This window comes from Enterococcus sp. (genome assembly GCF_032555305.1).
Classification (GTDB): Bacteria; Bacillota; Bacilli; order Lactobacillales; family Enterococcaceae; genus Enterococcus_A.
This window is the reverse complement of record NZ_JAWGOQ010000029.1, coordinates 1-57,671: the sequence shown is the minus strand read 5'-3', so window position 1 is coordinate 57,671 and position 57,671 is coordinate 1. Positions and strand designations below refer to the sequence as shown.

Here is a 57,671-nt window from a genome sequence, read left to right as displayed (position 1 = left end):
TTAATGTATTGCCTTCTTCGATCTGCATCAAGTAGCTGATCTTGTTATTGGATAAATGAAAAATGCCGTTTACTTGATCAAATGAAATCATGTTCATTCCTCACATTCTAACGAAAAAGCGACTAATCGAAATCAGCCGCTTATAATTTAATTAGGTTTCGTTTATTAAGGTTTCTTTGGTTTTGCCATGGCTTGTTCTTCGGTCATGTTGTCGTTGTAGCCCCAGAAATAGGCAGCTAAAAATCCGACAACTGTCGTTACCACGCTTGCGGCTAAGAAGATCCAAAAGTTTTGATCGATCCCTTTTTCTGGGTTAATGAAGGAAGCGAAGCCGATCCAAGAACCAGCCCAGCCCCACATTTTTCCATGGAAGAGCCCAGTGATCAAACCACCAAAAGCAGAGCCGATCAAACCAGAAATGAACACGCGGCGATATTTTAAGTTGATCCCATAAATCGCTGGTTCTGTTACACCGGCGAAAGCAGAGATCGTTGCACCAATCCCTAATTCACGCAAAGATGTTTTCTTTGTTTTCAAAGCTACAGCTAAAACAGCGGCACCTTGACCGATCATTGTGGTAGAGATGATGGCGTTCCAAAGAGAATAATGCAAGGTCGCAAAGTCGTTCAATGCGATAGGCGCTAGACCCCAGTGTAATCCGAAAATAACCAGTAGCTGATAGATACCGCCGATCACAAAGCCGGAAACAGGACCAGAGACTTGAAGTAGCCATTGAATACCGTGAGCGAGAACATTTGAAACACCTAAAATGATTGGACCAGTGATATATAAAGTAATTCCACTAATTACAAAAATGGTAATTAAAGGAACGAAGATCAAACGTAAATAGTTTGGTAAAACACGTTTTAAGAATTTTTCCATTTTAGCAGCTAAAAAGACTGCTAGGATCATAGGGAAGATCGAGTACGTATAGCTTAATAATGGAACATCGAAGCCACCTAGTGACAATAGAGCAGGGGTCTCACCCACGGCTTTTCCCGCGACCATATTTAATAGGCTTGGATGAACTAGTACACCGCCGATTGTGGCACCAATTATAATGTCTGATCCTAATTTACGGGCAGCGGTCACACCGACCATGATTGGCAGAAAGACAAAAATAGAATCACCCATGGCATTGATTACAGTGAAAGTAATTGAATCTGATGAAATTAATGGTAAAATATTAACACCTGGTACTTGCATGGTTAGTAGTGCAAGTAAGCCCTTTGTAATACCGGCAGCTGCTAAGGCGCCGACAATTGGGCTCATTGAACCGGTAATAAAGCCGATTAAATCATTGAAGCTATTTTTGAGAGTAGTGAAGATTGATTGGTGACCCTGTTGATCTTCTGCGGTTGTTGCTGCAACAACGGCCGCAGTTGCCTCAGGATCAGCTTTATCTGTTCCTAGTTGTTTAATCGCTTCATCGTAAACATCTTCAACAGCGGAACCGATAACTACTTGGTATTGACCTTGAGCCTTGCGAACGTCTATGACGCCGTCTAGGTTTTTTATTTTGTCTGTTTGTGCCACATCTTCATCCTTTAAGTAAAAACGAAGGCGGGTAATACAATGGATCAGGCTATTGACGTTTTCTTCGCCTCCAACACCATCAATGATTTCCTTTGCCAATGCGGAATAATCTACTTTTTGTGCCATGTTAATCTTGCTCCTTTTTCATTATTAATGTGGTAACAATCTCGCCAGCTTTTTTCACTCCAGGTTCGATTTCAAAATTTGCTTGGGCTGCTTCGTTGTTTGTAAAGACCACCATTACATCTGTTGCTAAATCGTGACGTTTAATCAAGTCTAAATCCATCGTAGCCAATTGCTGACCACCTTCAACAATATCTCCAACTTCTACGTCTATTTGGAAGGGCTCACCATTTAGCTCGACCGTGTCGACTCCCATGTGAATCAGAACTTCATCGCCGTTTTTCATTCGTAAGCCAATCGCATGCTTCGTAGCGGCGACAAGGATAACTTCAGCGGCAACAGGGCTTCTGACAATCTCCTGCCAAGGGATGACGGCAAAGCCATCGCCCATCGCTTTACTCGCGAAAACGCTATCAGATGATTGTTCAATTGGGATGACTTTCCCATCAACCGGCACATAGACATTTAAATCATTGATCAGCACCGGCTTCTTCTTTCCAAAAATATGGAACATGATGACTCCTTCTTTCTATTTGTTGATAAATTCGCTGTAGCGAAAATTCTGAGCAGAGTATTTAGTTGATGAGACCATCAGCAGATCAGAATTGTTCAAATAGGTCTTTTCATTGATTACCCCTAATGGATCTCCTGCCTGAATTTCTAAATACTGCGCATCTAGAAAATCAGCAGATTCGATGATAATCTCCCGCTTAATAAATCCCAGCGGCTGCTCATTTCTTGCTTGTAAAAACTCATCCAAATTTCCTATGATATCTTCTTCTGCTAAATTAGGGAACAATTCAGAGACAAGATAAGTGTATTTCAGAAAACTCGGTGTCTTGTTCACCAAGCAAACTTGTCCGATTTTATAAAAAGATAATGAATCCAGGACTTCATTCGGATCGTGAATGAATTGTTTGACGGACAGGATTACTGGTGAAAACTCGATTACTTTATACTTGCTTTGCGGGAGCTGTCTGGTCTTTTTCGGAGTCGTTGGAAGAACCAGCGAGTCTGTATCCGTTGAGATCGGTTGACCAAGAACTAGTGAACCTTTTCCACGGATTTTTTGAATCATGCCTTCTTGGGTTAATAGATTTAAGGCTTTTCGAATCGTTTCGCGGGATACTTTGTAGTAATCGCTGAGCTGAGGCTCACTAGGCAGGTAACTGCCAACTTCAAAATTTCCTGATATGATCTCTCCCGCAAGGTCATCGTAGATTACGCGAAATTTTCGAGAAATCACGAACGGCACCTCCTTTCAATGGAAAACGTTTTCTGTTTATGTAGAAAATTTAGCACATGTCTATACAAGTGTCAATTATTAAATATAATATTCTTTTGTTAATAACTCAGGAAAGCGAAAATAATAAAAATCTATTTTAGAAAAAATAACGAAATAAATAAAATTTTTAATATAAAAAATAGTCGATTTGTAATACCTGAATGACGTGCTGCTACTATTCAAAGATTCCTTGAATGGATGATTCGTTTTTAATAAGTAACAAAGCAAATCAATAAATTGCGATTTCGAAAAGGGGACTTTTTTATTGTTACAAAAATGTTCGTTGAAAATGTCGGCGGAAAGAGTCGTCGTATGCTATTTTATTTCTGAAATTAAGAGGGGGAATACACTGTGAAAAAAGTATTATTAGATTTAGCAGCTGTGATTATCATTGTATTGGCTGGCGGAAGCTATTTATTGAATAGTTCTTATGAGAGAATCATGGGCGGAGACAACTATTATGTAAAAATAACGACGGATGGTCAGCGTATCGATGGAAAAGATGATGCCGGCAGAGATTACACTGACTATGCTTATGATCTAAAGGGGTATGACAAAAACGGTACCGAAAAAGAACTTAAATTCAACGGAAATAAGACTTGTCCGCTTCGTAAAAACGCCTATTTGAAAGTAACCTGGAATAAAGAAAAAGGTGTCACCATGTATGAGGAAGTAAAAAAAACGAGCTTCCTGACAAGGCAGAAGCAAAGTTGGGATAATCAGCGACAGTAAGTTCAGAAGCATGAAAGAAGAATGTTTAAACTTCTTTCATGCTTCAAAAAACGCTAACAAGTAGCTTGATACCAAATAAATATTTTTTGATTAGTTAGAATATCTACATAGAAATCAATGATCTAGCTATGATAGGAAATGCCTTGAGAAAAATAATCAAGATTTCTCTGTGGATTACGATGGAAATTCTATCATTGTGTAGCAATTGAAATAGAAACGGTCAGATAACTTAGGTGAAAAGCAGATAAGTAGCGATAGTCAGCGCCAGTATCATATACTTAAGAAAATTGCTGAAAGGTGGAGCTGCAAGATGGCAGAACCTGTTTTTCGACCGTTAGAGGAACCTGTAGCAACCTTTATCGAAGAAATTTCCCATTCTCGTAAACAAGGGGAGGCGCGTCAACTAACGGCTTTATTTCGGGAAACGACGGGCTTTGAGCCTGTTGTCTGGGGCGGCGGTATCATCGGCTTTGGACACTATCGCTATCGATACGACTCCGGTCGGGAAGGCGAGGCTCCATTGGCGGCATTCGCTACCCGAAAAACGCGTCACACGATCTATTTAGAAGCAAAATTTCCCGAAAGAGAGGACTTGCTGGCTCGTTTAGGAAAATACAAAAGTTCGTTAGTATGTGTGTACGTCAATAAGCTGGCAGACATTAATCTAGTTGTTTTACGTGAGTTGATCGCAGCGTCCACAAAAGAAACGATACGAAAAAACGGAATATCTGAAACGGAAATATGATCTACAATTGAAGCAAGAAAAGTTTGAAGAACTGTGTACGTGATTCCTGCGTAGACGGTTCTTCTTTTGTTGTAAAAAAAAGAGTCGCTGCTTTCGCAACGACCAGAAAAGGTAAAGAGTTTTTTTATAGTCTAAGGAGATCTTTTCCAAAAGACTATTTAAAAAGGGCTGCCAGTCACCAAAGTAACTGACAAAATGAAAAAAGTTTTTTTGGGTTGAGTACAATATAATCGATGAAACTTAATTGGAGCTTAAACAGGCATGAACTGATTCGAATATCAAAAAGAATTCAAAAGTTTTGCCTTGGAATCATGTTTTTGGGGATGCTGTGTCTATTGTTCGGTCGATATTCTATAATTGAGGGAGGATCAATTGAAAGCATTTACTAAAAGAGAATGGAGGCAGTCATGGAAAGAAGTCCAAAGATACTAATTGTGGAAGATGATGAAATCATCGAAAGAGAATTATCCACTATTTTAAAAAGCAATCATTATGAGGTCTATCTGACGGAGGAGTACACAGACATTCCTCAATTCATTCTTGAATCAGAAATTGATTTAGTTTTGTTAGACATTAATTTGAAAGGAACTGAGACCAATGGCTTTTTGATTTGCAGCGAGATTCGACTGCAATCTGAGGTTCCGATTATTTTCATCACTAGCCGGGAAGCAATCGACGATGAAATTCAAGGAATGATGTTAGGCGGAGATGATTATATAAAGAAACCCTATCATATTTCCCTGTTATTATTGAAAATCAAAGCCTTGCTGAAACGAAGTAGTCCGAATGAGCATCAAAGTGAACTTCGCTATAAAGGAATCGGCTTATCTTTGGCGAAATCTGCGATCACTTATCAAGACAATACGATTGAACTAACCAAAAATGAGCTGCAGGTTTTACATTATTTATTTCTCCACAAAGAAACAATCGTCAGCCGTAGTGAACTGATCGATTATTTATGGACCAATCAATTGTATATCGATGATAATTCCTTGAGCCTAACGGTTACTCGACTGAGAAAAAAACTTCAGGAAGCTGGCGTCGACGGGCTGATTCAAACGAAATATCGTCAGGGGTATATGATATGAAATTAAGAGAATTTTTGAGAGATCACAGCCTATCTTTAGTATTAAATATTTTTGGCTGCTTGATTCTGGGCTCTTTTTTACGTTTTATTGAGGTCTCCTTTGACCATCTTTTCTTGATCTTTAGTGTTTGGGGACTGCTTCTCTTGTATTTTTATGGGAATGGATACCTAAAGCAGCGTCGGAGAATTAAGAATTTATCCACTATCCTGTCTGCTCTAGATCAAAAAAATTTATTTGCGGAAATTGCGCCAAAACCTAAGTTCGCCATCGAATCCTATTATTTTGATTTTATGAAGGAAGCCAATCGTTCTATGACGAAACAGATCTCGGATTATCGCAGAGATTTCGAGGAGTATCAAGAATATATTGAGCAGTGGGTGCATGATGTAAAGACGCCGATCGTTGCTAGTCAGTTGATCATTGAAAATTCTTCGCTTCCACCTGAAAGGAACCACGAGCTGTTAAACGAATTGAATCAAATTGATTATTATGTAGAACAGGCTCTCTTCTATGCTCGGAGTGAACAGACGAATAAGGATTATCTTATCCAGGAAGTCGCATTAACGGAGGTAATCCATGAAGTGATTCAAAAAAATCAAAGAGCCTTGATCAGTAGTGGTTTTCAGGTAGATGTAAATGTAGAAGAACAACGAATCGGTTTAGACAAAAAATGGGTGATATTCATAATAACTCAAATTATCAAGAATAGTATCCAGTATAAACAGACAGCACCTAAGCTGAGTATCTATGCTGAGAAGGCGGAGAACACTATTGATTTAACGGTTCGTGATAATGGGATTGGTATTCCTAAAGAGGAGTTAAGCAGAGTTTTTGATAAGGGCTTTACTGGAAAAAAGGGGCGTGACTATGACAAGTCCTCGGGAATTGGTCTTTATTTGTGTAAACGCTTATGCGATAAGCTGGGAATAGGGATCGAAGTTCAGTCAGTTTTGGGAGAATATACCGCGGTCACTCTTCATTTACCTCAACAAAAGCAATTTTGAAATCTGTCAGAAATGAAAGAATTTTGACAGAAGAAGCGCTACAACTCTTTTTGTTTCTATTTGATAATGAGAGCATATCAAAGTATTAGATTTTAAGGGAGTGAGGAAATGAATGAACTAGTAAAAGTAAGACATGTAGAAAAATATTATGGCACCAGTCAAGAAAACATGACGAAAGCGTTGGATGATGTCAGCTTTGATATCTATTCAGGCGATTTCATTGGTATCATGGGCAGTTCGGGTTCTGGCAAAAGTACATTAATCAACTGCATTGCGACGATTGATGATATCACAGCTGGACAGATCATTATTGATCAAACAGATATTCAAACGCTTGATAAGAAAAAGCTAACGATGTTTCGGCAGAAAAACCTGGGATTCATCTTCCAGGATTACAATCTACTGGACACCTTGACCTTGGAGGAAAACATTTCTTTGCCATTGATTATTCAAAAGCTGCCATTGAAGCAGATCGAAAAGAGAGTGGAGCAGGTTGCACGTCAGCTAGGAATTTCCGCTGTGCTGAAGAAATACCCGTCCGCTGTTTCTGGCGGGCAAAAGCAGCGCTGTGCTTGTGCTCGGGCGCTTATCTCGCAGCCAAAATTGATCGTTGCGGATGAACCGACTGGCGCTTTGGATAGCCGAGCCTCGCAAATTTTAATGAAGACGTTGCAGGAGATGAACCAGACGCTTGCTTCAACGATCCTCGTGGTGACTCATGATCCGTTTGTAGCTAGCTACTGTAATAAAATTTTCTTCTTAGAGGACGGGAAACTCTTCAATGAGCTGCACGCTGGAAATAAACCACAAACCGCTTTCTATCATGACATCTTAAATGTTTTAGCCGTGATAGGAGGGATTTGAATGCTGCGACATCTTTCTTTTTTAAATGTGAAAAAACAAATTGCCGATTATCTGATTTACTTTATTACCTTATTATTGGCAGTGATTTTACTTTATGGATTTAATAGTTTGATCTTTTCACCAGAAATGGCGCCAATCATGGAGGTTGAAATGTCAGGTGTTAAGCCGCTGATCTACTTCGTCTCCTTTTTGATTGTTTGTATCATCGGGTGGCTGGTCAATTATATGGTAAAGTTCATGCTGAAAAAACGGGGTCGTGAGTTAGGCACTTATATGCTGTTAGGAATCAGTAATGGACAAATTTCTCGAATGCTTATTTTAGAAAATAGCTTTTTTGGCTTTTTTGCCTTAATCATTGGAACGCCCTGTGGCGTGCTGTTCTCGGAGATCATCCGTGCGATTACAATGAAGATTTTTGGTCAAGACTATTCGATCGCGCTAAGATTTTCAGTTCCAGGATTCGTTTTAACGATCCTTTATGTCAGCTTGATTTTTTTCATAGCCCTGTTGTTGAACCAGCGCCAATTAAAGCGGCTGAATCTTAAAGAACTGATCTATATCCAGTCAACAACAGTCCCAATTAATGTAAATGCTTCGAAGTTTAAACTTGTATTGTTTTTCATTTCATTTGTTTGTTTGGGAACTGGAAGCTATTTTTTGATCAAACTTCCTTTAGGGAATGCTTATGACATTTTTATTGGGCTCGTTTCTTATACGCTGTTCATTTTACTTTTTTTTGCAAGCTTGTCTTCTGTTATCTGTTTTCGGATCGAACGGCAAAAAAACTGGATGTATCGCAAACAGCATTTAATTCTTTATCGAACCTTTGCCGCAAAGATTCAAAGTTTGAAACGAACGATGCAGGCTTTAGGCATTTTATTTATGCTGGCGATTTGTACGCTGACATTAGCGGTGGTTTTCAGTAAGATCGCCGATAAAAGACAAGAAATTATTGCATTTGATATCATCATTCTGCACCAAGGCTCTACAGATACTATTAGAAATTACGATACGATGTTAGAAGCGGTTGCTTCGATCGAAAAAAGCACCAGTTATAATCTGTATCACAACAAGCAAAGGACTTTTTCAAACATTCGCACACAAGAGAATCTAAAGCATCAAGAGGACGAATACTATTTTAAGGAAAGTGAGTACGATACTTATCTAAAGTTCAGCGACTACCAAAGCTTGAGAAGGCTGTTAAAGCTTGAACCTGTTCAAATGAAGGATTCTCAATATATGATCCATTGTATGGAGTATTTAAAACCGGAAATGAAAAAATATGGTGAAGCACATCCGCTATCAGTAGGAAATGAAAACTTAGAATTTGCGGGAGTCTATCATGAAGATTTTAATCAATACACGGACTACGGAAATGGCTATGGATTTATCATCGTTCTACCAGATGAGACAGTAGAGAATCTTCAAGTTCTGTATAGCCTTTATACCACCCAAATCAAAAGCTATAAGCAAAACAAAAATTTATCTGCGGAAATAAAGAAAGTCAATCATTTAACGACTTTTTTTGATGGCAGTAATATGATGGTAAGTTCGGATGACTCGCGACTGATAACTAAAGATGATTATGTCTTCGGTAGGAAAATTGAAAAGGAAACTTCTGACGGCATTCCCATGATCTTACCAATGGCACTTCTGGGAGTAATCTTCTGTATTACCGGAGCGACGATACTAGCCGTCCAGATACTTAGCGATCGAGGAAAAAATAGCCAACAAAATACGTTATTGAATTATTTAGGTGAAAAGGAGAGCAACCGAAGGACTATTTTGCGAAATCAGATCATTCTTTATTTTCTATCACCAGTGATACCAGCTTTCATCGTTGGCAATTTAATGGCCTGGATCATGATCGAAAAAATCAGTGGAAATGCTTTTGCGATGCCGGTTATTAAGGCAGAGCAATGGCTGGTAGGTGTGATCGGAATCGTTGACCTTGCTTTTCTTATTATTTACTTCGTTTATGGTTTGCTAGTCTATAAACAAATCTCTGAAGCATTGACTTATTGAGAGAGTAGCGATCAGGTTATTTAATCGTAAATAAGAAAATAGAAATGTTCGAATCAAAAAACACTTCATTCTTTGAACAACTGATTTCTTTCATTTGGAAGCCCAGAAATATTCTGGGTTTTTTTGGATTAAAAATCTGATTTAGAGATTACTTGTAGAAAATGTCCTTTAAAAAGCACTTAATTCTGTTTCCATTTTTGTTTGTAACTGGAAAGTGTGATTATTATTACTTTTTTTGTGAAAAAAGCTTTGCATAATGAACAATCCGTGATTTAATAATAATAGTTATTAAATTAAAGGAGTGAAATAATGAAAAAGAATAGTTGGTCATTAATTACTTTAACAATGTTAACGCTTTCTGTTTTGGCGGGGCCCATTACGCAGGCAGAGGAGCAAACGAGTAGTACAGCAACGGTAGAAACAAATTCAAGTGCGATTGAGGGGATTGCACCAGCAGTAGAGACTACTACTGAAAGCTCCATGGTGACTGAAAGCACTACGGCTCCAGAAGTAAACAAATCAGAACAAGAGGCAAGTGCAAACGAAACGGATCTGACAAGAGCGAAAAGAGCAACACCCGAACAAGAGGTAATAGCTCCTGATCCTGAAACTGCAGAGGTTGCTGCAGCAGAAGCTCAAAGTGCGTCACTGCCGGTTGAAGTTTTTGCAGCAAGTAGTTTAAAACCGGTATATCGCATCTATAATCCAAATTCGGGCGAGCATCTGCATACCTTGAATGGTGGGGAAAAAGATCACCTGATGTCTATCGGGTGGGTGTACGAAGGCATTAGCATGCAAATTGATGGCAGTGGAAGCAATTTGTACCGTGCCTACAATCCGAATTCCGGTGAACACTTCTATACAAAGGATTACAATGAAATCAATAAAATCAAACGTGCTGGATGGCGTTATGAAGGAGTCGCCTGGAAAGTACCGAATGGTGGAAAAAAGGTCTATCGATTATTCAATCCTAATGCTCGTGATGCAGGAAGCCATCACTATACTTTATTGGAATCTGAAAAAAACTCACTTGTAAAGATCGGTTGGAGATACGAAGGGGTCTCGTGGTCTGTTACTGGCGGATCAGTAACAGTAAAATCAACAAATGTTATCAAAAGTGTTCCCTATATTAGCCAATATACTCCGGTAAAAGCACCGTGGGGGTGTGCATCCGCTTCTCTAGCGATGATTTTGGGGTCAAAAAATATTAGACCGAGTCTAAAAACGATGCAAGATAAACTGCCTATGTATCCTAGTAATCCAAATGGTCAAAAAGGAAATGTCTACACGGGCGCTGGTTTTGGTTGGGTAATTAAACCAAATGCATTAGCCGCTTATGGTAAAACCTATGGTGGAAATACCGTGGATATTTCTGGCTCGAATACGGTTCAAATTATTAATCGTGTGTTGAATGGTCAGCCGGTTCTTTATTATGGCTATTCTTCGTATCAAAATAACTCAGATAAGAATAGAAATCACTGTAAAGTAATCGTCGGTTATAACAACGGGAAGTTCTTAGTTTATGATCCGTTGTACTATTCAAGTAACGCTGGAGCTGGTAGCGGCGGAAAAAATATGTTATACGATCATGGCGCGAAAGCATGGGTTACTATGGGACAATACAATGCTGAAAAAGACGGACGTGCAATTACTATTCAATAGATTTTCTTGAAATAGTTTAATAATAAGAGTCTAAGTTTTGTAGCCAGTTCTGAATACATGGATACTTGATCCTTTAGTTTTATTTATATCCAAAATGGCGCAATAGAAATACTGATTCAATAATAGAATTTTCTGCGATTAGTGAAAATACTTATGAACATCGATGACATTCAACGATGTTCATAAGTATTTTTTTGTTGTGTTCGATTTTTCTCTTTCTAATTTTCCAAATCCATAAGTAGCAAAGGATTATCGAGAATTCTTTCGAAATATAATTTCGCTCTATGTCGTTTTTTGTGGGAAGCTCGAACGCGTCAAAGGACGATTCTAAGAGCTTGTTTCGTTTTTCTATGAGTAGAGTTAGTCGCGAAACAAGTTCAAAATGCTCCTTCATAAAAAAACTGAATTTCAGTGGAGAATTGTAATTAAGCAAAAATCTCTTTCTTGATCGATCTCTTATTTCCTGTGGAGGCCCTGTTTTCTACTTTCAAGAGTGAAAACTGTACTTTTATGATAAAAACGGCTTCCCACAGGCTCTTTTTGTTACCATTTAGTTATTAGACAAAAAGAAGCTAGAGTGATGGAATAATAATACGAAAATAAGTGGAGAAGAGGTTGATTTATGGATTTTAAAAGGCGAGCCATTAGCAGTATTCTGCGACGAAAGGGTAAGTCGCTGATTTTGTTTCTCGTGGTTTTTATTTTAGGGAATGTCATCGCCGGAGCAGTGGCGATCCAGCAGTCGACGACTAATGTTGAAACGGAGACGAAGAAAAAAATGCGGCCGGCCGCAACCATCGAAATGGATTATGAAGCTTATGAAAAAGAGATGACGACGGTTGCTGCGGGTGAAGAAGATCAGGAAATAAAAGAACCTCAGGCGAAGGACTATGAAAAAATTGGCAAACTTTCCAATGTGAAACGTTATGATCTGTTTATTGTAGGCGGTGTCGGGAGCAATAAGTTTAAAGCGGTGACTGACCCAAGTGGCGGTGTTTCCTACGGTGGAAGTACCAAGTACAATTTTAGCACCAAAGGCTATAATAGCAAAAATCCGTTGGACATCACTGAGGAATTAATCAAAATAACTGATGGTGACGGCTTTACGGATACTGATATTAAGCAAGGCAGCAACGCGGTACTGATTAGCCAAGATGTAGCCGAAAAAAATAACTTATCCGTGGGGGATACCTTTGTTCTTGATGTCGTCGTTGATTTACCGACCGAAATAGAGGAGGAAACAACGGAGACAGAAGAAGCTCCCCAGTCTAAAACAACTACTTTTGACCAACCAATGAAGGTCGCCGGGCTCTTCAATGTTGTACAGAAAAAGGAAAATGCGCAGCAAACGGAACAACAACGATCCGAAAAAGAATGGCGTGCGTTGGAGCAGCTGAATACGATCTACATGACTGAAAAAATAGCCAAAGATATTCAAACAAAGATCGATGAAAAAATGTCTGCGGGTATGGAAGATGGAATGGGGGATGGTGAGAGTGTTTACTACCAAGCGACATATGTTCTAAAATCATCGGACGATATCGAGGCCTTCCGTCAGGATGCCAACGCTCTGTTGCCTAAGTTTTATCATGTAATGGCTTCGACGGATCAATACGAGCAAGTGGCTGGCGGAATGACTAAGCTGAATACGATCGCAAAATACATCGTCATCATTGCGGTTGCGGCGACGCTTTTAATACTGTCGCTAGTGGTTTTGTTATTCTTGCGGGACCGCAAACAGGAGCTTGGAATTTATTTATCCTTTGGCGAAAGTCGTGGAAAGGTCATCGCGCAGATCGTACTGGAACTATTGATGATCAGCTGTGTCGCGCTGATTCTTTCATTGATTACTGGGAATTTCTTAGGTGGAGCGATCTCTCGTTCACTGATTCAATCGGATTGGATCAGCGGAGCAGCGCAGAACCAACAATACTATTCAATGAGTAACCTAATGCAAAGCGATCTATCTTTCTTGGATATCCAGCAAGCCTACAAGGTGACCTTCAGCTTTGGCTATATCCTGACATATTTGCTGGTTGGTTTAGGAACGGTCTTAATCTCGGCGCTATTACCACTGATGTACATTCTTCGTTTGAATCCGAAGAAAATCATGATGTAAAGATAATACTTAGGAAAATGAATTCATGAATGTGAATGAGGAGGACAAACGATGACTTTATTAGAAGCAAAAAACATCGATTATTATTACCAAGATGGAGACCAGCGCAGATACATCTTGAAGAAAGTCTCTGTTGGGTTTGAAAAAGGCAAGCTTTACAGCATTTTAGGTCGATCGGGTTGTGGGAAAACGACGTTTCTCTCCTTGATCAGTGCATTAGATACGCCGAAGGACGGGCAGATTTTATACAATGGTCAAGATATCGCGCAGATCGGCTATGAAAAATTTAGACGAAATGACATCAGTATTGTTTTTCAAAGCTACAACTTGATTCCCTACTTATCAGCAGTGGAAAATGTTCTTGTTCCAATGGCGATCACAGAGAACGATCTGCCGAAGGAGAAGAAGCAGGTGGCTTACAATCTTTTGAAATACATTGGCATCACCGAAGACAAGGCCAATCGAATGGTGAATCAGCTTTCTGGGGGAGAACAGCAGCGGGTGGCGATCGCCCGAGCGCTGTCGATGAACGGGGATATCATTTTAGCCGATGAACCCACTGGAAATCTGGATGAAGAACTGGAAGAAGAGATTGTGGATATTTTTAAGGAACTGGCCCATAAGCATGAAAAATGTGTCATCCTAGTAACCCACTCCAGCGAGGTCGCCAAACAGGCGGATGAGGTTCTTCAACTACGAAAAGGTGTGTTGAGCTATTATGAGTGATTTTTTATCAAATTTCGTCAACAACGATGATGATGAAAATAAGGGCAAAAAAGAGATAAAAGAGGAGTCCCCAGAAGCTGATGAATCGGCTAAAAACGTCAAACGGCGTGAGACAAGAGCCAACAAAAAAATCGAGCCGGAGCATGTTGAATTCGATCCCACCTATAAAAAACGCAGACAAAAGAAAATAATCTTCATATCTCTTGCGTCAATCATCGTTTTGCTTGGACTTTTTACTGCCTATTATCAGTTTACTCGTGTGAAGGTTCCTGATTTTAAACGAAAAGAAATCTCTAAGGCACGAGAATGGAGTACTGAAGAAGGGGTTCTTCTGAAAATCAATAACAAATACAGCTTTTCGGCTGCCACCAATCAAATCATCAAGCAGAGCGTTGCTTCAGGTGAGAAAATCAAAAAAGGCCGGACACTGAATCTAACGGTCAGTTTGGGACCAGATCCAGAGGCACAGGTATTTTTACCGGAGTTCAGCAAAATGACTTCTAAGCAAGCCAAGGATTGGGTGAAGCGGGAAAAAGCTGAAAATGTTTCGGTCATCGAACAGTATGATGAGAAGGTTCAAAAAGGCGCGTTTATGAAGCAAGAGGCCGCCAATAAGGAATTGAATCTGAAAAACTATAAGCGCAAGGATCGCCTGTCTGTTTACTATTCAAAGGGGAAAGAAACCTTTGAAAAAAACATCGAAGTGCCTGATTTTACCAACAAATCCATCACCGAAGTCAACGAATGGGTGCGCAAAAATGAAGTGAAACTAGTGACTGAGAAAGTCTTTTCCCAGTCAATTGCATTAGATAGTGTGGTCTCCCAGCAAACCTCGATCGGTACGAAGATCGCGAAACAAGACGAGCTGAAGCTTCAATTGTCAAAAGGCAAACCATTAGTTGTACCAGATTACGGAAAGTATACACTGGAAGAAGCTCGAGAACTCTCTGGAAAGCTTACAGCGGTTCTAAAAAGTGCTTATTCAGAAACTGTCCCATTTGGTCACTTTATCAGTCAAAATGTTGCGGCGGGCACCGAGCTGGATGAAAAAGACAATCCGCCAACGATCGAGGTCGTCTATTCAGAAGGTCGACCTTACATCAAAGACCTGCGGAAGAATGCCCTTGAAGGCGATCTGCCGAAGCTGTTTTTCGAGACCTATTCCGCAAAAGGAGCGACGATCACTTATGACGTCTTTTACGTTGATTCGTCTGAACCAAAAGGCACCGTTGTAGAAATGAGCCGCTATGGGGAGTATCTTCCGATGATTGCGAATCTCTCGATTGGGATCAGCTTGGGGAATATTGAGTCTAAAGAAGAAGCTCCTGCAAATACTCCAGTTGGGGATGAGACTGCTGATTCAAGTGATCCGAGTGAGGGTGGAGAGGGGAAGGAAAGTACGGAAAGAGCCCCAGACCAACAAGATTAAACTTGAAGTTGATTTAGCGTGCAAAGACTGACTACGAGTTCAAAGGATTTGAGTTTACTTAAGCTGCATCTGGAGTTCTATAAAAGAGAAGAGGTTGCGTATGGAAAAGCTATACAAAACAAAAACCTATGGGAACATGAGCCTGCAATTGGGTATTCGAAAAAGCAAGCTTAGCTCGAAAGGCATAGAAGTTAAAGCGAAAGTCAATTTGGATACTGGTGAAGTGAATTTATTTATCGAGCCAGAAGACCTTGAGGTACTAAGGGAAATTGAAGCAGAAAAAGAGGAATAGCATTGTTATTTTTCTTTCTAAATTATATGAATAAAACTGTCTCATCCATAGTGGTTGAGACAGTTTTTTTATATTTGAGTATTAACATATGGTTGTCGTTTTCAGTTTCCTAGTATTGTGCTAGTGTGCAATTGATTTTGAAAAAGTATACTAAAAATGGTAAAATAAGAACAAACGTTCGTTCGGAGGAGGGCTAAGATGAAGCAGGTTTCTATTTTTGAAAAATCCAGAGAAGATAGTGAACCGTTGGCAACACGGGTTCGACCAGAGAATCTTGAAGAATTTGTGGGTCAGAAGCACTTGCTAGGTAGAGGGAAGCTGTTGCGAGAAATCATTGAAAATGACCGTGTTTCGTCGATGATTTTTTGGGGACCTCCCGGCGTTGGCAAGACGACGCTGGCGCGTATTATTGCGAATCAGACAAAATCAGAATTTATTAATTTTAGTGCGGTAACGAGTGGAATCAAAGAAATAAAGACGGTGATGAAGGATGCGGAGCACAACCGGACTTTCGGCACGAAAACGATTGTCTTTGTGGATGAAATCCATCGCTTTAATAAGGCTCAGCAGGATGCGTTTCTGCCTTATGTTGAAAATGGCAGTATTATTCTGATTGGTGCAACGACGGAGAATCCGTCCTTTGAGATCAATTCGGCTTTGCTTTCCAGAAGTAAGGTCTTCGTCTTGAACCAATTAGAGAGCGATGATATTTTACAGCTACTGAAGCAGGCGATCGATAGCCCAAGAGGATTTCCAAAGCTTAAAATTAAGATGGATAATCAAGTGCTGGATTCCATCGCAAAGTATGCCAATGGCGATGCCAGAGTGGCTTTGAATACTTTGGAGATGGCGGTTCTCAATGGTGAAAAGCAGGCGGACACGGTCACGCTTAAAGAGGATAAGCTGCTGGATTTAATTGAAAGAAAATCGTTTCTTTACGACAAAAAAGGCGAAGAACACTACAATATTATTTCTGCTTTACATAAATCGATGCGCAACAGTGATGTTGATGCGGCGATTTATTGGCTGGCTCGAATGGTGGAGTCTGGCGAAGATCCGTTATTTATTGCCAGACGGTTGGTTCGTTTTGCGAGTGAAGATATTGGTTTGGCGGATATCCGTGCTCTCGAACTTGCCAACACGGTCTTTCAATCCTGTCAGTTCATTGGGCTACCGGAGTGTAATGTTCATTTAACTCAAGCCGTGATTTATTTATCCTTGGCGCCCAAATCTAATGCGGTGGATGCTGCTTATCAAATGGCGAAAAAGGATGTTTACGAAACCATGAACGAGCCCGTTCCATTGGTGATTCGCAATGCGGCTACTAAATTGATGAAGGATTTGAAGTACGGCGAGGATTATCAATATGCCCATTATACTGAGGATAAACTGACCACAATGAAGACAATGCCGCCTTCACTGGAAGGGCATCAGTATTATTTACCAACAACACAAGGAAATGAGAAACGGTTCAAAGAGCGGAAAGAAGCAATTGATAAATGGCATGCAGAGCATGATGATTGATGGAGATAAACCATGATTACAAATGATTATGCCTGTTGTCTGAATTTAAGATCGATCATCTTGATTTGATGATTGATCTTTTTCTTTTTGCACATTTCGAACCGAACTTCCTTCAGCAATAAAGCAGGGCTGTTCTGTTATCACCCCATCACATTCTATGTCGACAAATGAAATAGGCAATCCGGCAGAAAAGACAAAGCTTTTCCCTGATTGAAGCTGAAAATGAATATGCGGCTCACTGGTATTTCCGCTGTTTCCGCATAACGCGATTTTTTCTTCGCGCTTTACATTGTCGCCAGGTTTAACACAAATACTGCCTTCCAACAAGTGAGCAATCATACTGTATTCGTGTTTATTATGCTGGATAATGATATGATTTCCTCTCACATCGGGCGCAGCACAATCTACTTCACCGACTTCACCAATAGGCGTATCGTCGTATTTCTCCGCTATTTTCATTACGATCCCATCCGCGGGCGCCAGTACAGGAGCCTTGTAGCAATAATAATCAGTCAATTCTTTTCGATTTGCGGAGTAAGATTTTCCTTTTCCGTCAGTAATAAAAAAATCATAGGCATACCTTTGCGAGCACATATTCCAGGAATGAGAGGTTTCCTTATCGACACCGCCATTGACGACTAGCCACTCGCCTTCAAAAGGAAGTAAATAGTGGCATTGGGGAGTATAATTTTCCTTATTTGGCAAGCGAAAGCCATGCAGTAAGGGAACGATCGGAATGCTCATGAGCATTGCCAAGTTTTGAAAGAGAAACTGAAAGCTGCCGGAAATACTGCTGGAGATTGCACGAAAACTTAAAAAGAAATCAACCAGCGACAGCAGCCAAAATAAATAAAACCAATCCAGATTGGCGATATGAAATAGATCACCAAAAATTCCGATGATCCCCAGCCATTGTAGTTTCAACAAATTGCGCAGTTTTCTTTTCATAGCGACACTCCATTTTTTCGTGACTTTATAGCTAAAGTCTAACATAATTTCAAGTATGAATATGAACATATCTGTAAACCAAAAAGAATGGTACTATTGGGTAGAATAGTTTTCAGAATCTGGACTATCACAATGTTTCACTATATTATGACTATTGAAGATCATTTTGATGGGAGTTGCTTATCAATGAAAAATGCCAACAAAGACGCCTTAATCTTTCTGCCGCTTGCGGCTAACGGAAAACCTCAGCATCTAGGTTCTGAAAAAGCCGGTTGTCCGTTTTGCGACTATGCAGAAAAGGAAAATATTCTGAGAAGTGAGCAAAACATGTTCTGGGTCCGCAACAAATATCAAACGTTGCAGGATACCTTTCAAACGATTATTATTGAAAGCAATGATCATAATGGAGATATTACCACTTATTCAAAAGAGGAAAATCGCAGGCTATTCCACTTTGCCTTCGACTGTTGGGAACAAATGAAAAATGATCCTCAATTTGAATCGGTGCTCTTTTATAAAAATCATGGACCATTATCGGGCGGGAGCTTGAAGCATCCTCATATGCAGATCGTGGGACTAACCGAATTTGATGGCGAAAGTCAAATCGATGCCGAAAATTTTGCGGGCATTACCGTTTTGTCAGAAAATAGTGTAACGATCAATTTTTCTACAAAGCCAGTGATGGGCTTTTTGGAGATCAATATTCTGGTGGATAAGAAGGCACCGGAAGCGATCAATGATTTGGCGGACTACGTGAAAAAGACCGTCAACTATATACTAAATAACTATCATCATGGGCGCTGCGAAAGCTATAACTTCTTTCTCTTTGAAGAGGAAGGGAAGTACATTGTCAAATTGACGCCTCGTTTTATCGTATCGCCGTATTTTGTCGGCTACCGCTTGTCTCAGAATTTTTCTGAGGAGCATTTACTGGTTTTACGAGATGATTTCAGAGAAAACTTGCTAGGAGAGTAAGAATAGACTATGGAGGATTTTAATGACGAACAATGATCTTTTACTGCGTTTAAGATATGCCATTGATATTAAGGATACGGATTTGGTTAAGGCGTTTGAGCTGGGCGGGGTCACCGTCACACGAGAAGAAGTGCGAGAAATGCTGACAAAAGCGAAGGAAACCGAACCAACAGAAAACAATGTTTATCTGAAGCCAATCAATAATCAAATGCTGGATGCTTTTTTAAATGGATTTATCATCCTTAAGCGAGGTCCACAAAAGAATCAAAGCGGTGAAATCGAACAGCCAAAATCAAAGGAAATCAAATACATCAATAATGTCTTTTTAAAGAAACTGAAGATCGCCCTGTTTTTGACTAGTGATGATCTGCTGGCGATTTTTTCTGAAGCAGATGTCTATCCTTCAAAGGGTGAGCTGGGAGCGATCCTGCGAAAAGAAGGGCATCGAAATTTCAAACCTTGTGGGGATAAGTATATACGGAACTTCTTGAAAGGTTTGGGATTGGTTTATCGAAATGAAGCGAATAGGTAAAAAAAGTGGTTCTCAACGAGTTTGTATGTTGAGAACCACTTTTATTTTAATCATCTACTTCAACTTCCAAGACATTGCCTGACTGTGCATCAATAGAAATATCGGTTTGTTGCCCGTTTTTCTCTACTTTCACTTCCCAGTAGGTTTTTGATAATTCTCTTTCCAACGACCATTCTACGATGTTACCGTCGACTTCTTTTTTGGCGATAGAATTAATTTTATCTAATGAAAGAAGATTTTTTAAATCAAGTTTTTCGTTGTTACGCTCATTTTCGTTTCGTTCATCTTCATCCAGCTTTTCTTCATTTTGACGTTGGAGATCACCAGTCTCAGAGAAGGTGAGCTTGTATTCTTTGCTGTCATCCATTCCTTTGACTTCATAGATGAGCTTGTTCATCTGAAACTCAATGTCAATATCAGTGATATCCGTATTTGGTTTATTCTTTTGGTAAAGAGCGATAATCTCGTTCAAAGACAGCTGTTTGCTTGTTGTGTTTGAACTGTTTTGTGCGCTTGCATTGGTAGGACTGCTTGATTGTGTCGAGCTATTCTCTTGTGTGATGCTCTGACTGCTTTCCTCCTGTTGGTTGCCGCTCTCTAGTTGAGTAGTGTTATCGCTGCAGCCGGCGAAAAGGAGTAACGCCGCACTAGTAATTAATAGAAGTAATCCTCTTTTTTTCATTGTTATCTTCCTTTCTTGGTTCTTTCTATACTCATAGTATATCGGGTGGAAGGTGATGGAAAACCAAGACGAAATGAAGGCTTCATGAAGAAATCTTCATTTTAGCGAGGAAACTCCAGAGTAAAGCATACGCCGCTTGGTTGATGGTCAGTAACTGAAATGCTGCCATGATAAAGTTCCGTCAGCTGTTTCACGATTGCCAGACCAATGCCGGTTCCGGGAATCTTGCTGGAACGGGAACGATCGACGCGGTAAAAGCGTTCGAAGATCTTTTCCTTTTCGCTATCGGGAATACTCGCTCCGGTATTGGCAACCTGTAAGCTGATTCTCTTTTCATCTGTAGTGAGAGTGATACTGATGTCCCCATCTGCTGGTGCGTACTTCACCGCATTTTCGATCAAGTTTCGAATGATTTGATAAAATTGCTCCTGATTGCCGATGAGACTAGCTTTTTCATCTAATTCCAATCTCAACTCCTGCGTCATCAGTGCTGCATATTCTTCAAGAGTAGAACGGATCATCGGTGCCAGCAAAATTTCCTGCACTTCTCCAAGCTGCTTCTCGCGATCCAGAATCAGTAGCTGATTGGTCAGCTGTTCCATCCGTTGTGATTCCTTATCGATAAAAGGCAGCGACTTTTCCAATACTTCGGGGTGTTCTTCGACGCGACGTTTAATGAGATTGACATGACCGCGGATCGCTGCTAAAGGTGTCTTCAGCTCATGGGAAGCATCTGAGATAAATTGCCGTTCTCGTTGCATCAGCTGCTCTTGCTGTTGAAGAAGTCGATTGAAGGACTTGGCAAGATTGCTGGCTTCCTGTGGTGAGCTTGGCTCGGATAGTTTTTCATCTATTTTCGGCTGTTGTGATAAATTCTGGACTTCATGATTCATCTTGACTAGCGGGGCGCTGATTTTTTTAGCAAATCGAGCGATGAAAAAGATTCCCAGCAGCAGTATCAGTAAGGATATTCCTAAAGTCCACAGAAAAAGTGTCGTGAGTATCTCGAAATTATCCTCCATGCTGGTGAGCACTGCCACGCTGGTGTTTTTCACTTGAAATTGTTTAAAGAAATAGGGCGTGTTTTCATCCCATAAAATATCTGATAGGAAAGGCAGATGCTTCAATTCTTTAAAGTTGTCATAGAGCTGATAGGCCTCGCTAGAATAAACCGTATTGCTTTTTTGTAGCGAAACTCGAATATAATATCTGGGATCATCTGCGGCGATGTAGAGCTGCAGGGTATTTTTCCACTCTTGGTTGGTCTGTGTTTCCACCTGAGAGAATGCATCTTCAATCGCTTCAGTTTCCTTTTTACTAGATTCGTAAAGCTGCAGCGCGGTGACGCTGAGGATCAGAATATTCACTAATAAAACCAGCCCTAGCATAATGAGACTGAAGCGAGTGATGAGTTGATATTGCAGTGTTTTTCCTTGTTCTTTTCTATTTTTCATCGGCTGCCCTCAAGACGTAGCCAACACCCCGCACTGTTTGAATCAAGCGGGGATGCTGCTCATCGTCTAATTTATTGCGCAATGCTCGGACAAAGACATCGACCGTATTCGTTTGACCGATATAATCATAGCCCCAGACTGTATTCAGCAGCTCATCGCGAGTAAACACTTCCTCAGGTTTTTTCATCAATTCATAGAGCAGATCAAATTCCTTCTGTGTCAGCATAATATCCTGCCCATCACGTGTGACCGTTCGTTTTACCACATTCATCACTAAATCCTGATACTGGTTGATAATCGGTTCATTTTGCAATGACTGTATCCGTTCCTCGCGGCGCAGAATAACTCGAATACGCGCCAACAATTCTTCGATATCAAAGGGCTTGGTGAGATAATCGTCAACGCCGGCATCAAGCCCCGAGACTTTATCCACTACCTGATCTCTGGCAGTCATCATCAGGATCGGTACTTGACTGCGGCGACGAATCTTACGCGCAACGGTTAATCCGTCAACTTTTGGCAGCATCCAGTCCAACAACAACAGACTGATCTTTTCTTCGTTTGCATCAAACAGCTCCAATGCTTCCTGTCCATCCACGGCAATCAGAACTTCATAATGTTCATATTTGAGTTCTTCAGCGATAAAGCTGATTAAGCTTTCTTCGTCTTCAACAATCAGAATCACGGGTATTTTCATTGTCTTCTCCCCATCTATTAGAATGACCTCTTATAGTTAAGAGTAGTTGGCTTTTTAACGGAGGTCAATTGTTTTATGATGAAGAAATTTTCATAAAACAGAGGAATAGAGTTTCGTTTATAAAGAGGCGTATTCTTTAGCTCATAATTATAAGAAATGGGAAGGAGGGAATTTTCTTGAACATTGGAAAAATTGTTACTTCAATGAATTAAATGCCATAAAGAATAATGAAATTTATAGAGTGTCTTCTGGTGGTGCTCAAAAAAAATAAAAAAATCAAATATTAATTATAATGCTAATATAATAATTATATGTAGCGTTCTGGCGTTAGTTTGTCAAATAACAAACGCAAATAATGCAAATTTGAATATTATTAGTAAAATATTTTAAAAACAGAATTAAATAAGTTAAGATATTAACAGAAGATATTGACTCTTGAAATAGGAGTGAAAAACAAGGCTGTAGGTCACAGCTTTGTACTCAATAATCAGCACTTTAGTTTTATAGAGTGTTCCCCCGAAGAAATTTGTTAGGTTCTATCAATGAAAGAAGGAAAGCATCTGACGGTGTTTTCCTTTTTTCATTCTATGGAGGGTGTTAAACAATCTAATCGCGTACGAAATCAACAAATCCTTATTATTTTTTGTGCATTCTGAACAGTGTCTAGCTGCCAAAAAACGCTTACGATATGAATGAAAAAGTATGTTCGGAAAAATCTAAATTTAGAAGGAAAAGGTGAAAAAAATGAGATTAACAAAGAAGGAATTGCATCAGCTAATCAAAAATAAAATTAACAAAGCGGGCCTTTCAGAAGAGCAGGCTGAAATCGTCAGTGATGTGCTGACTTTTGCCGATGCTAGAGGGATTCACTCTCACGGCGCGATGCGTGTAGAGTACTATTCAGAACGGATCGCTAAGGGCGGGATCACTCAGGATCCGCAATTTAATTTTTCGCACACCGGACCAAGCTGCGGGATGTTTGAAGGAGACAATGGATCAGGCTTCGTGGCGGCTGAAAAAGCGATGGATCACGCTATTGAAATCGCGAAGGAAACTGGCGTAGCCGTCGTCGGTATCAGAAATATCTCACATAGTGGTGCTTTGGCTTACTATGTAGAAAGAGCGGCAGAAAAAGATATGGTCGCAGTTTCGGTTTGTCAATCAGATCCGATGGTCGTGCCCTTTGGCGGCAGCGAGCCTTTTTTTGGTACCAATCCAATCGCTTTTGCAGCGCCGAGCAACGATGAGCGAATCATCACTTTTGATATGGCAACGACTGTGCAGGCTTGGGGAAAAATTTTGCATGCTCGTTCCCGCAAAGAGTCGATTCCTGATACTTGGGCAGTTGATGAGCAAGGAAACCCTACGACAGATTCGACAAAAGTAAATGCGCTAGTGCCGATTGCTGGAGCAAAAGGTTACGGCTTAATGATGATGGTGGATGTTTTATCTGGCGTGTTACTGGGTGTGCCATTCGGAAAACACGTTTCATCAATGTACCATGATCTGTCAAAAGGAAGAGAATTGGGGCAATTACACATTGTGATCAATCCAGAATTCTTCGTTGGTTTAGATACTTTTAAACAAACAATTTCCACGATGCTAGATGAGTTAAAAGCTGTCGCGCCAAGTGCTGGATTCAAAGAAGTGAATTATCCTGGTGAGCGGGGCAGAATGCGTGAGAAAAACTATGAAGAGAAGGGCATCGAAATCGTTGATGATATTTATGAATACTTAGTCAGTGATGATATTCATTACGATCGCTATGATCACAAGAATAAATTTGCAGAATAGGAAAATCTCTAAATAAAATGAATAAAAGCTTCGATTCTACTATTGTATAGTAAAATCGGAGCTTTCTTTTTAGGACTAGTAATCTTGCTTAATCAGCCAACAAATCATCTTCTGATAAACATTGTCGGCTATTGGATTTTTCGTTCGATCAAAATCGTGTTCATTCGAGTCGAGTTCAAGAAATGTGGACTGTTCAACTGCTTCAGATAATTGTCGTGATGCTGCTACTGGCACATCTGGATCTTTCGTACAGTGAACGATAAACGCAGGAGGAAACTGTTTCAGTTGCTCAGAATTGACCGTTAGTTCATCCGAGATTGTTCCTAAATAATTCAGCCAATTTCCATATTGGCGAGCAGAAAGATAAATAGGAAACCTGTCCTCTAAAGTGCCGTTAATAACGGACTGATCTTGAATGAATTGCTGAGCTGCATGAGGCGGGACTTTTGGAAAACGATGATAAAAGGAGCTAGGCAAAGTAAAATCTGGATGTTCAAAGTGATGATATCCATAAAAGCGGATTAGACCAAGCTGTTGTTCATAATTATTGGACGTCAATATAGACGCTAAGTAGCTGCCAGCCGATCGTCCAAACAGATAAAAATCTGGTTTCGAAAGGCTTAATTTTGATTGATAATTCTTTAAATACCAGCGAATGGCTTCTTCTAAACAATGAATGATTTCGATTAGTGGCGTTTCAGGGGCAAGAGGATAGTCAAAAGACAGAACATTAAACCCATTTTCAAGAAAGCCAGCTAGATAAGGCTCTGGCAGATCATCACGCTCACCAAAGAAGAAACCACCACCATGCAAATAAAGAATTGTCCCTCTTGTTGACTCAGTCATCAGACTTGGAAAAAAGGATGCTTTTAACGAAACCTGCTCAAAAGATTTATAGACAAAAACCTGTTTACTCATATAATCCCTTCTTTCTCCCTCATTATAGAAAAGCATCTAAAAGGATTTCACAGTGCTTTAGCACAAATAGATATCGATTTTTGTTACTTATGAACAATGAAGTTAAAAGTATTACCGCTTACAATAAGTGTAATCAATAAAGGGAGGCTCATGGAATGACCTTAGAAAATCGTCTAGATAAAAATATTCATGCATTGTCGCAGATAGGCAGTGATCCAACGGGAGGGATGACGCGACTGCTCTACTCTGATTCTTGGCTAGAGGCCCAAAAATTTGTTGAAGGACAAATGCAGGAGATCGGGCTGGAGATTTCATTTGATGCAATCGGAAACTTATTCGGTCGTGTGACGGGGACAAAATATCCTGAGGAAACGATCCTTTCTGGGTCCCATATCGATACCGTTGTTAATGGCGGTACGTTAGATGGTCAATTTGGCGTAATGGCAGCGTATCTTGCGGTTCAGCATTTATTGGAAACCTATGGCAAACCTTTGCGTTCATTGGAAGTCATTTCGATGGCTGAAGAAGAAGGAAGTCGTTTCCCGACAGTCTTTTGGGGAAGTAAAAACTTTGTCTGTGAAGCATCCAGAGAACAGGTGGAAGAGATTGCCGACTCTGAAGGTGTGAAATTTGTTGATGAAATGCGCCGTCAGGGTTTTGATTTCGCTGATGAAGCAAGAGCAAGACGCAAGGATATCAAAGCATTTGTTGAGATTCACATTGAACAAGGAAATGTGTTAGAAAATGAGGAATTACAAATCGGTGTGGTGAATAATATCGCCGGTCAAAAGCGCTACACCTTCGTTCTAAAGGGTGAAGCCAACCATGCCGGAACGACTCCGATGGGCTATCGTCGCGATGCAGTCTACGGCTTCTCAAAAATTTGTTCAGGAATTATTGATCGTGCATTTGCTGAGGGCGATCCATTAGTGGTTACTTTTGGCAAGGTCGAACCAAAACCAAATACCGTCAATGTTGTTCCGGGCGAAGTGTTGTTCACGATGGATTGTCGCCATACGGATGCGAATGAATTGAATCGTTTCACCAAAGAAGCGGAAGATTACATGAAGGAAGTAGCTGACGAGCTTGGATTGGCTTTGGAAATCGATCTTTGGATGGATGAAACGCCCGTTCCAATGGACAAGGACGTCGTTGATATCGTCGAACAAGCTGCGAAAACCAAAGAAATGAAATACAAAGTAATGCATAGCGGAGCGGGTCACGATTCACAAGTCATCGCACCACATTATCCGAGTGCCATGATTTTTGTGCCGAGTATCAAGGGTATCAGTCACAATCCAGCAGAAGCGACTGACTTAGCGGATTTGACTGCCGGAGTAGAAGTGCTGGCACAAGCGCTTTATGAATTGGCGTACAAAGAGTAGGAAAGAGGAGAAAAAAATGGGTTACAAAAATAATAACATCGGCTATCTTGACGGCTTATTAGAATCGAGAGCAGTCATCAAGAAAAACAATTATGCGGTCCTTCCCCATGAGGGTTTGGTCAATAACGTGATACCAGGCTTTGAGAATTGTGATTGCTCAATCTTAGGTTCGACAAAGCTTGGAGCAAGCTTTGTGGACTACATCATGACTTTTCATAAGGATGGCAAAAATAAGTTAGGCTTCGGCGGAGAAGGCATCGAAACATTAGTTTACGTGATCGATGGCAAGCTGAAGGTAAGCGACAGCAAGGAAAGCCACACCGTAATCTCTGGCGGATATGTGTATTTACCAGCGGGAGAAAAAATGTTTTTAGCCAATGCACAAGCGGAAGACACAGAGTTCTTCTTATACAAAAAACGCTATCAGCCATTAGAAGGTCACAGTGCCTATAAAGTCGTCGGCAATGCAAATGAGATGGAACCGATTCAGTATGAAGGCATGAAGGATGTACTGCTTTGGGACTTTTTACCAAAGGACTTGGGCTTTGATATGAATTTCCATATCTTATCCTTTGAGCCGGGAGCCAGTCACGGCTATATCGAGACTCATTATCAGGAACATGGTGCTTATCTGCTTTCTGGAAAGGGTATGTACAATTTGGATAACGATTGGCTGCCAGTTGAAAAAGGGGATTACATCTTTATGAGCGCTTATGTTCAACAAGCAGCATATGCAGCTGGACGAGGAGAGCCATTAAAATACGTCTACTCAAAAGACTGTAATCGTGATCCTGAAATTTAGATAAAGGAAGTAGTTTGTAGATGGAAGAAACAACGACTATTCAACCAGCAAGATTACATGAGTTAATTCAAGAAAAGTTGACGCGGGCAGGTTTGAAAGAAGAGCAGGCAGATACAGTGGCGGAGCATTTAGTTTTTGCGGATGCGTGCGGTATCCATTCACATGGTGCGGTGCGGGTAGATTATTATGCAGAACGGATCGCAAAAGGCGGAGTGACTATTGATCCCCAGATTTCTTTTGAACGGACGGGAGCAAGTACCGGAATTGTTCATGGTGATAATGGGGTCGGGCAATATGTGGCACTTCAAGCTTTAGAATATGCGATCGATCAAGCAAAGGAATCTGGCGCAGCGATTGTTGGAGTTAAACGGATCAGTCACTGTGGTGCCCTTTCCTATTATGTAAAGCGGGCTGCGGAAGAAAATCTGATTGCCATCTCGATGTGCCAGTCTGATCCGATGGTTGTTCCATTTGGCGGCTCAGAAAATTATTTTGGCACCAATCCAATCGCGTTTGCGGCTCCTAGAGAATTTGGATCACCGGTTGTTTTTGATATGGCAACAACGGTTCAAGCATGGGGGAAAATTCTTGATGCACGTTCTAAAAATCAAGCGATTCCAGATACTTGGGCGGTCGATAGTAAAGGACAACCAACAACGAATCCCCATGAGGTCAATGGACTGCTGCCAATGGCGGGTCCTAAAGGGTTTGGCTTAATGATGATGGTGGATATCCTATCCGGCATGCTATTAGGACTTCCATTTGGGAAAAATGTTTCTTCTATGTATAGCGACCTAACAGAAAAAAGAAATCTTGGTCAACTCTTTATCTTGATTGATCCTAGACGATTTACCGATCTGCCAAGCTTTAAGCACAGCATGGAAACCATGATTGAAGAATTACATGAGATTGCGCCTGCAGCCGGTTTTAATCAGGTTTACTATCCAGGAGAGACTAATCAAGTCAAATATGATCAGTATACGGTTGAGGGAATTCCCATTGCTAAACAAGTATTAGCCTATTTAGAAAGTGATACGATCCATTTTGATCAATATGGAAAAACTGGAAGCTTTGCAACTAAATAATAGAGAGTGAGGAAATCACGTGTTACATACGATTATTCAAAAAAATAGTTATCAAGATTCGATCGTATTGATGCTGCTAACGAATCGTTTAAATACGCTGAAGGGAGTGGAAAAGGCTTCCGTGATGATGGGCACGCCCGCCAATAAAGATATTTTTAAAACAGGCGGTTTGTATACACCAGAACTGGAGGATGCTTCCTCTAATGATATGGCGATCGTTTTAGAAATTGCAGACCAAGACGAAAAGCTGATTCAAGAAGTCTTGCACAATATTGATGAATTTTTAGCCGAACAAAGCAAGGGCGGCAATGATAAAGGGACAGAAACCGTAAAAACCTGGGATAAAGCTTTAGAGCTCGGTGAAGACGCACATGTTGCCGTCTTTTCAATTCCCGGGACACATGCGGCCTTAGAGATTGAGCATGCATTGAGTGAAGGCAAACACGTCTTCTGCTTTAGCGACAATGTAGCGTTGGAAGATGAAGTTCGGTTGAAGCAAATGGCTCATGAAAAAGGTCTGCTATTAATGGGACCGGACTGTGGTACAGGAATCATCAACGGAATTCCCGTAGCCTTTACCAATGCGGTTCGTAAAGGCAGCATCGGAGTTGTAGGTGCATCTGGAACAGGGATTCAAGAAGTAACGACGTTGATCCATAAATTAGGCGGCGGAGTAACCAACGCCATTGGGACCGGCGGACGTGATTTAAAAGCCGAAGTCGGTGGAATCACGTTGAAGGACAGTGTCGCAACATTGGAAAATGATCCTGAAACAAAAGTCATTGTCGTGATTTCAAAACCACCGGCACCAAGTGTTCGTGACGAGGTGTTGGATCTATTGAGAAGTTCTTCAAAACCAGTCGTGACGATTTTCCTAGGCGAAGAGCCCACAGATCACGAGGAAAATCTATATAGAGCCTACACCTTAGAGGAAGCGGCTGAGATTGCTGTTCAATTAGCGAAAGGAGAAGACGTAATCGAAAAGAATGCTGAACTGGAGGACCCGGGGTATCAATTCACCTCAGAACAAACGGGGATCAAGGGGCTTTATTCCGGTGGAACCTTAGCCTATGAAGCGGCAATGTTAATGAAACGGGCTCTTGGATTGAAGGATAATCAGAAAACAGAAGACGGCTTTATTTTAAAAGACGGTGTTCACGAAATTATTGACTTGGGCGACGATATCTATACACAGGGCAAGCCGCATCCAATGATTGATCCAAGCAAACGTCAAGAAATGCTAGCACAGGCAGCGGATGAACCGACGACAGCAGTGATTTTACTGGATGATGTTTTAGGCTACGGCTCTCATGAAAATATGGCGAAAGAGTTAGCGCCAACGATCAAAGCAATTAAGGAAAAAGCCGCATCTGAAGGCCGAGAGCTAGTTGTCATCGCAACGATCGTCGGTACAGAGGAAGATCCGCAAAATATGGACATGCAGACGAAGATTCTGGAAGAAGCGGGAACGATCCTATGCAATAGCAATGCTCAAGCGGTTAAATTGGCACTACTAATGCTAGGACATCCATTGACACTGCCGAAAAGAAAATTATTACCGAAAAAAGCTAGTGGCAAAACGGAGATAACACCATCAAAAGAGATGATGCGCTTACTTACGAATGACGCCTTCATCAATATTGGCTTACGCAGCTTCTCTGATGCCATCACAAGCCATAACAGTAAAGCCGTTCAATTTGACTGGCAGCCGGTTGCGGGCGGAAATGTCACATTACAAAAAGCCTTACAGTTTTTAAATCAGGCGGAATTGAATTAGGAGGAGAATGAAAAGTGTATAAAACAATTGATGAAGCAAACCAAGCGGTCGCCGCAAAAGTTGTAGCTGGTTCTCCTTTCCTATTAGATGTAGTCCCTGCGAAAACGGTGATCACTGAATTAAATGAAGGAAAAGTCTTATTACATGCCGGGCCGCCAATCCGTTACGATCAAATGATTGATCCGATCCAAGGTGCCTGTGTTGGCGCGGCGTTATTTGAAGGCTGGGGCGAAACAGAAGAAGAGGTGCGTCAACAGCTAGCCTCCGGTGAAGTGACGTTGATCCCTTGCCACCATGTGGATGCGGTCGGACCAATGGGCGGTATCACTTCTGCCAATATGGCGGTATTAGTAGTTGAAAACAAAACAGACGGTAATCGCGCGTACTGCACGATGAACGAAGGAATCGGCGCGGTGCTGCGGTTTGGTGCTTATTCGAAAGAAGTTATCGATCGTCTGCACTGGATGAAAAATACGTTAAGACCAGTTTTGAGCGCTGCTTTAAAAAAGATGGAAAATGGCTTGAATGTCAATGTCTTGGTTGCTAAGGCGATCTCGATGGGCGACGAATTCCATCAACGGAATATCGCCGCATCGTTGGCGTTCTTAAAAGAAGTCGCTCCCGCAATTGTCTCCTTAGAAGGATTCGAGAAAGAGAAGCAAGAAGTCATTCAATTTTTAGCTGACACCGATCAATTTTTCTTAAATGTCATGATGGCTTCAGCCAAAGCAGTGATGGATGGTGCCAGAAAAATCCAAGAAGGAACGATCGTGACAGCGATGTGCCGAAATGGTTATGAGTTTGGTATCAGAATCGCTGGTATGGGCGACGAATGGTTTACTGGTCCGGTGAATACACCGAAGGGCTTGTACTTCTCGGGCTTTAGTGAGGCAGACGCTTCGCCAGATATGGGTGATAGTGCCATCATTGAAACCTTTGGCGTTGGCGGTATGGCAATGATCGCCGCTCCAGCAGTGACACGATTTGTCGGCTCTGGCGGCTTTTACGACGCGTTGAACACTAGTAATGAGATGACGGAAATTTGTATTGACAGCAACCCGAATTTCCCAGTACCAACGTGGGATTTCAAGGGGATTTGTCTAGGGATCGACGCTAGAAAAGTCGTTGAAACAGGGATTCTACCAGTCATTAATACGGGAATAGCGAATAAACAGGCTGGGAAGGGTCAAATCGGAGCCGGTACAGTAACGCCGCCGATTGATTGCTTCGAAAAAGCGGTTCTAGCTTATGCGAAGAAACTAGGATTTAACGAGTAAGGAGGGAAAAACGATGCTGATAGAAGCTTGTTGTGTGGATCAAGAAATATCTAAACGTTCATTTTCGAAAAGCCGCTGGCGTGTTCACAGTAAATTCGGTCGCAGCTTTAACATTCAAGACGAAACCTGTCAGCATCTAGCAGTTGTTGCAGCTGAGCAAAGCGCGGTTGTTCCGAATGGAATCTATTTGAGGGCTTCTGACTTTGAACAATTGTCGGCGGAAATCGCCGTGGATGATTGTTTGATCATTCAAAATCAAGCAATGAAATTTGCGAAAAGCCAGCTGCTTTTAACTGGAAAAAATTATCAGACGTTCCAAAAGCAGCGAACCAAACGGATCAACGAAACTATTTGGGCTGAATATGAATGCTGTATTAGAAGGATTACCAAAGAAACCGGTTATCAAGAAGGGCTGAACACGATTTTTTCTAGTGGAAATCCATTTGTATCAGCAATTGATGATTTGTGCTCAGAACAATTGTCGCTGCAGCGGCAAGCACTTCATTTTCTAATTGGACGCGGTCCGGGGTTAACACCTTCTGGGGATGATATGATCATTGGGCATTTAGCTGCTCGTCTGCTCATTAATAGGAATAATCAAAAGCTGCAAAACTTTTTACGAACCAAAATGACTGCGGTAAATGATTTAACCACCGATGTCAGCAAGCACTATCTGCTTTGCAGCTTGAATCAGCGCTTTAATCAATCCGTATTGAATCTGCAGGGTGCTTTGCTGGATGATTCAAAAGAGCAATTAGAAGAAGCCATTCAGAAGGTGTTGAAAACGGGGCATACTTCGGGAGCAGACTTTTTGGCGGGCTTTACTCGGACACTTAAATGTTTTAATGCAGTTGAAAAAGAAAAAAATTAGGAGGATGAACATGGCAAATCGAGTAGTTATTGCTCTTGGCGGGAACGCCATTTTAAAACCAGGTCAAGCAGAAACAGTCGAAGCACAGCTGGAAAATATCAAAACCAGTGCTGAAATGATCGCAAAAATTGAAAAACTTGATTATCAAATCGTTGTGACCCATGGGAATGGTCCGCAGGTTGGCAACATTTTACGCCAAAATGAGGAAGCGAAAGATATTGTACCGCCGTTTCCTTTAGATGTATGTAATGCCGAATCGCAAGGGTTTATCGGCTATTTAATGGAACAAACGATCAAGAATAAGATCGAAGAAGAAGGCTTGACGAGCGGGGTCGTGACCCTTTTGACGCAAGTTGAGGTATCCCCAGAAGATGAAGCTTTCAAAAAACCAACCAAGCCGATCGGCGTCTTTTATTCAAAAGAAGAGGCTGAAAAAATGTCTAAAGAACGCAATTGGAAAATGATGGAGGATGCCGGACGCGGGTATCGGCGCGTGGTTCCATCCCCTCGACCGTTAACGATCCATGGGGTGAATTCGATCGTGAATTTGCTGAATCAAAATACGATCGTCGTCGCTGGTGGAGGCGGAGGAATTCCTGTTTCCAGAAAAGAAAACGGGTATTTAAGCGGAATTGAAGCCGTTATTGACAAAGATCGCACAGGTAAAAAGCTCTCTGAACAGGTCGATGCAGACGTCTTCATGATGTTGACTGATGTTAGTAATGTCTACATCAATTACGGTAAGCCAAATCAAGAAAAATTAGAGACGATTACGCCAGAAACGGCTCAAAAGCATTTTGAGGACGGTCATTTTGCTGACGGCAGCATGGGTCCGAAAATCGAAGCAGCGATTCATTTTGCCCGTCAAGGTAAAACCTCGATCATCTGTGCTTTGGAAGAAGCAGATAAGGCACTATTAGGCAAAGCAGGTACACGAATAGTTGGGTAAAATGCCCACTATTCGTGTACCTAAAAGTGTTTTATAAATTATCTTCCTCTGATAATTCCAATGCTAAACGTAGATCAAGGCTCACACCGGAATCATGAATATTTTTACCGATCAGCTTGTTGCATTGTTCGATCCGATATTTGATCGTATTGCGATGGACGAACAGTGCTTTCGCGGTCCGAGCAATTTCGCAATGAAAATCAAGATAGTATTTCAAGGTCTTCCGAAGCTCGATCAGCGCTTCTTCTTTTGGATAGGCCAAGTCTTTTAGCGTGATCTCGCAAAAATAAGTAATGTCTGAGGGTCCCATTTTCTCAAAAAGACTGCGCATGCCTTTAGACTGGTATTGGTAAATAAGTGAGCTTGTTGAAAGCTGCTGCATTTCTTCAAAAGCTGTTTTGGCTTCGATAAACGATTTGGCGATATCATCGATCGAATCGTAAATATTGCCTAAACCAAATTGAATCCGGATATCTAATCGATCGGAGAGATCATCCGCGACCATTGCCAGAATATCCTCAAGCCGTTCTTGCTTGTGCTGAATCAAGATCGCGAAATGCTCCGTGTCTTTGACCTTGAAAAGGGTGACATCCTTAATATGATGCGCCAATTTATCACTTAGCCAATTGAAGCTCAGCTGGCTGACTTCTTCCTGATACTTGATTTTCGAATGATGCTTGGACTTCATTTTACAGGCGGCATAGACGACACGATAATGCCGTGCTTTGACTAATCCGTAGGTCGTTCCTAGATCAAGCCAATCGCGCGGTGCCTGATTTGGCGCCTGCTGGATCTCGATCATTCGGCTTAAGAAGTCGGTCTTTAGAACATCGAAGGATTCTTGGACTTTCTGATTCTTATACAACATAAAAGATAAGACCAGCGCAGCTTGTTCTAAAGCAAAGTTTGAAACTGGATAAGGAATTTTTTCTGGATTCAAGATCACTAAATAATGTGGAAAATAATGATTCGGCTCAACCGAAAAATAGGAGACTAAAAAAGTTTTATTGTCTAAATCAGTGATTAAAGTGGAATCATTTTTCTGCGCAACAAAGTCTGGATCGGACAAAGTCAGCTGATCAATATAATATTCAGCCGGTTTAGAGGTTTTTGAAAAATGCTTAGAGGCTGCGTAAACATGACCGTAGGGATCTACTAAAATAACCGGTGTTTTGATCAAACGGCCAAAATCAGAAATAAAACGAGCGATGCTTACATCGTTCACCAGCATATGTGAAAAGCGCTGCTGAATATCTAGAGCGTAATTCAATTGTTCCGTTTTTTTATCCCATAAAAAATTGAGCATTTGGTGCAAAAGACTGCCTAAGGGGATAGAGAGGGGAATCTGAACGATCGGAAACTTCACTTTATTGGCGTATTCGATTACCTGCTCATCGATCTTATCGATGTATCGTCCAATCTTGATTCCAAGACCGGCAGCTTTTTTTTCCTGCAATGAATCAATTAATCCAAAGATCTTGCTTTGATCTGCTTGATAGATCATCGCTGTGGTCAATAGAAATGTGTTTTCTGGAATATAGAAAGAAATATCCGGCGTTTCGCTGATTTCGATACTGTCCACCTGCAGCTTTGCATAATTTGGATCAGTCATCAAAAGCAAGTCGGAAAAACGCGGGAGTTCTAATAAATCAATCAGTGTTCTCATAGGGCACCTCCTGACCAAAGTATATTCAAGGCCTGATAGATATACAAGGTCAATTTGGTTATATTAACTAAAAAATTTTGGTTATTATGCATAAATAACAAACGATAAAAACGAAAAAGAGGGATATATATGTTTTCAGAATTAGTAATACCTAGACGAACAATCATGACACCAGGACCTGTGGAGGCTCATCCAAACGTTTTAAGAGTAATGAGTTCGACCATTCTAGGTCAGTTTGATCCAGCGTTTTTAGCGATTATGGATAACGTTAAGGAAATGATCAAAGTACCATTTGGAACGAAGAATGAACAAGCTTTTGCGATTGATGGGACATCGCGTTCTGGTTTAGAGGCTGCATTAATCGCATTGATTGAGCCTGGTGATAAGGTCTTGATTCCGGTTTATGGACGATTTGCTTATTTATTAGGAGAAATCTGTGAACGGGCAAAGGCCGATATCCAATATCTGAAAAAAGACTGGACCAGTCCTTTTGATCAAGCAGACATCATTGAGGCGATCGATGAATTCCAACCCAAAATTGTCGCGATGGTCCATGGAGAAACAGCGAATGGTCAAATGCAAGGATTGGATCAAATCGGTGCAGCTTGCCGTGAAAGAGAAATCTTCTTCGTGGTCGATATGGTAGCGACCTATGGCGGTGTGCCGCTTTTTGTTGACGAATGGCAGGTCGACATTGCGATCGGCGGAACTCAGAAATGTGTGAGTGTGCCATCCGGTATGTCTTTGATTACCTACAATGATCGGGTTGAAAAAGTTTTGACTAGCCGCTATCAAAAAGAGTTAGGGCTAAGTAAGGTCGATCGCAACGAAAATCATATCAATAATAACTATTTGGATTTGAGCCAGTTGCAACGCTATTGGAACTCTGAGCGGATCAACCATCATACCGAAGCGACCACTATGATCTATGCATTGCATGAAGGCTTACGAGCAATAATAAATGAAGGAATCGAAAATGTTTGGGCTAGACACAAGCTCAATGATGAAGCCATCGTAGCCGGTATTAAGGCGATGGGATTGGATTTCTTCGGCAATGTGGAGACCAAAATGCCGACCGTGACACCGATCATGATTCCGGAGGGCGCTGATGATGGCGAAGCGATCCGCAACATGCTGCTGGAGGTGTTTGGTGTGGAGATTGCTTCTTCGTTTGGCGATTTGAAAGGAAAAGTTTGGCGCATCGGTAATATGGGCTACAGTAGCCGTCGGGAAAATGTTCTTCAGGTGCTGGGCGCATTGGAAGCGGCGATGATCTACCATGGGGCCAAATTGAATGTTGGTGAGGCAGTGAAGGCGGCTTTGAAGGTATATGGTGTTTAAGTAATTGAAGGCGGTTGTTTGATTTTTTTAGTCTATAAAAAATAAAGCAGCCGCCCTTTTTAACCTTCATTTTAGACATTGGATAGCACCTGAAAGCTATCATTGTCTATGTTGTACAAAAAGCACTTTGCATTTTGGTAACTTCAGCTAATGTAGAAACCGCTAAAAACGCTTACAATTTTGGTAGTTAGAAAATGATTAATCGAAGCATGAAAGTTGAAGGAGGAGGAAATAGTGGAGAACAAAGATTATCAGGTTAGCGAGGAAGAAATTGCTCGTTACAAGGAGCGTGGGTACAACGATGACATGCTGCCGAAGACACCTGAAAAACGCAATATGAGCGCAAAGAATTATTTTACTCTGTGGATGGGATCAGTACATAACATTCCTAACTACACTGCTGTTGGCGGATTTCTATTTTTAGGCTTGTCTCCCATCAATGTGATGTTTGCATTGATTGTCAGCGCACTGGTTGTGGCTCTGTTTATGACGATGAACGGACGAGCGGGCTCTAAATACGGAATTCCATTTGCACTGCACTTGCGTTCAACGTATGGGGATGTTGGGGCAAAACTACCAGGATTTCTTCGTGGATGTGTGGCAGCAATTGCTTGGTTCGGCTTACAAAACTATACAGGTTCTTTAGCACTTCTTATCTTAATTGGAAAAGTTTGGCCCGGATTTTTAGCGATTGGCGGTTCTGCCAGCTTCTTTGGAATTGGGATTCCCGGATTGATTGCTTTCACGATTTTCTGGGGAATCAATGTTTTAATCGGAATTGGCGGAGGCAACATACTGAATAAGTTTACCGCTGTTTTAAGTCCATTGATTTATATCGTATTTGGCGGAATGGCGATTTGGGCATTGCGTGTCGCAGGTGGTATTGGACCAATCCTATCATTTGATACCAGTTCTGCTACTCAAAGCATGAATCCGATCTTTGCTTACTTTATGATCATCAACTCCGTTTTAGCTGTTTGGGCGGCGCCGGGAGCCAGTGTTTCTGACTTCACGCAAAACGCGAAATCAACCAAGGATCAAACAGTTGGGCAAATGGCCAGTCTATTAGTTGCTTATGTAATCTTTGCTTTTTCTAGTGTGGCCATTTTGATTGGCGGATCGATTCATTACGGCATTCAAGAGTGGAATGTGCTGAACATCGTTGATCGTTGGGACAACCTCCCAGCCGTTATCATCGCCATGACTGTTTTCTTATTAACGACCATCTCGACAAATGCGACAGGGAATATTATTCCGGCTGCTTATCAGCTTTCGGCCTTATTCCCAAAACGAATCGATTACAAAAAAGGTGTCATTGTAGCGAGCTTGATCAGCTTCGTGATTATGCCTTGGAAGCTGATGGAAAATCAAGACAGTATCTTCTTCTTCTTGAATTCAATTGGTGCCGTACTTGGACCAGTAGCTGGCGTAATGATCGCACACTACTTCTTTATCAAAAAACAAAACATTGATTTGAATGCGCTGTACATGGATCCGAAAGCAGATAACTCCAAAAATATGTATCGCGGCTTAAACCGGCAGGCTTATATCGCAACAATCATCGCCTTGATTGTTTCTTTAAGCGGACAATTTATTCCAGCATTACAAGCAGTTTCAAATGTTTCATGGCTGGTTGGATTCTCCTCTGCATTTGCTATCTACTACGGATTAAGGAAATTAGGCTCTGAAGATAAAACGGAAGAAGCCTTTGATTAATAAAATGAGTTTTAGAGAGGAAGGAAACAGAATGAGTCACGATTTAGTAATTAAGAACGGTCTAGTAATTTTAGAGAGTGGAGAAGTTGAAACAGATGTAGCTGTTAAGGACGGGGTCATCGCTGCGATTGGAAATGATTTAGCTGGAGACAAAGTCATTGATGCTTCTGGTTTAGTTGTGAGTCCCGGGATGTTGGATGCCCATGTGCATATCACTGATCCTGGCGGCGGCTACCGTGATGAATGGGAAGGCTATGTCACAGGGACAGCTTCTTGCGCTAAAGGCGGCGTTACATCATTTATGGAAATGCCTTTGAATCAGGTCCCAGCGACTACGGATGCTGAGAGCTTAAAAATTAAGTACGATGCAGGTAAAAACAAATTACGCTCTGATGTCGGATCATTTGGCGGTTTGACTCCGTTAAATCTTAAAGGCGGGATCCAAGAATTAAATGACGGCGGTGTGGCAGCTTATAAATGCTTCATGGCGACCTGCGGCGATCGCACGATTGATGGCGATTTCATGAACGTAGACGATTACTCTCTCTATGAAGGCATGAAACAAATCGCTGAAACAGGCAAGGTCTTGGCGATCCATGCAGAAAATGCGGCTATTACTGATAAATTAGGCGAAATTGCTTATAAAAATGGCGAAACAACATTGAAGGCTTATGTAGAAAGTCGTCCAGTCTTCACAGAGGTTGAACCAATTCGTCGCGCCATTCTGCTGGCTAAAGAGACAGGCTGCCGGATTCACATTTGTCACGTGGCTTGTCCTGAAGGCGTGGAAGAAGTGACTAAAGCGCGTGCTGAAGGTGTGGATGTAACCTGTGAAACGTGTACCCATTATTTGTACTTCCACACAGATGAGTTGGATGCCATTGGTCCAGTGGTGAAATGTTCACCGCCAATTCGTGATTTAAATACCCGTGAAGCAATGTGGGAAAAATTATTGGCAGGCGAAATTGCCTTTGTAACTTCTGACCATTCTCCATGTACACCGGATTTGAAGGACAAAGAAAATGCCTTTGAAGCGTGGGGCGGTATCTCTGGCGTACAAAAATAATGTAGACGTTATGTACGATGAAGGCGTTCAAAAACGTGGGATGAGCTTGAAAATGTTTGCTGATGTGATTGCGACAAATCCAGCGGATCGTTATGATCTGGATTCTAAAGGCCGGATCAGTATTGGCAAGGACGCGGACTTTGTGTTGATCAAACCGAATGCACCGTACACGTTAAAAGCGGAAGATTTAGAATACCGCAACCAAATCAGTCCTTATATTGGACGTGAAATCGGAGCGCAAGTTGTTCAAACGATTCTGCGGGGCGAAACGATTTACAGCCAAGAGACTGGTGTGACGGCTGAATTCCCAGGTGAGTTCATTAAAAAATAGACAATAATTCATACGATGAGCTGTGCCGAAATCCGGTACAGCTTCATCAAGTTTTTTGATTTAAAGGGAGGACGTAAAAATGGAAGAACAAGTGGATACAAAACGAGCTCCCTATTGGAAGCAGATTATTTTCGTATTAACTGCAGGGTGGATCGTTATCTGGATTTATCGGACGGTTTTAACACCGATTTATCCGATCATTAGTGATTATTTTGGCGGCGCGACAGATGCACAGCTAGGCAATATTTCTAGTTTCTATTTTTTAGGGTATGTCAGTATGCAGATTCCATCAGGATTGCTGGTGGATCGATTTGGCAAGAAAAAAATATTGATTCCCGGTTTCTTACTGTTCGGGCTAGGCACACTATTCGTGGCGGCGGCTTCGAATCTGTCGCTGGTCTTTGTCGGTAGTGTTTTAGCGGGCTTGGGCTGCGGAACGTATTATGGCGTGGCATATTCCTTGACTACCGAGTATGTTCCAGCGGATAAGAAAAGCTTAGCTACAGCAATCGTTAATAGCGGGACAGCGGTCGGCAGCGGACTAGGTCTGGTTTCCTCCAGCTTTTTAGTAGGAGAAGGGGTACTGCCTTGGCAATATCTATTAGTTGCGACAGCCGTATTAATCGTCGTTATGCTGGTGGTGTTCAGAAAAGTTATTCGAGGGGAAAAAATCGTTAAACAGGAGCCTGCTACAGTGAAGACTGACAGTTCCATTAAGGATTTGTTCAAGCTGCCTATGATCGCGGCCTATATTCTGTACTTTTCTACTTTGTATACCTATTACTTAATTGATACCTGGCTGCCTAATTTTTTAGAAACGGAACGTGGTTTTCAAGGGACATCAATCGGTGTGGCGTCTTCCTTAGTCTTCTTTACGGCAATTCCTGGGGCATTGCTCTTTAGTCGCGTGGCGGATAAAATTCCTCATAAAAAAACAACGATCATCATTCTGTTAGAAATATCTGCTGCGGCTGTCTTGTTCTTGACCATTACGACCTCGAATCAAACGTTCTTGATCATCGGGATTATGATGTATGGCTTCTTAGGAAAACTTGCGGTAGAACCGATCATTATTTCTTGGCTGGGACAATTCGCTCCCAAGAAGAGTATCGCCACGACCTATGGGGTCTTTAACTTTTTTGGAATGTCCGCTTCTGTGATCGTTCCCTCAGTGACGGGGTTCATTTCCGATACGACAGGGACAAAGGTTTATGCCTTTTATTTAGCGATAGGGATCATTTTCTTCGGGACTTTCATCTTTTACTTAATTAATAAAGTCTGCCAAAAGAAGGAAGCAGAAGCTGAAATAACTGAACAAAGCTGCTAATACACGAGAGAAAAGACTGCTATTTCGAAAATCGAGATAGCAGTCTATTTATGTTGTTTTATATCGTTTAACCTGCATCCGGCTCCGATAAAAATAGGGCTACTCGCAGCTGCAAAGAAAATTCTGAATCATTAATGGCATTGTTTAGCAGTTCCTCACATTTTTTGATTCGATATTTGACCGTATTTCGATGAATGAAAAGCATCTCCGCTGTTTTGGTGATCTCACATTGCATATCAAGGTAGGTCATCAGTGTATTTCTTAAATCCTTATCCTGCTCGTTATCAGGATAGGCGAGATTTTTTAAAATTGAAATACAAAAGTAGCGCATATCCTCATTTGAGACATTTTCGGTGATGCGTTTAATGCCTTGAATTTTATTGTAGGAGACAAATGCATTCTTGTCCTCTGATTCCTCTAACGCCTGTTTACTCTCCGTATAAGAAAAATGGAGCAGATCAATATTATTGACTGGATCACCAATGCCAAAGCGGGCATAGACACCGAACAATGATAGAAGCTGCTCGTGGACCTCCTCCAAAATAGGCAATATCTCACTCTTTTTCTGGATCACAAAAACCCATTGATTCAAATGCTCGGTTGGGAACAGCATGATATTTTCGTACTTCTCCTCAACATGCTGGAATAGATAATCATAAGTCAAAGCATCGATTTCTTTCGCATAAAAGTGTTGATCCTTTTTGATAAGGGATTCTATGTAGACGACGCGGTAATAGTTAGAGTTCAGATTCGGAAAATGCCGTTTGTATTCTAACCAATCCGTATCTCCCAAGGCTGTTTTACGATTTAGCAAGTAGGTTAGAAAGCTCCTGCGCTCGGCTCGCTTTTCATTTAGCAAGGTCTGTTCCTTATAAAGCGCCAGTGTTAAAACGGTCAAGGACTGCTGAATGGCAAATTGTGAGAAGGGATAGGGCAGCTCATCTGGATCAAAAATTACAAGCATATAGGGCAGATAGCGATCCGAACTAAGGGGGAAAATACTGATCAGCATTTTTTTCTGGCCCAATTCAAGCAGTAGTTGCTCGCGACGCTTATTTTTTTGACAGTCCCGGATTTTTTCCAAAAGAACCGCTTTTTGTTTTTTCGGCATTTCAAGCTTGGAGTATTGCATTTGAGAGCTGGCGACTTCGCCAAAAGGGTCAATCAATAAGACTGATTGCTTGATCATCGAGCTGAGCTCTTTCATTAATGTATCAACCGAAGCGCCGCGGATCATCAAGTTGACGAACTTTTGCTGAATCTCCAGAGCGTAAAAGATCTGCTCTGTTTGATCATGCCAAAGAAAACTAAGCAGCATATGGGAAATATCGCCGAGCTGATGACTGACTGGAATTTGTAAAATCGGAAAATTCAACTCGTCCGCAACGGCTAAAACCTTGGGATCAATTGCTTTTAAATATCGCCCGATTTTGATCGCTAATCCAGCGGAGGGCACTTTAGCCAGCGAGCGTACCAAATTACATAGTCCATCCGTATCATCGCGAAAGGCCATAGCTGTCGTTACCAACAAGGCATTTTTTTGAATGTAGTAGGAAACGTCCGGTGTTTCAAAAATTTCGATCGTATCCAAGGGACGCTCCAAGTCAGCATGTTTGTTTAGTAATGATAGTTCTGAAAAGCGGGGGGTCTGAAGGATCTCTTTTATTGACGTCATATTTTTCTCCTATTTTTGAGTTGCGGTTAGACCGGCTGCCTACAAGTGGAAATTTTTTGTTGCGTTTTGCAAAATTTGGACTGTCGTTTTGATTTTTTCCTTGGTAGCACGAATGGTCGGCATCGAAACACTGAGTGTGGCAATCACATTTCGTTTTTGATCCAGCAAAGGAATAGCGACACATTTGACACCAATTTCACATTCTTCATCATCCATTGAAAAGCCTTGTTTATTGATCCGTACAAGTTCCTTTTGCAGCCTTTCTTCGGTAGTGATCGTTTTTTTGGTTAGAGATTGTAATTGAATTTGCGCCAAGTAGTGATCAAGCTCCTTATCAGTCATGTTTGCCAAATATAGCTTTCCGGCACCTGTGCAATACAACGGCGCCCGTTTGCCGATTTTTTGGGTAACATTCAAAAGGTTATCTTGGCTGTCGATCGATTCAACATAGACTAATTCCTGATTGTCACAAATAGACAAACAAGTTGCTTCATTGAGCTCCGTGGAAATTTGCTGCATGTAAGGTCGAACCAATGAAACAAGCTCGTGATTAATTGCCGCACTGCTGCTCAGCAATTTAAATTTTAAACTCAAGGAATAATCAGCGTTTTTTTGATTTTGCTGAACGTATCCCATCGTCATTAGCGTATAGAGCAGCCTAGATGCGGTTGCTTTTGGGATGTTCGTTTGTTTTGAAATGTCATTCAACGACATTTCATCATCGGCTGCTGTCATGAGTTCAATGATTGCGAAGGTTTTTTGGACGGAGTGATTGATCTTTAATTGCTTTTCTTCCATTTTTTAAAGGCTCCTTTGTTCATTCACTAAATTCTTCTTTTGTTCATTTCGGACAAATCAAATTTTGGGGTGACAAAAATACACCGCTTCCATTGTTGGGCTATTGCTCACATGGTAACATGCAATAAAGTGAAACGCAATATCACATAGTGAAATAGAAAAGAAAGAAGGAATGGATATGAAAGCAGCAGATGCGATTGTTCAGATTATGGTAAAGGAAGGAATCACCGATGCCTTTGGGATTCCGGGGGCAGGGATCAACCCTGTATACAAATATTTAGAAGATGCGCCAATTGAACATTTTTGTATGCGCCATGAAGAAGCGTGTATGCACGCGGCAGATGGTTATTACCGTGCTTCCCACAAAATTAGTGCAGCACTTTGTACATCAGGACCTGGGGCAACCAACTTTGTTACCGGATTGTACACAGCCAATATTGATTCGATTCCAGTCTTGGCAATCACTGGTCAAGCCAACAGCTGGCAAATGCAGCAGGATGCTTTCCAATGTGTTGACATGGAGAGTATTGCTAAAACCGTTTGTAAAAAAGTTTTCTGTGTTTTAGACGCTAAAAAAATTCCTGAGATCATGCAGGAAGCCTTCTATCTAATGCGTAATGGCAAACCTGGTCCAGTTTTGCTGGATCTGCCGCTGGATATCCAACAAACAGAGATTGAGTTTGATATTGACAGCTATCAACCAGCCGCCAACGATACGGTGAAGCCAGAAACAGCTGAAATTAAGCAAGCGATAGACATGATTCAAAAAGCTAGCGCACCGATTATCGTCATGGGCGGGGGCGTGATTCTGTCTCATGCGGAAAAAGAACTGATTGAATTTGCGGAGCTGCTAGAAATCCCTGTAATCACTACTTATATGGCGAAAGGCGGATTGCCGGAAGAGCACCCGTTAAACGCGGGGCATGCGGGTATTCAAGTCGGTCAACCGATCGGGAATAAATATTTCTTGGACTCTGATCTTGTAGTAGGGATCGGGAATCGCTTCACTGATCGCCACACAGGCAATTTGACTGTTTATCGTGAAGGCCGTCAATTCATTCATATCGACATTGAAAAAGGACAAATCGGAAAAGTCTTTGATCCAGAACTAGGAATCGTTTCCGATGCGAAAGAAGCATTGACAGCATTGATCGCTGAAGCAAAAGCGCGTGGGGCGAAATCAATCAATTCTAAGCGAGCAGCTGATCTGCCGGCTACCAGAAAAGAGTTAGCGCGTAAAACAGATTTTGACAGCAAGCCAATGATGCCGCATCGGGTCTTCCATGAAATGAATGCTGCATTCGACGATTCAACCATGTTTACGGCTGGCTGCGGGATTACACAAATCTGGAGTGGACAACTACAAAAAATCAACCGTTCGCGCCGTTATTTGCCATCAGGCGGAGCTGGAACATTAGGTTATGAAATACCTGCTGCTTTTGGTGCGAAGGTTGCTGATCCAGCAGCACATTCTGTTACTGTCTTGGGTGATTTCGGCTTTACCTTCATGGGTGAAGAGATCGCTGTCGCTGCTGCCTTCAAGAAACCGATTATTGTAATCATCGTTAACAATGCTTACCTCGGCTTGATTCGTCAAAACCAAAAAGGGGCTTACGGCTTTGAGTATGCGGTAGATATGCCTTACAACCAAGACGGAACGATGGATTATGTGAAGGTCGCTGAAGGCTTCGGCTGTGTCGGTGAACGGGTCTTCACACCAGATGAGCTGAAGGGCGCGATTGATCGGGCGAAAGCATCGGGCAAAACATATGTGATCGATGCAATTTGTAAACCGGAACAATTGTGTGATATGGGAAATGCCTTGGACAATGTGAAATCATTTGTTTAAAAGACGATCAATTAAAGAAAGAGAGTGACGAAGATGAGAGAAAGTATTCATAAATATTTTGATATGGGATTGATCCAGTGGATGAGCTATCCGCCGCAAAAATACCCGCTATTAGATACCTTGACGAAAGTATCACGAGATCCTTACTTCAACGCGATCGAAATGACGCAAGTAAAAGAAGACAAAGAGCGTGAGGACGCGCGAGATATTTTGGCTCAAAGCCATATGCGTGTGTGCTACGGAGCGCAGCCGCGTTTATTGGGACCGGGATTGAATCCAAATGCGATTAATGAGGAAGATCGTCTGATGGCGGAGCAGACATTATTAGAAGCGATTGACGAAGCAGAATATTTGGGCGCCAAAGGGATTGCCTTCCTTTCAGGAAAATGGGAAGCGGCGACGAAAGAAGAGGCTTATCAGCAGCTATTGAAAACAACCCGTAACCTGTGTACCTATGCTGCGAAAAAGAACATGATGATCGAACTAGAGATCTTCGATTATGACATGGATAAATGTTCGTTGATTGGACCAGCGCCATTAGCTGCACAATTCGCGGCAGATGTTTGCTTAACCCATAATAACTTTGGTCTGATTGTTGATTTGTCTCATTTCCCGACAACCTATGAAACAAGTAAATTTGTCATTCAATGTACAAAACCATATATCACGCATCTGCATATTGGCAATAACGTTGTTACGGAAGGCTGTGAAGCCTATGGCGACCTGCATCCCCGATTTGGCTATCCCAACAGTGCCAATGATGTACCAGAATTACTGGACTTTTTCCAAGTACTGAAGGACGAAGGCTTCTTAGATGCAAAATCCCCGATGGTCTTGTCCTTTGAGGTTCAGCCAAGACCAGATGAAGATGGAGATATCATTGTCGCGAATACCAAACGAGTGATTGAACGCGCTTGGGCATTATTAGAAGACTAGAGAGAAGGGAAGATTCGTATGAAAATCGTCGTATTAGATGGCTATACTGAAAATCCTGGCGACTTGAGCTGGGAGGCGTTAGGCCGCTTAGGAGATTTGACCGTTTACGATCGGACACCGCAAGAACAAATTCTTGAACGGATCGGAAATGCTGAAATCATCTTAGTAAACAAAGTGCAAATGACCAAAGAAATCATCGAAGCAGCAGCTAGTGTGAAATATATCGGCGTTTTAGCAACCGGCTATAACGTAGTCGATGTCGCTGCCGCTAAAGCGAACGGAATCACAGTGACTAATATTCCAACCTATGGAACAGACGGCGTGGCTCAATATGCCATCGGGTTACTATTAGAATTGTGTCACCGCATCGGCGATCATTCCAACACGGTGCATGCTGGCGATTGGACCAATAATGCCGACTGGTGCTATTGGAACTCGCCACAAATGGAGCTGGCTGGCAAAACGATCGGGATCATCGGCTATGGTCGGATTGGCCAAAAAGTCGGCGCGATCGCCAAAGCCCTAGGGATGAAGGTAATCGCTAATGACAGAAGCCATACAGAAGGAATTTTTGCGGGAGCTAGAATGGTGGACTTGGATCAATTATTTAAGGAATCAGACGTGATTTCATTGCATTGTCCACTATTCCCAGAAACGGAAGGTATGATCAATAAAGACAATATCGCGAAAATGAAGGATGGCGTTTATATCATCAACGATTCTCGAGGCCAATTGATCAATGAAGCAGATTTACGGGATGCCTTGAATAGCGGAAAAGTAGGCGGCGCAGCGGTGGATGTCGTTTCGACCGAGCCGATCAAAATGGACAATCCATTGTTAGCGGTGAAGAACATGATCATCACACCCCATATGGCTTGGGCTTCTCGTGAAGCGCGTTCTCGCTTGATGGATATTGCAGTGGAGAATGTCGAGAAATTCCAACAGGGTAACCCTGTAAATGTTGTTAATGCTTAAGTGATGAAAAGGGGGAGATCGGCATGAAAATAGTCATCGCGATGGACTCCTTCAAGGGCAGCGCCAGCTCGTTAGAAGCTGGAGCTGCCGTAAAAAAAGGAATCCAAGCTGGAATGAGTGAATCTCAAGAGATCGAGATTTTACTTGTAGCTGACGGCGGAGAAGGAACAGTCGAAGCCTTCATCGCAGGTACTTCTGGTTCCATCAAGACAGAAACAGTAACCGGACCCTTGGGAAAACCAATCAAAGCGACATATGGTCTGTTAGAAGATAAGGCAATCCTCGAAGTTGCGGAAACATCAGGGATCATGCTAGTGAAAAAAGCAGAGCTGAATCCTTGGCAAGCGACGACTTATGGCTTGGGAGAATTGCTGAGGACGCTGATCAAAAAAGGACAAAGAAAATTTCTGATCGGCTTAGGCGGCAGTGCGACAAATGACGGTGGTATGGGGATGCTTCAGGCTTTGGGTTACCGCTTCTTGAAGAAGAATGGCGAGGAAATTTCTCGAAGCGTTTGTGATATGAAACACATGGCGTTGGTTGACGATTCGCAGGTGCCGGATGAATTGCAGCAGTGTCATTTTACTATAGCCAGTGATGTGACGAATCCTCTATGTGGGGAGCAGGGAGCAACCGCGATCTACGGTCCGCAAAAAGGCGTCAAACAGACTGATATTGCTAAGCTCGATGCTTCATTGCAGCATTTTGCCAAGATTACAGAGGATTATTTGAAAAAAGATTTTTCTCAAGCAGCTGGGGCTGGTGCAGCTGGAGGATTAGGCTTTGCGATTCTTGCTTACTTAAAGGGAGAGGTTCATTCAGGTTTTCAACTATTGTCAGCAGAGAAGCAGTTTGAGGAAAAAATCAAAAATTCCGATCTTGTCATTACTGGGGAAGGCAGATTAGATGCCCAGTCTGTGATGGGGAAAGTTCCCTCTGCTTTAGCAAAGATCACGCAAAGGTACAACAAACCATTGATTGCGATCGCTGGCAGTACTTCCGAGGATGCCTATCAATGCAACGACTGCGGAATTGATGCTTTTTTCTCGATCATCCACAGCATAGGAACAGAAGCAGAACTTTTACAGCCTGCTACTACAAAAGAAAGTATTCGACAAACAGCCGAACAACTATTTCGCTTTTACCAAAGAATGAAGGCGCTTTAAGGAAGGATGATTAGTATGTCAAAATCAAAAATTGAGGAAAGACTGTTTAAAGTAGAAGAAGTTGCTTGCTTTGATCCAGCAGAAGGCAAAAAGAGTTTCTTCTATGAAACGGAAAAGACTGCCGGCGCCTTGTGGTGTTTGGAACCTGGTCAGACCGTCTTCAATCATTCCCACACCACCTCAGACGATCTGTGGATTTGTATTCAAGGAACCGGAACCTTTTATCCGGGGTATGGTGAAGAGGTGGAAATCACGGAAGGCGACTTGATTATTTCCCGTCCCGGTGAGCAGCATGGCATGAAGAATACAGGGGATGAGCGGTTCATTTTTGTCGGAGTAGCGGGACCGCACCCAATGGATTTGATTAAACATTAAAATAGTTCAAAGAGAGGATACAGAACTTTTGGTTTAAAAAAAGTTCTGTATCTTTTAATGATTTTAGTCAGTTACAAAATAAATAAGAAAACAAAGAGCAGGGATCGAAATCGAGATAGCATAAGTAAAAGAAGGTTACGGCGGGCCATTTAAAATGAAGAAAAAGAAATAAGGTAACGAGCGATGAGCGTCTGGTAATCTTTTAGAAAGCTCCATTACGAAGTAAACGAGCAGTGATCACTTCTAGAAGAATTAAACATCCACTCGTTTTCACGGGTGGATGGATTTACTGCGTACCTAACTGTTTAAAATAACAGAAAAACGATGGTCGTTAATTAGTAGTCTTCATCAAGCGTATGTTTCAATGCGTTCCACGAGTTCATTAGTAGCCGGTCATCCATGGACAGCCATTTCTTGCTTGTCTATCTCGTCACAGGCACCATTGTTGTTTCCGTGCAGTTTCGTATTGTACAATAAAATAAATTGACGGACAGGAATAAATACGATGGTTAACACGTTTCTTATAATTGGAGGTCAATATGAAGAATCTACTAGCTGCAGGATTTTTGTTTGTGGGCGGTGCGATCCTTATGACAGTGTCTGAACTTGGACAGATCGTACCATTTCTTGGTGCGGCTTGCGCGCTGATCGGCGCAGGCATGTTGATATATGATGTGTTCAGTAATAACGGCAAATACGACAACTAATTCAAAACGATAGAATATACACATCTGGCTCAATCTTCTAATGCGGAGATTGAGCTATTTTTGTGTGTTTAATCTGAGGTCATAGCTAAAATCAATGACCAGCCATAAAAAAGGGGAATTAGTAAAAACTGACGAAAAAAAGGTATAGTTGATTCACAAAGAAGAAACGAATAGGGGGAATCAATATGGCAAAAATTTATCAATCCATTTTAGAAACGATCGGTGAGACGCCGATTGTAAAGCTAAACAAGCTTGTACCAGAAGATAGCGCGGAGGTTTATGTGAAGCTGGAATTTTTCAATCCTGGCGGCAGTGTCAAGGATCGTATCGCTTTAAATATGATTGAAGCAGCTGAAAAAGCAGGAGAATTAAAGCCGGGAGATACGATCGTGGAACCTACTAGCGGGAATACCGGTGTTGGATTGGCAATGGTTGGAGCGGCTAAGGGGTATCCGGTCATTATTGTAATGCCCGACACGATGAGTATCGAACGGAGAAAGCTGATTCAAGCGTATGGAGCGACCTTGATCTTGACGCCAGGAGCTGAAGGAATGAAGGGTGCTATCGCAAAGGCGACCGAATTAGCCAGTCAAGACAGATTCTTCTTACCATTACAGTTCAACAATCCAGCAAATGCTGAAGCCCATCGCGAAACGACCGCAAAGGAGATTCAAGCAGCATTTGGAGATACTGGTCTGGATGCCTTCGTCGCAGGGATCGGAACTGGTGGAACGATCACAGGAGCAGGTCAAGAGCTTAAGCGAGCAAATCCAGCACTAAAAATCTATGCAGTAGAGCCCGAAGAATCACCCGTCTTAAAAGGCGGTGCACATTCACCACATAAAATCCAAGGGATCGGCGCTGGCTTCGTGCCAGAAATATTAGATACAACGATCTATGATCAAGTGCTTTCTGTTCCCAGCGAAACAGCGTTGGAAACGGCGAGAGAAGTAGCTGCTAATGAAGGAATCTTGGTCGGTATTTCAGCCGGAGCAGCCATTCATTCAGCGCTCGAAGTCGCTAAGGAATTAGGAGCGGATAAAAAAGTATTGGCGATCGTGCCGGATAATGGGGAGCGTTATTTGTCGACGGCGCTGTATCAGTTTGATGATTAGAAATGTTTCTACAATTGAATAACTGAAAGATGATTAACACAGCTAAACCACTCTTAGACATAAATGGAGGGTTTAGCTGTTTTTGTTATTGAAAAATGAATTGTTTCATTTTTGGTTCCTATCCGTGGACTTGGGTCCAAAGAGCTGGAGAGATATTGTAACTGGTTTCAAATGTTGTTAATCTAGGGTCAAGAGATACGTATACTCAATAAAACGAATGGAGAGAAATAATGAAAAGTAAATTTTCTCAGACGATGCAGGACTTTTCCAGAGCGGTAATCGTTCCAGTCAAGTTCATGGCGGTAATGGGGTTGTTCTTGGCAGTTTCTGTTATTTTACAATTAGAGTTTATGCCGACTGTCTTGCAGACTTTCGGTGGCTTGATCAAGACGATGATGGACAGCATGTTGAATAATTTGGCCTTGATATTTTGTGTCGGTATCACAGCCTCTTTAGCAAAAAAGAAGAAAGTGGAAGCAGCTCTTATCTCATTAATCGCATTTTTATTCTTTTTGGCTGCTAACAATGCTTGGTTGACGCTGACTAATCAATTAGCTGAAGCCGGTGAAATGGGGCTTTTCGGAACAGGGCAGGCGGTTGTTTTAGGCTTCCAGGTCGTTGACATGAATGTCTTTTTAGGGATGTTCGTAGGGTGTCTCGTAGCGTTTATTCACAATCGTTTTTCTGATAAGGAGTTTGTCGATTTCCTGAGTATTTACGGCGGTTCGCGCCTCTCCTTCATGATTCTGATCCCAATTATTTTAGTAACGGCGATCGGCATGAGCTATATTTGGCCGGTAGTGAATAGCTGGATCTCGTCCTTGTCTGGTTTTATTTTGACGACAGGACTACTCGGTGTCTTTATTTACTCCTTTGGAAATCGTTTCTTGATCCCAACTGGTTTGCATCACTTATTATGGATGCCGTTTTGTTTTACTGCTTTAGGCGGAACCGCGAAGATCGGCGGTCAAGTCTATAATGGCGCAGCGAATATTTTCTATGCGGAGATGGCGAATGCTGGAACGATCACAAGTTTAGACCCGTCCTTACGTTTTGCGACCTTTGGTTTTGTAAAAATATTCGGCTCAGTTGCAGTGGCTTTAGCATTGATCCATTGTGCTAAAAAGTCCCGTAAAGATGAAGTAAAGGGGATGATCCTGCCTTCCATGTTTGTTTCAGCAGTGGCAGGTATCACTGAGCCGATCGACTTTACCTTCTTGTTCGTTTCACCATTATTGTGGCTGGTGCATAGTTTATTGACGGCTGTTTCAGAGACGATCCTTTGGGCGATCGGTGCCAGAACGTATATGCTCTATGGCTTAATCGACACCTTTGTTTCAAATTCCGTATTCAGTCCGTCGGTTACGAAGTTTTATCTAGTAATTATCGTTGGACTAATCATGTCGGTGATCTGGTATTTAATTTTCGTAACATTGATCAATAAATTGAACATTAAAACACCGGGACGAGAGGATGATTTAGCAGCAGAACTCGTTTTGGAAAATGTTCCAAATGGAGAACTAGCAGCTGCTGGTAATAATGACTTTGATTTAGTCGTTGCTGGTTTAGGCGGAAAAGAAAATATCGAAAGTATTTCCAATTGCTTCACTAGATTAAGAGTGACGGTCAAGGATCAAACTTTAGTCGATTCTGCCCAGTTAGAAAAGATCTCCCAGCAAAAGGGTGTGGTCTTAAATGGCACGAATGTTCAAGTCATTATCGGCATGGGCGTGCAAGTATTCAAAGAAGATATCTGCGAAAGACTAGGGATGAGTGAGTCATAGAAGTTTGAACGCAGCGAAAGGAAGAGAAAAATGAAGTTGGAAAAACAGTCAGTTGTAATTGCAGGCGGAGGAAGTACCTATACCGCGGGGATCGTCATGATGCTCATAGAAAACCAAGACAAATTCCCTTTGCGGAAGTTGAAATTTTACGATAATAATGAAGAACGGCAAAGTATTGTCGCGAAAGCCTGCGAGGTGATCGTTAAAGAACGTGCGCCAGAGATCGAGTTTTTAGCCACCACTGATCCTGAAGAAGCCTTTACCGATATTGATTTTGTGATGGCTCATATTCGTGTCGGCGGCTTGTCGATGCGTGAGAAGGATGAAAAGATTCCGTTGAAATATGGTGTAGTAGGGCAGGAAACCTGTGGGCCTGGCGGCATGGCTTATGGCATGCGCTCGATTCCAGGCGTGGTGGAGCTAATTGACTACATGGAAAAATATTCGCCGAATGCGTGGATGCTGAATTATTCAAATCCAGCCGCCATCGTGGCAGAAGCAACTCGGAGAATGCGTCCGAATGCGAAAATCATAAATATTTGTGATATGCCGGTTGCAATCAAGAAATCTATTGCGGATATTGTTGGGCTTGAAAACGAAAGCGAAATTGTTGATCGTTATTATGGCTTGAACCATTTTGGCTGGTGGACCGAAATGACCGATAAACAAGGCAATGACCTTATGCCGAAATTAAAAGAACATCTTGCAAAATACGGCTATGCTGCATCTAAAGGCAAAGAAAATCCATTGCTGGAAGAAACCAGCTGGATGGATACCTTCCAAAAAGCAAAAGACGTCTTTGCAGTCGATCCAACAACCGTTCCAAACACGTACCTAAAATATTACTTATATCCTGACTATGTCGTTGACCATGCGAATCCCAATTATACGCGTGCCAACGAGGTAATGGACAATCGTGAGAAGAATGTTTTTGCCGAATGCGAAAGGATTGCAGCAGCTCAAACGGCGGAAGATACAACGATCGAAGCAGGGGAGCATGCAGAATTTATCGTTCAATTAGCTGGCGCTCTAGCCTACAATACCTATGAACGGATGCTCTTAATTGTCAAAAACGAAGGGGCGATCGCCAATTTGGACGATGATGCAATGGTGGAAGTGCCTTGTCTTGTCAGCAAACGCGGTTATGAACCACTATGTATGGGTAAAATTCCGCACTTCCAAAAGGGTATGATCGAGCAGCAAGTGGCGGTAGAAAAATTGGTCGTAGATGCCTTTGAAGAAAAATCCTATCAAAAATTATGGCAGGCGATGACGCTTTCCAAGACCGTACCTTCAGCAGCAGTTGCGAAACAGATCTTAGATGAAATGATCGAAGCAAATGGTACTTGGTGGCCTGAATTAAACTAGTTTTTAGAGCATTAATGATGTCGAAGATCATTAATGCTCTTTTCCAGCTTGAGTATCTATGGAATATTATGTAAGGTGAAAGAAACTATTAAGGAGGGATGAAGTTGCTTTTTTCCGATATTGTTAATCAGAACTATGAGATGCTTAATGACGTAGACATTCAGATGGTCAAATACATCAATGCGCACCCAAAAGAGCTGGCAACGATGGGAACCAATGAGTTTGCGAAAATCTGTCATTCCTCAAAATCATCCGTGATTCGTTTTACGCAGAAGCTGGGATTTACTGGCTTTAGTGAATTGCGCAACTTTTTGAAGTGGCAGAACAATCCAAATGATACCGGGGAAGATGCTGTCTTTAAGAAAAGAATTTTTTCAGATGCTGAACGAACCATCCGCTACCTTGAAGAGAATAACTGGGAAAGTATTTATCAAGCCTTAGAAAACAGTAGAAATGTCTATCTGCTGGGAACAGGCGTCACACAACAGAATCAAGCAGCAGAATTGCAGCGCTTGCTGCTGCTGATCGGAAAACCCGCGCAAATGATCCCAGCCTCCTCACAATCAAACGAGTTTAAGCGGATCATCGAAAATATTACTAAGGACGATCTGATCTTTGTCTTTTCCTTATCCGGAGAAAATCAGCATCTTCTGAATGTGTTGAATGTTCTCTCGACCTATCATTCAACGATTGTTTCAATCACCAACATGCAAAATAATCTGTTGTCTGGCAGATCCGACTATTCACTTTACGCTTCAAGCAGCCGCAGCCCTAATCCCAACGATTGGTGGTTGCAAACTTCCTCGTCATTTTTCCTGTTGATCGAGGCCTTTGCCTTTGGTTATGTCGATTATTGCAGAAGAAAAGAGTCCAATGGTAATTCAGACTGATCGTAAATTTTTTTTCAAAAATACTTAACAAAAAGAAAGCGAACGCGCATATTTCTTTCCATTTGGAAAGTATATGCGCGTTCGCTCTTTATTCAATTTCCTCCGCATTAAGCACATTGTTAAAGGACTGCGGCGCCGGCAGCATGATTTGATAGGCGTACTTACTGCCGACGTAATAGGTTTCTTCAAATTGAGCCGGTCGTCCATCATTTAAAGTGCTGTATAATGATAACTTAAGACAAGGGTCCTTGCTGGATATCTCTAAGTATTTCGCGTTCTTTTCAGTCAAATAACCAACTTCGAATTCCTGTGTAGCGTTACCTAATTTGAAGTCATATTTATTCTCTAAAAGATCATAGAGCGATTCGTTTTCCATATCCTCTAACGTGGTCCAATAGAAAATTTCTGGTATTAGATAGGAAATGCTCAAACACAATAATTCACCGTCAACGATGCGTAGTCTTTTTAGCAGAATCACATTTTTATCCGTCGGTAGGTTGAAAAAGTTTGCCATCTTCAAAGGAATTTTAACACTGGAGGTTTCTAGTACCTTGGTTTCTAGCTTCAGCTGCTTTTCTTTCATTCGATCTGTGAAACTAGCGAGCTGAGAAACGCCTTCTGAAAGTTGTTTGCCTTTGACAAAGGTTCCTTTGCCCTGGATGCGGTAAAGATAGCCTTCTGCGACTAATTCGTTGATCGCTCGCGTGACAGTGATTCGACTGACGTTGTACTTTTTGCATAGCTTTGCTTCGGATAAGACTTTGTCTCCAGCGTTTAATTCTTTGGTTTGGATCGCTTTTATGAGATCATTTTTGATTACGTTGTATTTGAAATTTTGGGTCGTTGTCATTTTATTCACCAACTTTATTCTTAAATAGCAGATAAGTCAACTTGTAAAGTTGATATATCATTATTGGTCTATTAATAGCATATTGACGGACTTCTAACAACGTGTTACGCTTCTGATAGAATATGTCGATATATCAACTTTTGAGAAGGTGATCGAAATTTTAGCTAAAAGTGTTGTGATCAATGGTGTTAAGGATGTCCGTTTAGTAGAGGAGCGGATCGATCCAGAGGCCATTTCAGCGGGAGAATGTTTGATCGAGAGTGACGTTTCTTTGATTAGTGCTGGAACCGAATTGTCGCGGGTATTTGGGTTGAAAAAAGGAGCAGTCTATCCTGTTCGACCCGGCTATTGCTCTGTCGGCAGGATTTTGAAGACTGGTGTTGATATAGCAGGATTTGAGATTGGTGACAGGGTTCTTTTTAATGGACCTCACAGCAGCTTGCAGTTTTACGATCCTAAGAAAAGTGACGGAGGAGTCCTGTTTAAACTGAAGGAAGAGACAACGCCAATCGAAGGGTCCTTTTTGATGATGTGCTGGATCGCTATGAATGGGATTTTACCAGCGGATGTCAAACTGGGAGATACGGTCGCAATTCTAGGTATGGGTACTTTAGGCTTGATCCTTTCGATTTATTACAAGCAAATGGGTGTCGAAGTCATTGCTTTGGAACCAGTCGAACATCGCGCGGAGCAGGCGCAAGCAATAGGCGTGAGTCATGTGGTTCATTGTGCGCCAAAGGATCAGTACGAAGAAGTGATGAAGCTGACTGAGAATAAAGGTGTTAACATTGTTGTTGAAGCGACTGGTTTTTCTGAAAGTATCGAGACGGCAATAAAAATTGCTGGCAAGTATGGGCAAGTAATCTTGCTGGGATCGCCGCGAACCGAATATGTAACGAATGCTACGGATTCCTTCAACGCGATTCATACAAAAATGCTGACGGTCATCGGGGCGTTTAACCGCAGATATCCTTATGAGGAAAAAGAAGGATCGCGTCTATCGATTCAACGGAATCTAAAAGATATCGAGAGCCTATTAAACAAAAAAATCATTGATGTCAATCAATTTATCAGCCATGTCATTACTCCAACCGAAGAAAATTTAATGACGGCTTATGATGGGTTGATGAACAAAAAAGAAGAGTATACCGGTGTCATCATCGATTGGAAGAAAGAGGGGAAATCAAGTTGAAATTTGGCATAATTGGAACAAATTTTGTATCAGATTTTTTTATGGTAGGTGCCGCACAAGTCGAAGAATGTGAAGTTGTCGCTGTTTGCGGAACTTCGCTGGCTAAGGCTAAGAACTATGGAGAAAAATTCGGAATCGCGCATCATTTTGATTCTTATCAGAAAATGTATGAATCAGAGCTAATCGAGGCGGTTTATATTGCTGTTCCTAACAGTCTTCATCACGCTATTGCCACTTATTTTTTAGAAAAAGGTATACCAACTTTTTGTGAGAAACCATTAGCCGCGAATGCTGATGAAGTAAAGGATTTGATTGAATGTGCTAGGGAAAATAATACCTATTTACAAGAGGGCTTGATCCCACTATACAATCCTAACTTTCAAATTTTGCGGGATAATTTGAATTTAGTCGGTAAAATTCGTCAAGTAAATCTGAATTTTTCCAAGTATTCTTCTAGATATGATGCCTATTTAGCTGGTGAAAATCCTACGACCTTCAGAAATGAGCTAGCTAATGGTGCTACGATGGATTTAGGCGTCTATGTTGTGGCTGATTGTGTCGGGCTTTTTGGAAAACCGGATAAGGTTCTCAGCACCGCTTCACTGCTTGAGACAGGTGCCGATGTCGCTGGTTCAAGTATTTTAAGCTATGACGGTTTCAATGTCTCGCTGAATTATTCGAAGGCCAGTGACACGGTCAATACCTGTGAAATCTGCGGTGAGTTAGGGCAGCTGTTGATCGATCAGCCAAGCCAGCCGCAAAAAATCACGTTTATTGAAAGAAAAACCGGTAAAAGAACCGAGTTAGGTGTTTCTCCGAAAGAGAACTTCTCTTATGAGATCGCTGATATGGTCCAACAGGTTAAGAAGGGCGAAATCGAATCAACCAAAGTCCCATTCGAAACCAGCCTGATCATTCATGAGACGTTGACTCAGATGAGGAAGCAAGCAGGAATCATTTTTCCGATGGATGATTTTTAAAGAAAAAACCATTATCACGCTTTTAAAATAGCTGAAAAGCCGAATGATCCTCCGCTATCAAAATCGATAGTGAACGGGTCAGTCGGCTTTTTTGTATCGAGAAAATGAAAAGTAGTTGTTGTCAAAAATATTTTTTTTGCTAAAAAGATAGAGTTATTTTAAGCGGTTTCATGGATTATAATATAAGAGGAGTTAGTTTTTAAAACAATAAAATGGAAACGTATTCTTAGGAGGAGAAACTTTATGAAATCACAATCATTGTCG

50 protein-coding genes and 1 pseudogene (1 of these 51 running past the window's edge) are annotated in these 57,671 nt (G+C 41.6%); 38 read left to right on the top strand and 13 right to left on the bottom strand.

Annotated features, from left to right (window positions below; translation table 11 throughout):
* The 4 genes from E6139_RS18045 to E6139_RS18030 all read right to left on the bottom strand — a co-directional run.
* Positions 1-91 carry the 5' portion of an alpha-galactosidase gene (locus E6139_RS18045; RefSeq protein WP_316404872.1) on the bottom strand. 2,120 nt of this gene lie to the left of the window's left edge, so the window shows 91 of its 2,211 coding nt (coding positions 1-91); the start codon lies at positions 89-91; the stop codon falls past the left edge of the window.
* Between the two features lie 74 nt (positions 92-165).
* A complete protein-coding gene (locus E6139_RS18040) occupies positions 166-1,662 on the bottom strand; it encodes a PTS transporter subunit EIIC (RefSeq protein ID WP_316404871.1) in 1,497 nt (498 codons plus the stop codon).
* Between the two features lies 1 nt (position 1,663).
* Positions 1,664-2,173 (bottom strand): PTS glucose transporter subunit IIA, encoded by a 510-nt coding sequence (locus E6139_RS18035; protein ID WP_316404870.1) that lies wholly within the window; start codon positions 2,171-2,173, stop codon positions 1,664-1,666.
* Between the two features lie 15 nt (positions 2,174-2,188).
* Positions 2,189-2,905 carry a GntR family transcriptional regulator gene (locus tag E6139_RS18030; protein ID WP_316404869.1) on the bottom strand — a complete coding sequence of 239 codons (717 nt, stop codon included), beginning with the start codon at positions 2,903-2,905 and terminating at the stop codon, positions 2,189-2,191.
* Between the two features lie 390 nt (positions 2,906-3,295).
* Between E6139_RS18030 and E6139_RS18025 the strand changes: the two genes are divergently transcribed.
* The 12 genes from E6139_RS18025 (at position 3,296) to E6139_RS17970 (ending at position 17,154) form a co-directional block, all read left to right on the top strand.
* Complete coding sequence (locus E6139_RS18025) at positions 3,296-3,676, top strand: YxeA family protein (RefSeq protein ID WP_316404867.1); 381 nt, start codon at positions 3,296-3,298, stop codon at positions 3,674-3,676.
* 310 nt (positions 3,677-3,986) lie between these two features.
* Positions 3,987-4,421 (top strand): DUF1801 domain-containing protein, encoded by a 435-nt coding sequence (locus E6139_RS18020; RefSeq protein WP_316404865.1) that lies wholly within the window; start codon positions 3,987-3,989, stop codon positions 4,419-4,421.
* A gap of 407 nt (positions 4,422-4,828) precedes the next feature.
* Positions 4,829-5,509: a response regulator transcription factor gene (locus E6139_RS18015; RefSeq protein ID WP_316404863.1), complete on the top strand. Its 681-nt coding sequence runs from the start codon at positions 4,829-4,831 to the stop codon at positions 5,507-5,509.
* Positions 5,506-6,513 (top strand): sensor histidine kinase, encoded by a 1,008-nt coding sequence (locus E6139_RS18010; protein ID WP_316404862.1) that lies wholly within the window; start codon positions 5,506-5,508, stop codon positions 6,511-6,513. Before E6139_RS18015 ends, E6139_RS18010 begins: the two co-directional genes overlap by 4 nt.
* Before the next feature lie 108 nt (positions 6,514-6,621).
* On the top strand, positions 6,622-7,377 hold the full coding sequence (locus E6139_RS18005; protein WP_316404860.1) for an ABC transporter ATP-binding protein: 756 nt from the start codon (positions 6,622-6,624) through the stop codon (positions 7,375-7,377).
* Entirely contained in the window at positions 7,378-9,402 is a 2,025-nt protein-coding gene (locus E6139_RS18000) for an ABC transporter permease (protein ID WP_316404858.1), read from the top strand. It begins immediately after the preceding gene.
* Between the two features lie 309 nt (positions 9,403-9,711).
* Positions 9,712-11,064: a C39 family peptidase gene (locus tag E6139_RS17995; RefSeq protein WP_316404856.1), complete on the top strand. Its 1,353-nt coding sequence runs from the start codon at positions 9,712-9,714 to the stop codon at positions 11,062-11,064.
* 622 nt (positions 11,065-11,686) lie between these two features.
* On the top strand, positions 11,687-13,183 hold the full coding sequence (locus tag E6139_RS17990; protein ID WP_316404855.1) for an ABC transporter permease: 1,497 nt from the start codon (positions 11,687-11,689) through the stop codon (positions 13,181-13,183).
* Between the two features lie 51 nt (positions 13,184-13,234).
* Complete coding sequence (locus E6139_RS17985) at positions 13,235-13,909, top strand: ABC transporter ATP-binding protein (protein WP_316404853.1); 675 nt, start codon at positions 13,235-13,237, stop codon at positions 13,907-13,909.
* Complete coding sequence (locus tag E6139_RS17980; protein WP_316404851.1) at positions 13,902-15,338, top strand: PASTA domain-containing protein; 1,437 nt, start codon at positions 13,902-13,904, stop codon at positions 15,336-15,338. The genes E6139_RS17985 and E6139_RS17980 overlap by 8 nt, the downstream gene beginning before the upstream one ends.
* 100 nt (positions 15,339-15,438) lie before the next feature.
* Positions 15,439-15,630, top strand: a complete 192-nt coding sequence (locus tag E6139_RS17975) for a hypothetical protein (protein WP_316404850.1) — start codon at positions 15,439-15,441, stop codon at positions 15,628-15,630.
* A 198-nt stretch (positions 15,631-15,828) separates the two neighbouring features.
* Positions 15,829-17,154: a replication-associated recombination protein A gene (locus tag E6139_RS17970; protein WP_316404849.1), complete on the top strand. Its 1,326-nt coding sequence runs from the start codon at positions 15,829-15,831 to the stop codon at positions 17,152-17,154.
* 45 nt (positions 17,155-17,199) lie between these two features.
* Here E6139_RS17970 and E6139_RS17965 read toward each other — a convergent pair whose 3' ends face one another.
* Positions 17,200-18,102 carry a M23 family metallopeptidase gene (locus tag E6139_RS17965; RefSeq protein ID WP_316404847.1) on the bottom strand — a complete coding sequence of 301 codons (903 nt, stop codon included), beginning with the start codon at positions 18,100-18,102 and terminating at the stop codon, positions 17,200-17,202.
* A 186-nt stretch (positions 18,103-18,288) separates the two neighbouring features.
* Between E6139_RS17965 and E6139_RS17960 the strand changes: the two genes are divergently transcribed.
* Positions 18,289-19,077, top strand: a complete 789-nt coding sequence (locus E6139_RS17960) for a DUF4931 domain-containing protein (RefSeq protein WP_316404846.1) — start codon at positions 18,289-18,291, stop codon at positions 19,075-19,077.
* A 22-nt stretch (positions 19,078-19,099) separates the two neighbouring features.
* Positions 19,100-19,609 (top strand): DUF1456 family protein, encoded by a 510-nt coding sequence (locus E6139_RS17955; protein WP_316404844.1) that lies wholly within the window; start codon positions 19,100-19,102, stop codon positions 19,607-19,609.
* Between the two features lie 46 nt (positions 19,610-19,655).
* Here the strand turns inward: E6139_RS17955 and E6139_RS17950 are convergent, their stop codons facing one another.
* The 3 genes from E6139_RS17950 to E6139_RS17940 all read right to left on the bottom strand — a co-directional run bounded on the left by E6139_RS17950 (position 19,656) and on the right by E6139_RS17940 (position 22,442).
* Complete coding sequence (locus tag E6139_RS17950) at positions 19,656-20,291, bottom strand: PepSY domain-containing protein (protein ID WP_316404843.1); 636 nt, start codon at positions 20,289-20,291, stop codon at positions 19,656-19,658.
* Positions 20,292-20,392: 101 nt separating this feature from the next.
* Positions 20,393-21,745 (bottom strand): HAMP domain-containing sensor histidine kinase, encoded by a 1,353-nt coding sequence (locus E6139_RS17945; RefSeq protein WP_316404841.1) that lies wholly within the window; start codon positions 21,743-21,745, stop codon positions 20,393-20,395.
* Positions 21,735-22,442, bottom strand: a complete 708-nt coding sequence (locus tag E6139_RS17940) for a response regulator transcription factor (protein WP_316404840.1) — start codon at positions 22,440-22,442, stop codon at positions 21,735-21,737. The genes E6139_RS17945 and E6139_RS17940 overlap by 11 nt, the downstream gene beginning before the upstream one ends.
* Before the next feature lie 744 nt (positions 22,443-23,186).
* Here E6139_RS17940 and allD (E6139_RS17935) point away from each other — a divergent pair.
* The gene (allD, locus tag E6139_RS17935) at positions 23,187-24,236 is read left to right on the top strand and encodes an ureidoglycolate dehydrogenase (protein ID WP_316404839.1); all 1,050 of its coding nucleotides are present in this window, start codon (positions 23,187-23,189) and stop codon (positions 24,234-24,236) included.
* 75 nt (positions 24,237-24,311) lie between these two features.
* Here allD (E6139_RS17935) and E6139_RS17930 read toward each other — a convergent pair whose 3' ends face one another.
* On the bottom strand, positions 24,312-25,154 hold the full coding sequence (locus E6139_RS17930) for an alpha/beta hydrolase (protein WP_316404838.1): 843 nt from the start codon (positions 25,152-25,154) through the stop codon (positions 24,312-24,314).
* Between the two features lie 155 nt (positions 25,155-25,309).
* On the opposite strand from E6139_RS17930, the gene allC reads away from it, so the two are divergent.
* From allC to arcC, 7 genes are read left to right on the top strand one after another with little or no spacing between them, the layout of a single operon-like run.
* Positions 25,310-26,539 carry an allantoate deiminase gene (gene allC, locus E6139_RS17925; RefSeq protein ID WP_316404837.1) on the top strand — a complete coding sequence of 410 codons (1,230 nt, stop codon included), beginning with the start codon at positions 25,310-25,312 and terminating at the stop codon, positions 26,537-26,539.
* A gap of 16 nt (positions 26,540-26,555) precedes the next feature.
* A complete protein-coding gene (gene allE, locus E6139_RS17920) occupies positions 26,556-27,341 on the top strand; it encodes a (S)-ureidoglycine aminohydrolase (RefSeq protein WP_316404835.1) in 786 nt (261 codons plus the stop codon).
* A 20-nt stretch (positions 27,342-27,361) separates the two neighbouring features.
* On the top strand, positions 27,362-28,426 hold the full coding sequence (gene allD / locus E6139_RS17915; RefSeq protein WP_316404833.1) for an ureidoglycolate dehydrogenase: 1,065 nt from the start codon (positions 27,362-27,364) through the stop codon (positions 28,424-28,426).
* Between the two features lie 19 nt (positions 28,427-28,445).
* Positions 28,446-30,203 (top strand): acyl-CoA synthetase FdrA, encoded by a 1,758-nt coding sequence (gene fdrA / locus E6139_RS17910; RefSeq protein WP_316404831.1) that lies wholly within the window; start codon positions 28,446-28,448, stop codon positions 30,201-30,203.
* Between the two features lie 14 nt (positions 30,204-30,217).
* Positions 30,218-31,480, top strand: coding sequence for a DUF1116 domain-containing protein (locus E6139_RS17905; RefSeq protein WP_316404829.1), 1,263 nt, complete (start codon positions 30,218-30,220; stop codon positions 31,478-31,480).
* Positions 31,481-31,493: 13 nt separating this feature from the next.
* The gene (locus tag E6139_RS17900; RefSeq protein WP_316404827.1) at positions 31,494-32,351 is read left to right on the top strand and encodes a DUF2877 domain-containing protein; all 858 of its coding nucleotides are present in this window, start codon (positions 31,494-31,496) and stop codon (positions 32,349-32,351) included.
* A gap of 10 nt (positions 32,352-32,361) precedes the next feature.
* The gene (arcC, locus tag E6139_RS17895; RefSeq protein ID WP_316404825.1) at positions 32,362-33,300 is read left to right on the top strand and encodes a carbamate kinase; all 939 of its coding nucleotides are present in this window, start codon (positions 32,362-32,364) and stop codon (positions 33,298-33,300) included.
* Between the two features lie 31 nt (positions 33,301-33,331).
* On the opposite strand, the gene E6139_RS17890 is transcribed toward arcC, so the two are convergent.
* Entirely contained in the window at positions 33,332-34,966 is a 1,635-nt protein-coding gene (locus E6139_RS17890) for a PucR family transcriptional regulator (RefSeq protein WP_316404823.1), read from the bottom strand.
* 129 nt (positions 34,967-35,095) lie between these two features.
* On the opposite strand from E6139_RS17890, the gene E6139_RS17885 reads away from it, so the two are divergent.
* The 4 genes and pseudogenes from E6139_RS17885 to E6139_RS17870 all read left to right on the top strand — a co-directional run bounded on the left by E6139_RS17885 (position 35,096) and on the right by E6139_RS17870 (position 40,747).
* On the top strand, positions 35,096-36,307 hold the full coding sequence (locus E6139_RS17885) for an alanine--glyoxylate aminotransferase family protein (protein WP_316404822.1): 1,212 nt from the start codon (positions 35,096-35,098) through the stop codon (positions 36,305-36,307).
* A gap of 234 nt (positions 36,308-36,541) precedes the next feature.
* The gene (gene allW, locus E6139_RS17880) at positions 36,542-38,023 is read left to right on the top strand and encodes an allantoin permease (RefSeq protein WP_316404821.1); all 1,482 of its coding nucleotides are present in this window, start codon (positions 36,542-36,544) and stop codon (positions 38,021-38,023) included.
* Between the two features lie 31 nt (positions 38,024-38,054).
* Positions 38,055-39,420: pseudogene (gene allB, locus E6139_RS17875) on the top strand (allantoinase AllB).
* Positions 39,421-39,499: 79 nt separating this feature from the next.
* On the top strand, positions 39,500-40,747 hold the full coding sequence (locus E6139_RS17870; protein ID WP_316404819.1) for an MFS transporter: 1,248 nt from the start codon (positions 39,500-39,502) through the stop codon (positions 40,745-40,747).
* A gap of 67 nt (positions 40,748-40,814) precedes the next feature.
* Here E6139_RS17870 and E6139_RS17865 read toward each other — a convergent pair whose 3' ends face one another.
* Positions 40,815-42,422: a PucR family transcriptional regulator gene (locus E6139_RS17865; protein WP_316404817.1), complete on the bottom strand. Its 1,608-nt coding sequence runs from the start codon at positions 42,420-42,422 to the stop codon at positions 40,815-40,817.
* A 39-nt stretch (positions 42,423-42,461) separates the two neighbouring features.
* Complete coding sequence (locus E6139_RS17860; protein ID WP_316404815.1) at positions 42,462-43,220, bottom strand: IclR family transcriptional regulator; 759 nt, start codon at positions 43,218-43,220, stop codon at positions 42,462-42,464.
* A 178-nt stretch (positions 43,221-43,398) separates the two neighbouring features.
* Here E6139_RS17860 and E6139_RS17855 point away from each other — a divergent pair, with 178 nt between their 5' ends.
* The 10 genes from E6139_RS17855 to E6139_RS17810 all read left to right on the top strand — a co-directional run bounded on the left by E6139_RS17855 (position 43,399) and on the right by E6139_RS17810 (position 54,385).
* Positions 43,399-45,069, top strand: coding sequence for a thiamine pyrophosphate-dependent enzyme (locus tag E6139_RS17855; protein ID WP_316404813.1), 1,671 nt, complete (start codon positions 43,399-43,401; stop codon positions 45,067-45,069).
* A gap of 33 nt (positions 45,070-45,102) precedes the next feature.
* Positions 45,103-46,005 carry a sugar phosphate isomerase/epimerase family protein gene (locus E6139_RS17850; protein WP_316404811.1) on the top strand — a complete coding sequence of 301 codons (903 nt, stop codon included), beginning with the start codon at positions 45,103-45,105 and terminating at the stop codon, positions 46,003-46,005.
* Between the two features lie 18 nt (positions 46,006-46,023).
* Positions 46,024-46,980, top strand: a complete 957-nt coding sequence (locus E6139_RS17845) for a D-2-hydroxyacid dehydrogenase (RefSeq protein ID WP_316404810.1) — start codon at positions 46,024-46,026, stop codon at positions 46,978-46,980.
* A 23-nt stretch (positions 46,981-47,003) separates the two neighbouring features.
* Positions 47,004-48,146 carry a glycerate kinase gene (locus tag E6139_RS17840; protein WP_316404809.1) on the top strand — a complete coding sequence of 381 codons (1,143 nt, stop codon included), beginning with the start codon at positions 47,004-47,006 and terminating at the stop codon, positions 48,144-48,146.
* A gap of 15 nt (positions 48,147-48,161) precedes the next feature.
* Positions 48,162-48,521: a cupin domain-containing protein gene (locus tag E6139_RS17835; protein WP_316404808.1), complete on the top strand. Its 360-nt coding sequence runs from the start codon at positions 48,162-48,164 to the stop codon at positions 48,519-48,521.
* Between the two features lie 539 nt (positions 48,522-49,060).
* Positions 49,061-49,228 carry a hypothetical protein gene (locus E6139_RS17830; RefSeq protein WP_316404807.1) on the top strand — a complete coding sequence of 56 codons (168 nt, stop codon included), beginning with the start codon at positions 49,061-49,063 and terminating at the stop codon, positions 49,226-49,228.
* A 185-nt stretch (positions 49,229-49,413) separates the two neighbouring features.
* Complete coding sequence (gene cysK, locus E6139_RS17825) at positions 49,414-50,343, top strand: cysteine synthase A (protein ID WP_316404805.1); 930 nt, start codon at positions 49,414-49,416, stop codon at positions 50,341-50,343.
* A 230-nt stretch (positions 50,344-50,573) separates the two neighbouring features.
* The gene (locus tag E6139_RS17820) at positions 50,574-52,127 is read left to right on the top strand and encodes a PTS transporter subunit EIIC (RefSeq protein ID WP_316404804.1); all 1,554 of its coding nucleotides are present in this window, start codon (positions 50,574-50,576) and stop codon (positions 52,125-52,127) included.
* A gap of 30 nt (positions 52,128-52,157) precedes the next feature.
* Positions 52,158-53,495, top strand: a complete 1,338-nt coding sequence (locus tag E6139_RS17815) for a 6-phospho-alpha-glucosidase (protein ID WP_316404803.1) — start codon at positions 52,158-52,160, stop codon at positions 53,493-53,495.
* A 104-nt stretch (positions 53,496-53,599) separates the two neighbouring features.
* Positions 53,600-54,385, top strand: a complete 786-nt coding sequence (locus tag E6139_RS17810) for a MurR/RpiR family transcriptional regulator (RefSeq protein WP_316404884.1) — start codon at positions 53,600-53,602, stop codon at positions 54,383-54,385.
* Positions 54,386-54,473: 88 nt separating this feature from the next.
* On the opposite strand, the gene E6139_RS17805 is transcribed toward E6139_RS17810, so the two are convergent.
* Positions 54,474-55,235 (bottom strand): GntR family transcriptional regulator, encoded by a 762-nt coding sequence (locus E6139_RS17805; protein WP_316404802.1) that lies wholly within the window; start codon positions 55,233-55,235, stop codon positions 54,474-54,476.
* A gap of 148 nt (positions 55,236-55,383) precedes the next feature.
* On the opposite strand from E6139_RS17805, the gene E6139_RS17800 reads away from it, so the two are divergent.
* Positions 55,384-56,427 (top strand): zinc-binding alcohol dehydrogenase, encoded by a 1,044-nt coding sequence (locus tag E6139_RS17800; RefSeq protein ID WP_316404800.1) that lies wholly within the window; start codon positions 55,384-55,386, stop codon positions 56,425-56,427.
* On the top strand, positions 56,424-57,407 hold the full coding sequence (locus E6139_RS17795) for a Gfo/Idh/MocA family oxidoreductase (RefSeq protein ID WP_316404798.1): 984 nt from the start codon (positions 56,424-56,426) through the stop codon (positions 57,405-57,407). Before E6139_RS17800 ends, E6139_RS17795 begins: the two co-directional genes overlap by 4 nt.
* Positions 57,408-57,671 lie beyond the last annotated feature (264 nt).

Excerpts from the sequence above, each read along its gene's own strand:
- E6139_RS18040 (WP_316404871.1), bottom strand. The coding sequence starts at position 1,662 with ATGGCACAAAAAGTAGATTATTCCGCATTGGCAAAGGAAATCATTGAT.
- E6139_RS18035 (WP_316404870.1), bottom strand. The coding sequence starts at position 2,173 with ATGTTCCATATTTTTGGAAAGAAGAAGCCGGTGCTGATCAATGATTTA.
- E6139_RS18020 (WP_316404865.1), top strand. The coding sequence starts at position 3,987 with ATGGCAGAACCTGTTTTTCGACCGTTAGAGGAACCTGTAGCAACCTTT.
- E6139_RS18015 (WP_316404863.1), top strand. The coding sequence starts at position 4,829 with ATGGAAAGAAGTCCAAAGATACTAATTGTGGAAGATGATGAAATCATC.
- E6139_RS18010 (WP_316404862.1), top strand. The coding sequence starts at position 5,506 with ATGAAATTAAGAGAATTTTTGAGAGATCACAGCCTATCTTTAGTATTA.
- E6139_RS18005 (WP_316404860.1), top strand. The coding sequence starts at position 6,622 with ATGAATGAACTAGTAAAAGTAAGACATGTAGAAAAATATTATGGCACC.
- E6139_RS18000 (WP_316404858.1), top strand. The coding sequence starts at position 7,378 with ATGCTGCGACATCTTTCTTTTTTAAATGTGAAAAAACAAATTGCCGAT.
- E6139_RS17995 (WP_316404856.1), top strand. The coding sequence starts at position 9,712 with ATGAAAAAGAATAGTTGGTCATTAATTACTTTAACAATGTTAACGCTT.
- E6139_RS17990 (WP_316404855.1), top strand. The coding sequence starts at position 11,687 with ATGGATTTTAAAAGGCGAGCCATTAGCAGTATTCTGCGACGAAAGGGT.
- E6139_RS17985 (WP_316404853.1), top strand. The coding sequence starts at position 13,235 with ATGACTTTATTAGAAGCAAAAAACATCGATTATTATTACCAAGATGGA.
- E6139_RS17980 (WP_316404851.1), top strand. The coding sequence starts at position 13,902 with ATGAGTGATTTTTTATCAAATTTCGTCAACAACGATGATGATGAAAAT.
- E6139_RS17975 (WP_316404850.1), top strand. The coding sequence starts at position 15,439 with ATGGAAAAGCTATACAAAACAAAAACCTATGGGAACATGAGCCTGCAA.
- E6139_RS17970 (WP_316404849.1), top strand. The coding sequence starts at position 15,829 with ATGAAGCAGGTTTCTATTTTTGAAAAATCCAGAGAAGATAGTGAACCG.
- E6139_RS17965 (WP_316404847.1), bottom strand. The coding sequence starts at position 18,102 with ATGAAAAGAAAACTGCGCAATTTGTTGAAACTACAATGGCTGGGGATC.
- E6139_RS17960 (WP_316404846.1), top strand. The coding sequence starts at position 18,289 with ATGAAAAATGCCAACAAAGACGCCTTAATCTTTCTGCCGCTTGCGGCT.
- E6139_RS17955 (WP_316404844.1), top strand. The coding sequence starts at position 19,100 with ATGACGAACAATGATCTTTTACTGCGTTTAAGATATGCCATTGATATT.
- E6139_RS17950 (WP_316404843.1), bottom strand. The coding sequence starts at position 20,291 with ATGAAAAAAAGAGGATTACTTCTATTAATTACTAGTGCGGCGTTACTC.
- E6139_RS17945 (WP_316404841.1), bottom strand. The coding sequence starts at position 21,745 with ATGAAAAATAGAAAAGAACAAGGAAAAACACTGCAATATCAACTCATC.
- E6139_RS17940 (WP_316404840.1), bottom strand. The coding sequence starts at position 22,442 with ATGAAAATACCCGTGATTCTGATTGTTGAAGACGAAGAAAGCTTAATC.
- allD (WP_316404839.1), top strand. The coding sequence starts at position 23,187 with ATGAGATTAACAAAGAAGGAATTGCATCAGCTAATCAAAAATAAAATT.
- E6139_RS17930 (WP_316404838.1), bottom strand. The coding sequence starts at position 25,154 with ATGAGTAAACAGGTTTTTGTCTATAAATCTTTTGAGCAGGTTTCGTTA.
- allC (WP_316404837.1), top strand. The coding sequence starts at position 25,310 with ATGACCTTAGAAAATCGTCTAGATAAAAATATTCATGCATTGTCGCAG.
- allE (WP_316404835.1), top strand. The coding sequence starts at position 26,556 with ATGGGTTACAAAAATAATAACATCGGCTATCTTGACGGCTTATTAGAA.
- allD (WP_316404833.1), top strand. The coding sequence starts at position 27,362 with ATGGAAGAAACAACGACTATTCAACCAGCAAGATTACATGAGTTAATT.
- E6139_RS17900 (WP_316404827.1), top strand. The coding sequence starts at position 31,494 with ATGCTGATAGAAGCTTGTTGTGTGGATCAAGAAATATCTAAACGTTCA.
- arcC (WP_316404825.1), top strand. The coding sequence starts at position 32,362 with ATGGCAAATCGAGTAGTTATTGCTCTTGGCGGGAACGCCATTTTAAAA.
- E6139_RS17890 (WP_316404823.1), bottom strand. The coding sequence starts at position 34,966 with ATGAGAACACTGATTGATTTATTAGAACTCCCGCGTTTTTCCGACTTG.
- E6139_RS17885 (WP_316404822.1), top strand. The coding sequence starts at position 35,096 with ATGTTTTCAGAATTAGTAATACCTAGACGAACAATCATGACACCAGGA.
- E6139_RS17870 (WP_316404819.1), top strand. The coding sequence starts at position 39,500 with ATGGAAGAACAAGTGGATACAAAACGAGCTCCCTATTGGAAGCAGATT.
- E6139_RS17865 (WP_316404817.1), bottom strand. The coding sequence starts at position 42,422 with ATGACGTCAATAAAAGAGATCCTTCAGACCCCCCGCTTTTCAGAACTA.
- E6139_RS17860 (WP_316404815.1), bottom strand. The coding sequence starts at position 43,220 with ATGGAAGAAAAGCAATTAAAGATCAATCACTCCGTCCAAAAAACCTTC.
- E6139_RS17855 (WP_316404813.1), top strand. The coding sequence starts at position 43,399 with ATGAAAGCAGCAGATGCGATTGTTCAGATTATGGTAAAGGAAGGAATC.
- E6139_RS17850 (WP_316404811.1), top strand. The coding sequence starts at position 45,103 with ATGAGAGAAAGTATTCATAAATATTTTGATATGGGATTGATCCAGTGG.
- E6139_RS17845 (WP_316404810.1), top strand. The coding sequence starts at position 46,024 with ATGAAAATCGTCGTATTAGATGGCTATACTGAAAATCCTGGCGACTTG.
- E6139_RS17840 (WP_316404809.1), top strand. The coding sequence starts at position 47,004 with ATGAAAATAGTCATCGCGATGGACTCCTTCAAGGGCAGCGCCAGCTCG.
- E6139_RS17835 (WP_316404808.1), top strand. The coding sequence starts at position 48,162 with ATGTCAAAATCAAAAATTGAGGAAAGACTGTTTAAAGTAGAAGAAGTT.
- E6139_RS17830 (WP_316404807.1), top strand. The coding sequence starts at position 49,061 with ATGAAGAATCTACTAGCTGCAGGATTTTTGTTTGTGGGCGGTGCGATC.
- cysK (WP_316404805.1), top strand. The coding sequence starts at position 49,414 with ATGGCAAAAATTTATCAATCCATTTTAGAAACGATCGGTGAGACGCCG.
- E6139_RS17820 (WP_316404804.1), top strand. The coding sequence starts at position 50,574 with ATGAAAAGTAAATTTTCTCAGACGATGCAGGACTTTTCCAGAGCGGTA.
- E6139_RS17815 (WP_316404803.1), top strand. The coding sequence starts at position 52,158 with ATGAAGTTGGAAAAACAGTCAGTTGTAATTGCAGGCGGAGGAAGTACC.
- E6139_RS17805 (WP_316404802.1), bottom strand. The coding sequence starts at position 55,235 with ATGACAACGACCCAAAATTTCAAATACAACGTAATCAAAAATGATCTC.